We start from the raw sequence: 57,671 nt of genomic DNA, 5'->3' as shown, positions 1-57,671 counted from the left end.
ACCTTCAAGTACACAGTCGACGACGGCCGCGGCCTTTCCGCCTCCGCCGACGTCACGCTCAACATTGTCCCGCCGGGGGAAAATTCCGCCCCGCGGCAGAAACCGAACCGGAACACCACCCTGGTGGTGCAGGCCGGCAAGAGCGTCAGCCAGAATATCCTGACGGACTGGATCGACCCCGACGGCGACGACCTGTTCGTCGTGGGTGCCGCAGGCAGCGATCCCCGGGACCAGGTCAAAGTCCGCCCCGACGGGCTGCTCAGCTTCCAGGACTCCGGGGCCGAACCCGGCCGCAAAACCGTCACGGTCACCGTCTCGGACGGCCGCTCCACCGCCGAAGGCAAGGTCACCGTCGAGGTACGTCTGCCGGGTGCCCTGCCGCCGATCGCCAACGCGGACCACCTCGTGGCCGTTGCCGGGGTGGACACGGTGATCACCCCGCTGACAAACGATTCGGACCCGCAGGGCGGCGCCCTGCGGCTCGCCCAGGTCACCCCCGACGGCAACTCGACCGCCACCATGGGCGCCGACCAGCAATCGTTCACGTTCAACTCCACCGCGGTGGGCGCCCACTACGTCACCTACCTCGTCACCAACGGACCCGCCAGTGCCCAGCAACTGGTGCGCGTCGACGTCGTCCCCGGCGGCGGCGACGGCGCCCCGGTGGCGGTCCGCGACACCGCGCTCCTCCCCAGCGGCGGCAGCGTGCTGGTGGACGTCCTCGGCAACGACTCGGACCCCACCGGCGGCGTCCTGGTAGTGCAGTCAGTGACCGCCGCGGACGGGCTGCCGCTGAGCGTCGCCGTCCTGGACCACTCCGTCGTTCGGATCACCGATGTCCGTGCACAGGGCCAGCTGACGGTCACCTACACCGTCTCCAACGGCAAGTCCTCTGCCACCGGCGAAATCGCCGTCCTGGTGGTCCCCGCCCCCGCCAAGCTGCAGGCGCCGCAGGCAAAACCCGACGAAGCCACCGTGCGCGCCGGCGACGTCGTCACCATCCCCGTCCTGGACAACGACACCGATCCCAACGGCGGAAAGCTCGTCCTGGAAGCGGAACTGGCGCAGCAACCGGATGCCGTCGACGGCCGCATCTTCACCTCAGGCCAGTCCATCCGGTTCATCGCCGGGGAAGCACCCAAGACCGTCTACGCCATCTATAAAGTCACCAACGAATCCGGACAATCGGACTCCCAGCAGGTGGCCATCCGGATCCGTGCCCGCGACGACGAACTCAACACCCGGCCAGAACCGAAGAACCTGACCGCCCGGGTGGTGGCAGGCATGACCGTGCGCATCCCCGTTCCCCTGGACGGCATCGACACCGACGGCGACTCGGTCCAGCTGACCGGGGTGGACAAGGCTCCTGCGATGGGCACCGCCGTGGTCAAGGACGGCCACCTCGAATTCACCGCGGCCGGCAACGCCGCCGGGACGGACACCTTCACCTACCGGGTCCAGGACCGCATCGGCGCCGAAAACACCGGCACCGTGATCGTCGGCATCGCCCCGCAGGAAGCCAACAACCAAAGGCCCATCGCCGTCGACGATGCCGTCGAGGTCCGCCCCGGCCGGAAGATCGCCGTCGACGCCCTCACCAACGACTCCGACCCGGACGGCGACCCGATCAGCCTGGTATCCAACGGCTTCGAGGCGCGCCCGGACCTCGCCGTGGAAGCAGCCGACGGCGGCAAAGTGCTGCTCACGGCGCCGGCCGAAGCCGGCAACGAAAGCGTCAGCTACAAGATCCAGGACGACAAGAAATCGCAGGCCGGCGCCGTGATCCGGGTGAAGGTCAGCCCCGACGCTGCGCTGAAGATTCCGCTGGCGAAGGATGACGTGGTCACCCCGGCCGAGACCCTCGGCAAGTCCGCCGTTGACGTCCCGGTGCTCAAGAACGATGCCGACCCTGACGGCGTCGCCTCCGAGCTGAGGATCACCCTGCCCGACGGCAACCCCAACGCGCGTGCCACCGGCGACGGCACCGTCCGGGTCACGCTGGCGCCCAGGGACCAACTGGTGCCCTACACCGTTACCGACATCGACGGCCAAAGCACGACGGCGGTCATCTGGGTCCCGGGGCAGGGTGAACAGCACCCCACCCTGGCCAGGGCCGACGTCGTTGAAGTGATGTCCGGCAAGGAAACCACCCTGGACCTGGCGGACTACGTCCGGGTCCGGGATGGCCGCACGCCCCGCATCACCCAGGTGGACAGGGTCCGGGTCCAGGGCGCCGAGGCAGAGAACGTGGTGGCCGGAAACGGCGGCGCACTGCGCTATGCCGCCCTCAAGGACTACGTAGGCCCCGGGTCGGTCACCTTCGAGGTGACCGACGGGACCGGACCGGACGATCCCGCCGGCCTGAAGTCCACGCTCAGCATCATCACCAAGGTCATCCCGGACCCGAACGCCAACCACCCGCCCACCTTCAGCGGCGCCACCCTCGATGTGCCCAAGGGCGAATCCGCCACCCTGGACCTGGGAAACCTCGCCAAGGACGTGGACTCCGGCGACCAGGACAAACTCACCTTTGAACTCGACGGCGCACTGCCCGACGGCTTCACCGCGAGCGTGGACAAGGCCGTGCTGAAGGTTGCCCCGGACTCCGGCAAAGCCGCCGGCTGGAAGGGAAGCATCCCGCTCAAAGTCACCGACGGCCGCTCCGAACCCGTCCGGGCCACCGTCACCGCCACAATGGTGGCCTCCAACCGGCCGCTGCCCGTGGCCAACGAGGACGTGGTGGACAAAGCCAATGCCGGCACGTCCGAAACCGTCAACGTCCTGGCCAACGACTTCAACCCGTTCCCCGAGGCAGCCTTGCGGATCACCGCCGCAACGGTGGAAACCGGCTCGGCCGCAGGCCAGCCGGCCGTAGCGGGCGACTCCATCACCGTCACCCCCGCCAGCGGCTTCAAAGGCGTGATGGTGGTGCGCTACACGGTCATGGACAAGACCGACGACGTGTCCCGGCAAACGGACGGCCGGATCCGCATCACCGTCCGCGACCGGCCCGACGCGCCGTCAGCGCCCACGGCAACCGACGTCCGAAGCAGGACGGCGGTCCTCAAGTGGACACCGCCGTCGGACAACGGCGCTCCCATCACCAAGTACACCGTCCGCTCCGCCAACGGCTTCAGCCAGGACTGCGCCACCACCACCTGCACGCTGAGCGGGCTGACCAACGACGTCAAATACGTCTTCACCGTTACCGCCACCAACGAGGTCCGCGAATCCGACCCCTCGCCGGCATCCAACGAGATCCGCCCGGACGAGAAGCCCTCGCCGCCGGACGCCCCAACCGTCAAGGCGGGGGACAAGACCATGGAAACCGCCTGGCCCGCAGCCCGGACCGAAGGCTCGGCCGTGAAGAACTACAACCTGGAGATCTCCCCGCCGCCAGCCAACGGCGTGGCGGTCAAGAACGGCGTGGCCGGCCTCAACTACACCTGGACCGGGCTGACCAACGGGGTGCGCTACAAGGTGCGCGCCCAGGCAGTCAATGAACTCGGCCCGTCCGACTGGGGCCAGTACTCGGCCGAGGACAACCCGGCCGGCGTTCCGGCAGCACCGGGAGCGCCGACGACGTCCGTGGCGTCCGCCGTGGGAACCTCCAACCAGATCAAGGTGGATTGGAAAGAACCCAACACCAACGGTGACGCGATCCGGAACTACTACGTCACCATGAGCGGCGGCGGCGCCGCCGACCAGACCCAGATGGTGGCCGGTACGGTCCGCACCGCCAACTTCACAGCCAACAACTCGGAAGCGTCCTACACCTTTACCGTGCAGGCAGAGAACAAGGCCGGCAAAGGCGCCACGAGTGCCCCGTCGGCTCCGCGCCGGGCAACGGGCAAGCTTGGCCAGGTCTCCGGCGTCACCGCCTCCGAAGCCAACACCGGCGGGGCCGGCCGGTCCGTCACCATCGACTTCCGCGAGCTCACCGCCGCCGAACGCAACGGCTCAACGTACGCCGAAGTCAGCTACACCTACCGTGCCAGCACCGGCCAGTCCGGCCCCATCAGGCCGGGACAGACCGTCGGCGGCTTCACCAACGGCGACGCCACGGCGATCACCGTGATCGCCAATTCGTCCGTTGCACCAAGCTCGGACGCCAGCACCGCGGACACCGCAAACCCGTACGGTTCACCCGGCACGCCCTCGGCGTCCGGTGCTGACGGTGCCGAGAACCAGAAGAGCCTGACCCTGAGCTGGGCATCGCCGCCAGCCGGCAGCTACGACATCGCCTACACCCAGATCAGGATCGACGGCGGCGGGTGGGAACGCGTGGCAGCCTCCGGCAGCCGGACGATCAACACCGCCGGGTTCAACGAACGGCACTCCATCGACGTCCAGACCGTCAATTCGCGCGGCACCGGTGGCCCTGTCGCCTCAGCGTCGGCACAATCGGGAGCGGCCAAGACGCGCTGGACCACACGGCTCAGCAGCGGCATGGACCGCAGCTGCACCGACCTGCCCGGCGCCACGTCCTATGACCCCGTAGCACACACGTGCGACGGCCAGAGCGGCTACGACCGGCCCTGGATGTCCCAGTACGACACCTTCGACGTGATGTGCTGGAAGCCGCATGGCACCACCTACAGCGGCGACGGCCAGTGGTACTACATCATGCGCGGCTCACCGAACGCGACGCGGTGGATCCAGTCACTGCACACCACCATCGGTTCGCCGGCGCAGAGCGGCGTGCCGCTGTGCACCTTCCCGACGGGAGCGACGCCATAGGCGCCCGGGGGCCGGTGGGCGGACCGGCACGGGATAGAGCTCCCCATCGCGGGGCTTGCGGGGCTTCGATAGGCTTGCCCGGGGGAAAGAAAGCCTACTGCCTGTCCTGCGAACAGGCCGCCATCTGGCTACACAAATCTGAGGGAAAAGTAACGCTGTGACAACTCTGCTGGGGAAGCTTGGGCTGAAGAAGCGACATAGGAAAGCCGTCGGCGGGACGGCGTTTGGTGTTGTTTTGGCTGTTGTGGTGACGGGTGCTGTGTTGTATCCGGGGTTTAAGACCACTGAGGTGGAGTTGAACGACGGTGGCGTGTGGGTGGTCAGTAAGTCGAAGAATGCGGTGGGGCGGTTGAATTATCCGTCGCGTGTTTTGGATGGTGCGGTGACGCCGGCGTCGGCGACGTTTGATGTGTTGCAGCATGCGGGTGAGGTGTTTGTTGATGATGAGACTGGTTCGACGTTGAACCAGGTGTCGCCGGCGAATATGCGCCTTGGTGGGGATAAGCAGTTGCCGGGGGCGGCTGATGTGAGTTTTGGGGCGCGGACGATGTCGGTGACGGATGCTGCGTCGGGGAAGGTGTGGGCTGTTTCGCCGTCGACGGTGAATGGTTTTGATCAGGAAGCGTCCGAGCCGGTGTTGGTGGGTTCGGAGGGCACGGTGTCTGCTGTGGGTTCGGATGACCGGATTTATTCGGCGGATCCGAAGACCGGGACGGTGACGGTGACGGGGGTCGATGCCGACGGCGGGGTGACGTCGTCGGAGTCGGATACGTGGGCTGACCTGAGGGGGGCTGGGGATCTGCAGATGACGGTGGTGGGGGACCGGCCGGTGGTGTTGGATGCTGCCGCGGGCAGCCTGTTTCTTCCCGGTGGCAAGCGGTTGCAGCTGGAGGATGCGCGGGATGCGAAGTTGCAGCAGGCGGGGCCGGGCAGTGATGTCGTGGCGGTGGCGACGCGGAAGGCGTTGTTGAAGCAGCCGTTGGATGGCGGGACTGCGAAGGTGGTGGCGTTCGATGGCGAGGGTGTTCCGGCGGCGCCGGTGCAGTTGGGCGGGTGTGTGCATGCGGCGTGGTCGGGTGCGAACAAGTATGTGCGTGATTGCGTCAATGATGGTGATGACAGGAACGTTGATGTGCCTAAGGCGAGTGCGTCGCCGTCGTATGTTTTCCGGGTGAACCGGGATTTGGTGGTCCTGAATGATGTGAACTCGGGCAATGTGTGGCTGGTGAACCAGAACATGCAGCTGGTCAACAACTGGGACGACGTCATCCCACCCAAGAACGAATCCGACGACCAGGACCAGGAATCGGCGGACAACAACACCATCAACGTCCTGCCGGACCGCACCAAACCCAACCGGCCGCCGGAAACCAAGCCCGACGCCGTCGGCGTGCGCCCCGGCCGCACCACCATCCTCAGCGTCCTGGACAACGACTCGGACCCCGACGGCGACGTCCTGACGGCTGCCGTGGCGCCGGAGGCCGCGCCCAAGTCCGGCACCCTGGAAAACATCTATGGCGGGACAGCCTTCCAGATCACCGTCCCCGCGGACGCCAAACCGGGCACGGAAACGTTCAACTACAGCGCCTCGGACGGCCGCGGCCTGTCCGCCACCGGCCAGGTCACGCTCAGCGTGGTGGGCCCGGACGACAACAAGCCGCCGAAGTTCAAGCGCGGCGAGGACACCACCATGCTGGTGGAACAGGGCAAAACCGTCAGCCAGAACATCCTGACGGACTGGATCGACCCCGACGGCGACGACCTGGTCCTGCTGGACGCCAAGGCGGACAACGACCAGGACCAGGTCAAGGTCCGGCGCGACGGCCTGCTCACCTTCCAGGACTCCGGCGCCACCGCCGGCAAGAAGAACGTCCAGGTCACCATCTGGGACGGCCGCGCCACGGTCACCGGCAAGGTGGTGGTCAACGTCCAGCCGCCGGGCGCCCTGGCCCCGGTGGTCAACGCGGACCATGTCACGGCCGTGGTGGGCCAGGACCTGGTCATCTCGCCGCTGAAGAACGACGTCGACCCGAACGGCGGCGCGCTCCGGCTGGCGCAGGTGGAAGCCAACGGCCCGGCCGATCTCGGCCCGGTGACCGACGGCGGCACCTTCACGTTCCGCAGCACCACCCCGGGCCCGGTCTACCTGACGTACATCGCCAGCAACGGGCCCCAAAGCAGCCAGGGCCTTATCCGCGTGGATGTGGAATCCGGCAACGACACCGGCGACCCCGTGGCAGTCCACGACGTTGCGCTGATGCCTGCCGGCGGAAGCGTGCTGCTGGACCCGCTGGCCAACGACTCCGACCCCTCCGGCGGCGTCCTGGTGCTGCAATCAGTCAAACTGCCCGAAGACGCGCTGGTATCCGTCAGCGTGATCAACCACAGCGTCCTGAGGATCACGGACATCCTGGGAACCAAGGACCCCATCCTCTTCGAATACACGATGTCCAACGGCAGGAAGTCCGCCACGGGCAGCGTCTCCGTGGTGCCCGTCCCGGCCCCGGCCGTCGTCGAGGCACCGCAGCCCAAGCCGGATGAAGTCAACGTCCGAGTGAACGACGTCGTCACCATCCCCGTCCTGGACAACGACACGCACCCGCAGGGCCAGGAACTGACCGTCGACCCCGTCCTGCCGCAGGCCGTGGACCCGGCCGACGGCAAGAGCTTCGTCTCCGAAAACACGCTCCGGTTCATCGCGGGCAGCCAGCCGAAGACGGTGCGCGCCATCTATAACGCGGTGGATCCGCAGGGCCAGAAGAGCGCAGCCGCCGTGACCATCCACATCCTCCCGCTGGAGGGCGCCGAGAACTCCCGGCCGCAACCACGGAACCTGACGGCCCGCGTGGTGGCCGCCGGGACCGTTCGGATCCCTGTCCCGCTCGACGGCATCGACCCCGACGGCGACTCCGTCCAGCTCACGGGCATCGACAGCACCCCGGCCATGGGCACCGCCACCGTGGGCAGTAACTTCATCGACTTCACTGCCGCCGGGGACGGCGCCGGTACCGACACCTTCCGCTACAAGGTGGTGGACCGCCAGGGCGCCGTGAACACCGGCACCGTGACGGTTGGCATCGCCCCCCGCGGTGAAACCAACCAGAAGCCCACCCCCGTGGACGACGAGGTCCGGGTCCGCCCTGTCCGCCAGATCGCCGTCGACGCCACCGCAAACGACACCGATCCCGACGGCGATCGCATCCGCATCCTCACCGACGGCATCGAGGCCGATCCCGCACTTCAGGCCACCGTGAGCAAGAACAGCGGCCGCATCATCCTGCTGGCCCCCAACGAGGCCGGGACCGTCAACGTCCGGTACACCATCGTCGACGACCGGGACGCCACCGCGCAGGCCACCATCCGCATGGTGGTGGACAACGACGTACCGCTCAAGGCACCGATCGCCCGGGACGACAGGGTGACCTCCGCCCAGACCATGGGCAAGACCGCCGTGGATGTTCCCGTCCTCAAGAACGACGAAGACCCCGACGGGGTGGGGGAGAACCTGAAGATCAGCACCGAGGCCGCCACGGCCAGGCCCGGGGGCAACGGGAACATTCTGGTCGACCTCACCGATCAGCCCCAGCTCATCCCCTACACCGTGGAGGACGTGGACGGGCTCAAGTCCACGGCCGTCATCTGGGTTCCCGGCCTCGGCCAGCAGGTCCCCACACTGGCAAAGGACGAGGTCCTCGAGGTGGTGTCCGGGCAATCCGTCGACGTCGACCTCAACGAGTGGGTCAAGGTCCGCGAAGGCAAGTCGCCACGGCTGACCCAGGCCGACCGGATCAAGCTCATCGGTGCCGACGGCAGCAACCCGGTCACCCGCGACGGCACCGGCCTGAAGTACACCGCCGGCGCGGACTACGTCGGTCCCGGTTCGCTGACCTTCGAGGTGACCGACGGGACCGGACCGGACGATCCGGCCGGGCTGAAGGCCACCCTCAGCATCCGTACAAAGGTCCTGCCCGACCCGAACAAGAACAATCCGCCCGAACTCCTGGGCGCCGCCATCGACGTCCCCAAGGGTGACTCGGCCACCACCGACCTCGCGAAACTGACCTCCGACCCCGACCGGGACGACGTCGGGAAAATGAAGTACGAACTGGTGGGCGGAGCTCCCGCCGGGTTCAACGCCAGCGTGGATGGCAAGTCCTTGAAGGTTTCGGCGGCGGACTCCACCGGCACCGGCTCCAAGGCCGCGGTCCAGGTGAAGGCGACGGACCCGCGCGGGCTCGAGGCGACGGCGACCTACCAGCTTGCCGTGACGGCCTCCAACCGGCCCAAGCCGGTGGCGAACGACGACGTCGAAGCCAACGCCGCCGCCGGCAAACCGGTCACCATCAACGTCCTGGCGAACGATGCCAACCCGTTCCCGGAAACACCGCTGAAGATCATCGCGGCCAATACCGAAACGGGCAGCGGCAACGTGGGGGTTAACGGTGACTCGGTGACGGTCACGCCGGCCCCCGGCTTCACCGGAACCATGGTGGTGGCCTACACCGTGGAGGACAAGACCGGGGACGCATCCCGGCACGCCACCGCGCGGGTGCGGCTGACCGTCAAGGACAAGCCGGCCGCCCCCACCACGCCGCAGGCGCAAGGCGTGGGCGACCAAACGGCGCTGCTGAACTGGTCCGCCGCGGCGGACCGGGGTTCGCCCATCACCAAATACACCGTGTATGGCGAAGGCGGGTTCCGGCAGGACTGCCCGGCCAACACGTGCACGCTCAACGGGCTGACCAACAACACCACGTACCACTTCCAGGTGACGGCCACCAATGAGTTTGGCGAGTCGGACCGGTCCCCGGCCTCGGCCGACGTCCGGCCCGACGTCAAGCCCGATACCCCGCTGGCACCGTCGCTGAAGTTTGGCGACAGGGAACTGGCCATCAACTGGACGGCTCCGGCCAGCAAGGGCTCGCCGGTCAAGTCCTACGACCTGGAAATCTCACCCGCGCCTGCAGGGCAGAACGCCCAGGTCCAGGGCCTGACCTCGGTCAGCTATGTCTGGAAGGGCCTGCAGAACGGCGTGTCCTACAAGGTGCGGGTCCTGGCCCGGAACGACGCCAAGGAACCGTCCGAATGGAGCCCATACTCGGCAGCCGAAGTACCGGCCGGTGTCCCCGCGACGCCGACTGCGCCTTCGGCGTCACAGGCCGCGTCCGTGGGATCGCAAAGCCAGCTGAAGGTCAGTTGGGCTGCGCCCAACAACAACGGTGACGCCATCTCCGCCTACACCCTGACTACCCTCCGCGGCGGTGCCGTCGTGGCAAGCCAGCAGGTCGCCGGAACCTCGCAGAACGTCACCGTGGACAACTCTGAGACGAACTACACGTTCACGGTTTCGGCCACGAACAAGGCCGGCACCAGCGCCACCAGCGCACAGTCGGCGGCGATCCGTGCCGTGGGCAAGCCGGGCATGGTGAGCAGCGGAAGCGTGGCGCCCACCGGCACCAGCGGGCAGCTTAAGGTGACGTTCACGCCCCTGACGGAGGCCCAGCGCAACGGATCCACCGCCAGTGAAATCGTGTACTCCTACAACGCCGACGGCAGGAGCGGGCCTATCGCGGCCGGCGGCGGAACCATCGGCGGCATGACCAACGGCCGGGACATCACCGTGACGATCATCGCCACGTCCACCAAGAACAACGTTTCCGGCGATGCCAGCGCCATCGGCAGCGGCAACCCGTACGGGCCGGCCAACGCACCGAATGTCAACGGCACCACCTCGGCAAAGGGCGACGGCCAGGTGCACTGGACGTGGAACGACCCCAACACCAACGGCCGGCCGCTCAAGTACTACGAGGTCAGCATGGACGGCGGGGGCTGGCAGAACGTCGGGACTGCAAACAGGTTCGACGCCGGTGCCGGTGGCTGGGACCAGAGCCACAGGCTGCGCGTACGTGCCGTGACCGTGGTGGATGGTGCCATTGGTGGACCCGCCACGTCCACTTCCGGCGCCGACCGGACCCCACCCCCGCCCACGTCCTGGAACGTCACCGCCAGCCCGGTCCGCAGCTGCACCGAACCCCGCAAGGGCACCGACAGCTACATCGCCGGGAACCCGTCCCAGTGCACCGGAGAAGGAAAATGGCTCGACGCCGGCGCCTACTCCCGGGCCGACCGCTACCAGGTCTGGTACAAGACCTCGAACAACCCGAGCGGCATCTGGTACCACCTGAGCGAAGGCATGGCAGCGGGCAACTGGCTCCGCTGCGATACCTCCAACGTCGGGTGCAACCCGCCCAACGGGATGCCCAACCGCTGACCGACCAACCGCAACGCAGCCGCGGGGCCCGCCGGGCCCTGCGGAGAACCTGACCACAGCAGAAGGAACCACCTCATGACCATGACCACCGAGCAGGCCGCGTGGTTTGCCGACACGTTCGAAAAGCTCGTTGCCAACGTCGGCCAGGCAGTGTTGGGCAAGGAACACGTCATCCGGCTGACCTTCACGGCGATGCTGGCCGAAGGCCACGTCCTCTTCGAAGACGCGCCTGGTACCGGAAAGACCTCCCTGGCCCGGGCCCTGGCGGCGACCGTCCAGGGCTCCAACAACCGCATCCAGTTCACCCCGGACCTGCTTCCCTCCGACGTGACCGGTGTGACCATCTACGACCAGAAGACGCAGAAATTCGAGTTCCACAAGGGCCCGATCTTCAACAACATCGTCCTGGCCGACGAGATCAACCGTGCCTCGCCCAAGACCCAGTCCGCCCTGCTGGAGGTCATGGAGGAATCCCGCGTGACGGTCGATGGCGTCACGTACTCCGCCGGCCCTTCATGGTGATGGCGACCCAGAACCCGATCGAGCAGGCCGGTACCTACCGCCTCCCCGAGGCCCAGCTGGACCGCTTCCTGATCAAGACCTCCATCGGATACCCGGACCACGCCTCCACGGTCCGGCTCCTTGGCGGATCCAACCTGAAGGACCGTTCCAAGGAATTGAACGCCGTCATCACCACGCAGGCGGTGGCGGACATGGCTGACCTCGCTGCCACCGCCCACGTGGACACCGCGGTGCTGGAATACATCTCCCGGCTGTGCGAGGAGACCCGGAACGCGCCGGAGACCCGGCTCGGTGTCTCCGTCCGCGGCGCCCTGGCCATGGTCCGGGCCGCCAAGGTCTGGGCAGCATCGCAGGGACGGAACTTCGTCCTGCCGGACGACATCAAGGAACTGGCGGCAGTGGTGTGGACCCACCGGTTCGTCATGGACCCGGAGGCCGAATTTTCGGGTGCGACCGCTGAAGCGGTCCTGACCAGGATCCTGGCCGACGTCGCCGCCCCGCAGCAGCGCACCAGCGCCTGACCCGCCGGGCACGCGCCCCGCACCAGCACACTCCCTTTCAGCGCAACAACGAAGGCACACCCTATGTCCGACGGCACGTCCAGCGGCACCCCGCTGACCCGGCTCGCGGAGCGACTCCAGCAACCCTTCCACCGGAACGGCCGCCCCACGCGCCTGCACCCAGCGGCCGTGTGGGCCGAGGCCACCAACACCGCCGCCCTTGCCCTTACGCCTGCGTGGCGTGCCGTCCGGGACACCTGGCTCACGTACGCCTGGCCGGTGCTGTCAGTGGTCAGCATCCTGGGCTGGTCGGTCCTTGCCGCCGCCATCCTGCTCTGGGCAACGGGGCAGGCCTTTGGGTGGCAGGAAGCCAAGGCCGCGGCCATCGCGGCGTTCGCCATGTTCATCATCGCGGTCGCCTTCATCCTGGGCCGCTCGTCCTACGGGGTGGCGCTGGACCTCGCCCGGACGCGGGTGGCAGTGGGGGACAGCGCCGTAGGCAGCATTGCCGTGTCCAACACGTCCGCCCGGCCGCTGCTGCCCGCCGCCCTGGAACTGCCGGTGGGCAGCACTACTGCCGTCTTCCACCTTCCCCGGATGAAACCCGGCCAGGTCCACGAGGACCTGTTCACCATCCCCACCGCCCGGCGCGCCGTCATCGTGGTGGGGCCGGTACGCTCGGTCCGGGCGGACCCGCTGCACCTCCTGAGCCGCCAGGTCCTCTGGACGGACCCGGAGGACCTCTTCGTCCACCCCCGCACCGTCGCCGTGGCAGGATCGGCAGCGGGCTTCATCCGGGACCTGGAAGGCATGCCCACCACCGACCTCTCCAGCGCGGACGTCTCGTTCCACGCCCTGCGCGACTACGTTCCCGGCGATGACCGCAGGCACATCCACTGGAAGACGACGGCGCGCACCAACAAGCTGATGGTGCGCCAGTTCGAAGAAACCCGCCGCGCCCACCTGGCCATCTCGCTGTCCATCAACACGGACGAATACGCCTCGGAAAATGAGTTCGAGATGGCGATCTCCGTTGCCGCTTCCATCGGCCGGCAGGCCATCCGCGAACAGCGCGAACTGGACGTCCTCACCCAAAAGGGACCGCTGCGCTGCGAAACCGGGCGGAACATGCTCGACGACATGACCCGGATTGCCGGGCGCACCCATGCGGCGCACCGCCGTCGACCTTGCCCGGACCCTGGCGGACACCGTTCCCAACGCCTCCGTAGTGTTCTTCGTGGTGGGAAGCAACGTCACCGCCACCCAGCTCCGCTCCGCGGCAGCCTCGGTCCTGCCCGGCGTGCGCAGCCTGGCCGTCCGGGTGGAAGCCGGGGCAGCACCCAGCCGCGCCAACATCGCGGACCTGACCGTCCTCACGCTCGGTGACTTGAGCGACCTCGCCATCGTGCTGAGAAAGGCGGCCGCATGAGCACCGCGCCCGGCACCTCCCCACGCCTGCAGCCCCCGCGGACCCGTACCAGCCGCAAAGCCACCGGCAAGGACTCCGCCTTCGCGGACGGCCAGCCGCCCTGGCACTTTCTGCTCGACGCCGGAGCCCTGGTGGTCCTGCTGGGGCTCGGCCTGCTCGGCTTCGGCCTGAGCTTCGGCGGCGACCCCTACTACCTGCTGTCCGGATTCGGCGGCATCCTCCTTGGCCTGGCGATCGGCGCAGCCAACGCCCACCTGCGGCTGGGGCTGCTGATCACCACCGCCCTGGCCCTCGGCGCCTACCTGGTCCTGGGAACCTGGCTGGCCGTCCCCGACGCGGCGATCGCCGGCTTCGTGCCCAGCCTGGAGTCCCTTCGGACCCTGCTCCTGGGCATCGTGTTCGCCTGGAAGGACATGCTCACCGTAGGGGTCCCGGTGGGAACGGCGGGCGGTGTGCTCATCGTCCCGTTCCTCAGCTGCCTCGTGACGGCGCTGGTGGCAGCGGTCCTGACCTGGCGGGCCAGGAGCCCCTACCTGCCCCTCCTCCCGGTCCTGGTCCTCTTCGTCACCGGGATCGCCTTCAGCACCAACGCCGCGTTCCTGACGCTGGAGCGGGGGATCGGCCTGACGGTCCTGGGCATCGCCTGGGCCACCTTCCGGCGCGACGTGCTGCGCCGGAACAACACCCGGCGGGTGTCCGTCAACTCCCCGCAGACCGACTCCGCAGCCGCCCGGCGCGCCAGGATCAGGAGGCTGGGCATGGCCGCGGGCGTGATCGCGCTGAGTGTCGGCGTCACAGCAGTGTCTGCCCCGCTGGTGAGCGCCGGCGACGAACGGAAGGTCCTCCGGAACGTGGTGGTCCCGCCGTTCGATCCCAAGGACTACATCACGCCCCTGGCCAGCTTCCGGACCTACGTGAAGGACAAGAAGGACGACACCCTGTTCGTGGTCAAGGGCCTGCCACGGGACGGCCGGGTGCGGCTCGGCGCCCTGGATGCCTTCAACGGCACCAACTACAACATGGACCCGAACGGTTCCGGCAACTTCAGCAAGGTGGGGGACGCGAAATCCATCAACACCCTCGCCGAAGCCTCCGGAGTGGTCCCGACGAATGACTACTCGATCAGCATCAGAGTGGAGGACTACCAGGGCTACTTCGTGCCCGGCGGGCGCAAGACCACCGGCATCAGCTTCGACCAGGGTGGCTCCGCCGCGGCCTCCGGCCTCTACTTCAACCCGGGCACGGACACCGCCGTGACCACGAACGGGCTGGCGCGCGGGGATTCCTACAGCGTCCAGGTGTCCGACCCCGTCAAGCTCGAACACGGCCAGCTGACACAGTACGACTTCGCGAAGGTCTCCCTGCCGGACCCGCTGGAGGTACCGCCGGTCGTCGGCTCGCAGGCCAACGACCTTTCGGCGGATGCACCCACGGCGATCGACAGGGTCCGCCAGATCGAGGCGCACTTCCAGAAGACCGGCGCCTTCAGCAACGGGCTGGTGAGCGAGGGGCAGCTGCCCAGCGTCTCGGGCCACGGGTCCGCGCGGATCCGCAACCTGCTGACCGCCAAGCAGATGCTCGGTGACGACGAGCAGTACGCCGTCGCCATGTCCCTGATGCTCCGGCACCTGGGCATCCCGTCCCGCGTGGTGATGGGGTTCTACCCGGAGCCGACCAGCCCCGAAAACGGCGCCGGCGAGGTGAAGATCACCGGAAAGGATGTCCACGCCTGGGTGGAGGTCGCGTTCGAGCGGGTGGGCTGGGTCAGCTTCGACCCGACGCCGCCCAAGGACAACATCCCCATCCCGCCGGACCCCGAAAACAAGTCCAAGCCCAAGCCGCAGGTGCTGCAGCCGCCGCCCCCGCCGCAGGAGCCCGCGGACCTGCCGCCGGACTCCTCGCCCGACGCGCTGGACGCCGACCAGAAGAAAAACAACCCCTGGCTGTTCTGGGGTGCCCTGCTGGGTGCGCTGGGCGTCGTCGCGATTCCGCTCGCTATCCTTGCCCTGCCGCTGCTGCTGATTGCCCTGCTGAAGACACGACGCCGGAAGTCGCGTTTCAGCGACGGCAATCCGGCCCAGCGCGTGGGCGGAGGATGGAGCGAGGTGGTGAGCCTGGCGACCGACATGGGTGCCGCCGTCGACACCCGTTCGACGCGCCGCGAAAGCGCTGCCGTCCTGGCCGAGGCATTCCCGGCCAGCCAGGCGACCACCACCCTGCTGGCACGCCGGGCCGACGCGTCGATCTTTGGCGCCGGGCAGCCCAGCGAGGAGGAGGTCCGCGACTACTGGACGGTGGTCGACGGGTCCCTGAAGGAAATGACCGCCACCGTTGGCTTCTGGCGGCGCCAGCAGGCACGGTTCTCGCCGCGGTCCCTGCTGGCCGATGCCCGCACTGCCATGGGCTCGGGAGGCGGCTTGACCCTGCGCGGCGCCCGGCTGCGGCTGCCCGCGCCGGCCGGGCTCCTGGGTGCGCGCCGCCGTCGTGCCCCTGGCGGTCCGGAAGCTGCGCCAGCGCAAGAGACCGTGCCGCAGGAAGGCGGCACGCCGCACGGACAAACCCAGCCAGAAGGCCAGCCAGGCCACCACCAGCAAGGACATGGCCAGCAGTGAGCTCCGACGCCGAACGCTGCCCGCGCTGCCACCAGCACATCCGCGCGGGTGCCACCTTCTGCACTGCCTGCGGCGCGCCGCTGCCCAACCGGGCGGCGCGCCGCCCCCGCACTCCCGGTACCGCCGGAAGCGGCAGCTTTGACGCGGCACAGGGAGCGTGGCCCGCGCACGCACCGGGGATTCCCGGTACTATCCCGGTAGTGGAAAGGCCCCCGGCAGCTCAGCCGGTGGCCATCGCAGGTAAGGGCACCGAGCCGGGCAAGGCCGGCGGATCCACCACGGTGCAAGCCGCTCCAGGGGGAGGAACGGGAATGGCAGTGAACCTTCAGCTTGTTCCGGCTACGGCGGGCAAGCGCCTTGGTGCTGCCGTCATTGACTGGCTGCCCGCCCTGGCCGTACTGGTGGTGACCTTTGCCATCGGCTTCGCCGGAATCACCCGGACCCGAAGCGGCGGCTTCATTGTCTACGACACCTCCTCCCTGGTGCTGTTCGGCGGCATCGGGCTCGGTGTTACCCTCGTGTACCTTTTCGTGCTCCTGGGCCTGGAAGCCCGCACCGGCAAGACACCGGGCAACCTGCTCATGGGGATCCGCAGCGCCGACAAGGACGGCTACGCGCCGGGCGCCGGCGGTGTCTTCCTGCGCGGACTGATCACCGGCGCCGGTGTCCTGCTGGCCGTGGTGGCCGCGGTACTCGTGGTGGTTTTCAGGTGGTTCGACGCCGCGCTGTTCATCCTTGGCCCGCTGCTCCTGCTCGGTGCCGTGTGGGCTGTGCTGGCGGTGGTCTCCAACCGGTGGGACAGGGACGGCGGCCTGCGCGGCTGGCACGATGCCGCCGCCAGGACGCTGGTCTTCGATGTCAAGGCCGGCCGGGACCCGATCACCACGGGCGGTATCCAGGGCCCCTACAGCTTCGCGCCGCTGGACCTCCCGCCCGTCCAGCCGGTGGTGTCTCCGGTGGCAGGCGCCTCCCAGGCTCCGGCTCCCCAGGCTCCGACGCCCCAAGCTCCAGCACCCCAGCCGGTTTCCCGCCACGTCCCTGCACCGTCGGCGACCATGCCGTCCCAGACGATGCCCTACACCAGCCCGGCATCCTTTGCACCGGCAGGCCCGGCCGCACAGGGAGCGCCGGCAGGATTCCCTGCGCCGCAGCTTCCCGCCCCGCAGCTTCCTGCCCCGCAGTTTCCTGCCCCGGGCCACCGGCCGCAGCAGCACGTTGACGACGACGTCGAGCGCACCCAGGTGCGCCCCGGTTCCGGCGGCCCCGCCCCGGTGGCAGTACTCCGGATCCGCCTGGATGATGGCCGCGACTTCCAGCTGGACCGCAGCGTCCTGGTGGGCCGCAACCCGGTGGGTCAGGCCGGCGAGCAGCACGCGCAGCTGCTGGCCGTGGACGACCCCGGGCGCTCGATCTCAAAGACCCACCTGCACCTGCTCACCGACGGTGCAGGAATCTGGGTGACCGACCGCCAGTCAACCAACGGCAGCGCCGTGACCACCCCCGACGGGCTGCGCACCACCCTGGTGCCGGGCGTCCCCACATTTGTTACCCCGGGATCCAGCGTGCATTTTGGAGACCGCACCTTTTACCTAGGACAGGCATGAACCATCACCCCGCCAGTGTTCCCTCCATCGCCGGGCAGGGGCCTGGCCTCAGCCTCACCTACGGCTACGGGACGGACCGGGGACTCCGCCGGGAGTTGAACGAGGATTCCTATATCGCATCCGACCCCGTCTTCGCGGTGGCGGACGGCATGGGCGGCCATGAGGCCGGCGAGATCGCCAGCGGCCTGTGCGTGCGCGCCCTGGCGGCCATGCCGCAGCTTGCCACGGGGGAGCGGAGCATCACCGCCTCCGTGCTCCAGCAGTACCTGGTGCGCGCGGACAACTCGATCCGGGAGGCCACCGGTGCCCGCGCCGGCACCACCCTTACCGGGGCAGTTGTCGTGGAGCAGATGGGCATGCCCTACTGGCTGGTCATGAACATCGGCGACTCCCGCACGTACCGGCTCAGCCAGGGACGGTTCGAACAGATCAGCGTGGACCACTCCGAAGTCCAGGAGCTCGTGGACGCCGGCGAGATCACGGCCCAGGAAGCCACGGTCCACCCCCGCCTGCACGTGGTCACCAGGGCCCTGGGGACCGGGGATGAGACGGAAGCGGACTACTGGCTCCTGCCCGTCGAGGAAGGCGACCGGCTCCTGGTCTGCTCGGACGGCCTCACGGAGGAGCTGGGGGACGAGGAGATCCTTGGCATCCTGAGTACTGTTGCGCAGCCCCAGGACGCGGTGGATGCGCTCATCCAGGCCGCCCTCCGCAGCGGCGGCCGCGACAACATCACCGCCATCGTGGTGGACGCCCGGAACGTGGCGAACGACGACGGATCGGGCACGACCGCGCCCCGCTACGCGTCCGATGACGGAGACGAGGTCACGCTGCCGCGTGCACAGGCCGCCGTGACGCAGCCCCTGCCCGGGCAGGACGCCGCCGGCGCCAGCGGGCATGCGGCGACGGCTGGTGGCGCCGGCACCGACGGGACCGACAGCACCAGTGAGGACGGGGAGTTGGGCGATGACCGCCGCTAGCTACGTTCCCGGCGCCTGGCTGGGCGTCGTCCGTTCGCAAACCGCTGTGCTCCTGGGTCCGGGCACGCCACCGGAACTGGCCGGGGCGCTATGGGACCTGCTGGCCGGGCGGCCGGCGGTCCACGAGGTCCTGGCCGCAGTGACCAGCAGCTCGGGCGGTTCGCTCGCGAAGATCCCGCCCTTCGGGATCCTGGACTTTGACGGGCCGCTGCGCGTCTTCCTGCGTGGCGACCTCGAGCTCACGGTCGATTCGCCCGACGGTCCGGTCGAGCTCGACGGGCGGGATGTGACTACCTGGAACGAGCGCCGGTTTGCCGTTCCGGGCGCCTGCCGCCTGGCAATCGCCGGCGCCGGGGTCCCGGGCCAGCCCGTCTTGCCGCTGGGCGAAGGCGTGGTGTTGCTGCAGGCGCTGGCGCTGAACGCGCAGTCCGGTCCCGCTGCCGTGGGCGCCGCCCGCGCTGGAGTTTCTGTCCCGGCCGCGTCGCCGGCTCCGGAGGCAGTAGCGGTCCAGGGCGTGCCGGAGACTGCGGAATTTTCCGACGGCGGCAGCGCGCCGGCGCCCACCACGAGGGAGCCGGAGGAAGACCTGCCGGAGATCACCCTCCTGCCCGAGCACGGAGTGTCCGCCGAAACCGTGGTGGGCGTGCTCGACGACGACATGGACTTCGGCGGGGAAGGACACGCCGGCCCCGGCGAAGGAGACGCCGCCTCAGACCGGGAAGAGGAGGAAGAGGAGGAGGACGCTTCCCCGGACCATGCACCCGCTGCCGCACCATCCGTAGAGACCACCGCACATCAAACCGGCGGAGTGCCGACGGTTGCAGAGCCGGCGTCCGGCCCCCACACCGTCGGCACCTCCGCTCCCGTGAACGAACAGACCACCTCCTACGACCACCTTTGGGACCGCACTGTCATGCGGAACATCGAGGATGCCGCTGTCCGGGAGGACCCCGAAGCTGATGCCGCCACAGGTTCAGGACAGGCCGTTGCGCTGCCCGCCGCCGGCCCGCTGCCTGCCCTGGAGCCGGGAGACGTGGGACAGGTGGACGGCACGGCCTCCGGAAACCAGGCGGGCGACGGAACCCCGCAGGCGGACGAACCCGGTGCCGGAACTGACGGCCCCGCCGCCGGAACACACGCGTCCGGGGTGGATGGGGATGACCCGGGGAGTCCGGAGGCGCAGGAAGCAGCCCGCCATGCTGCTCCCCGTCCTGCCGCAGGCGTGCTGATCGACTCTGTTCCGTGGCGCACCGGCGGGAGCTCCGGCCCGGCGCCGTCTCCCTCCCCGGCCCCGCCAACACGGGGCACGCCGCCAATACCGGGCGCCGCCGGAGACGTGCCAACGGGCAGTTCCGCCGCGGTCCCGGATCCCGGCCCAGGCGTTGAGTCCGGCGTCGAGCTGGATTTCGACCCCGACCACGACGGCCAGACCGTCATGAAGGGAAGCCTTCCGGGCCTGTCCCGACAGCAACGGCCGGCCGCCGCCCGGGTGCCCGAAGACGCCGCCGGGGGCCCGCTCGTGCTGGCACGGGTATGCGCGCAGGGCCACCCCAACCCGCCCACGGCCGGCCAGTGCGCCTGCGGCGCCGCCCTCCTGCCTGACGCCGTGCAGGTGCCCCGGCCCCGGCTGGGGCGCATGCGGCTGTCCACGGGCGAGCTGCTGGACCTTGACCAGTCGATGGTGATCGGCCGCCAACCGTCCGTGTCCCGGGTGCAGGGCGGGGTCATGCCGCGCCTGGTGCAGGTGGCAAGCCCCGGCGGCGATATTTCCAGGTCCCATGTCGAAGTGCGGCTCGAAGGCTGGCACGTGATGCTCTGCGACCTGAAGGCCACCAACGGCACCGTCCTGGTCCGCGAAGGGCAGCCCCCGCGCCTGCTGGCCCAGAACGAGATGGCCATCCTGCTCGACGGCGACATCGCCGAGCTGGGCGACAACATCTCACTGCGTTTTGAGGAGATTCCTTGAGTTCCAAACGGCCGGTAGCTCCGCCGCCCCGCATTCCGGGGTTCACCTACATCAGCCTGCTGGGCTCCGGCGGGTTTTCCGACGTGTACCTCTACGAGCAGGACAGGCCGCGCCGAAAAGTGGCCGTCAAGGTGCTGCTCTCGGACCTGAAGACCGAGGGCGCCCGGCGGCGTTTCGAGTCCGAGGCCAACCTGATGGCCCAGCTGTCCTCGCACCCGTACATCGTGACCATCTTCGAAGCGGAAGTCACCGACGACGGGCACTCCTACCTGGCCATGGAGTACTGTTCCCGGCCCAGCCTGGACGTGCGGTACCGCCGGCAGCGTTTCAGCGTGGACGAGGTCCTGGCCGTCGGCATCCAGGTGGCCTCCGCCGTCGAAACCGCCCACCGGGCCGGCATCGCCCACCGTGACATCAAGCCCGCCAACATCCTCGTCACGGACTACAACCGTCCGGCGCTCACCGACTTCGGGATCTCCGGCACCCTGGCCGGCGACGGTGACGACGACAGCGGCATGTCCATTCCATGGTCCCCGCCGGAACAGTTCCGGGACGGCAGCGTGGACGGCGTCATGGTGGACGTCTGGGCGCTCGGCGCAACCCTCTACACCCTGCTGGCCGGCCGTTCGCCGTTCGTGATGCCGGGCGCGGACAACTCCCAGCGTGAACTGATCAACAGGATCAGCAACATGGCACTGCCCCGCCTGGGCCGCGCCGATGTGCCCGAATCCCTGGAACTGGCGCTGGCCACCGCCATGGCCAAGTCGCCGCAGTCGCGGTACTCCTCGGCGCACGCCTTCGCCCTGGCCCTGCAGCGGATCCAGGCCGAGCTCAACCTTTCCGTCACCCCGTTCGAAGTCTTGGAGGAGCCCCAGCAGGAGGACGGCCACCCGGACGACGGCACCGAGGAAACCCGCGTCCGCAGCATCGCCGCGATCGACCCCGAACGCACCGGCAGCGCCCCGACCTTCCCGGCACGCACCCGCCCCAACGGACCCGCCCGGGAAGTCCCGGCGTCGCGCGCCGTCCCGCCCGCCGCCGGGCCCGCGGCACCCGCTCCCCGGCCAGGCGACTGGGGACAGTCCACGGTGCTGCGCAGCAACGCACCGGGAACCCTGGGCATGCAGCACCAGGGCGCGGGGCAGGAGGACAAGCAGCAGGACGCCGCGGCCTTCACCGAGCCGCCGAACGACGGCTATGCCGCGGACACCACCATCCACCGTCCCGCCCGGGTGGAGGAGCCTGCCGCGGAAGCTCCTCCCGGCGCCGACCATGGCAAGCGCAACCTCTGGCTCGCCATCGCCGGCGGCACGCTGCTGGCGCTCGCCGCCGTCGTTGGCCTGGTGGTGGCCAACGCCGTGCCCGGCACCCCCAAGACAGTGGCCACGCAGCAGGTGAGCAAGCCGCCGGCGGACGCCCTGGACAACGGCACGGTGCCCGATGTCGAAGGCCTCGCCGGCACCATCGGCGCCGACGGCAACGCAACCTTCACCTGGACCAACCCGCAGCCCAAGGACGGCGACAGCTACAAGTGGCGGGTCTACACCATCGGCGGCGGGGGAGAATTCCAGTCCATCGCGCAGGCGCCCGTGCGGGTGAAACCCAACCCCTCCGGGCAGACCTGCGTCCAGGTGATGATCGTCCGCTCGGACGGCGCGTTCTCACCGATGGAAGCGGCATCCATCGCCTGCACCGGCCCATGAGCCGTCCACAGGCACCACGACATCACCAGCACTCCGGTTACCGGAACAGTTCTGCCCTGAGGAGGCACAGATCATGGGGGATCTAGCAATAGATTTCTGTGGCGAATGGTACGAGCCATCAGACGAGGACGTTTTCAACATCGGCCGCGAAGGCGACCTCGAAGTGGACGACAACCCGTACCTGCACCGGCAGTTCCTGCAGGTAGCCCGCTACGACGGCATCTGGTGGCTCAGCAACGTCGGCAGCATGCTCTCCGCCACGGTGGCGGACGCCTCCGGCGGAATGCAGGCCTGGCTTTCGCCGGGGGCGCGGATTCCCCTGGTGTTCAGCCACACCAACATCATTTTCACGGCGGGCCCCACCACGTACGAGTTCGCGGTGCACCTGAAGACCCCCTCCTTCCGCCAGGAGGCGCGCGAGGGCGCCAGCAGCGGCGACACCACCATCGGCCCGGTGGTCTTCACCGACGCCCAGAAAGCGCTCATCGTGGCGCTCGCCGAACCGGTGCTCCGCCGCGAAGGCACCGGCTTCAGCACCATCCCGTCCTCCGCCGCGGCCGCCAAGACCCTGGGCTGGGCGCTGACGCGCTTCAACCGGAAACTGGACAACGTCTGCGACAAGCTGGACCGGGTGGGCGTCGTGGGACTGCGCGGGGGAGGCGGCAAGCTCGCCACCAACCGGCGGGCCCGGTTGGTGGAGCACGCCGTCACCACCCACCTGGTGACCGCCGATGACCTGTACCTGCTGGAGAAGATGAGGGGCGTGGACGAAGGATGAGGATCCGGCTGACACTCCGCCGGGAACCCGCCGACGCCAAGGACCTGGCCGTCACGGTTGACGGCCTGGCCACCGTGGCGGATATCGCCACCATCCTGTGGGCCGCGGACCCGGACCGCAAGGGAACCCCGGCCCCGGACAACCTCTCCCTGCGCATCGACGAGGCATTCGTCGGCGCGGGCATCAGCGGCAACGTCCTGGACCGGGAAGACAACCTGCTCGAGTCCGGCCTGCGCCCCGGTTCCGTGGTGTCGCTGGCACAGGTCAGCGGGCAGTTCCACGAGCCGGGCGCCAGCCGGGGGCCCGCCGCCGCCACGCTGCGGGTCCTGTCCGGGCCCGACGTCGGCCGCGAATTTTCGTTGCCCACCGGCACCAGCTACATCGGCCGGGACAGGGACGTGGACATCCGCCTGACGGACCCGCTGACCTCCAAGCGGCACGCCCGCATCACGGTGGCCGAGGGCATCGAAATCGTGGACACCAACTCGGCCAACGGGCTCCTGATGGACGGGCTTCCCGTCACCCGGGCAACGCTGAACTCCTCCGACACGGTGACTCTGGGCGACACGACCGTGACCGTGGTTCCCCTGGGGCACAACCAGGCGGCAGCGCCGACGTCGCCCCTGGTCAACTTCAACCGGTCCCCGCGCGTGGTGCCCCGGTTTGAACCGGCCAAGCGGGTCCTGCCCGCCGGGCCCAAACGCCCCGAGGACCACCCCTTCCCCTACATCATGCTGATTGCGCCCCTGATGATGGGTGCCGTCATTTTCGCCGTCACGCAGAACGTGCTCTCGGTGGTGTTCATGATGATGATGCCGCTGTTCATCGTGGGCCACTACGTGGACCAGAAGATGAGGACCCGCAGCCAGCAAAAGGAACAACTCAAGCAGTTCCGCGCCTCCATGGCGGCGTTCCGGCAGGACCTGACCGAGCTGCAGCAGGTGGAACGGGCCGTCCGGCTGCAGGAAGCGCCGTCCGTCAGCGACACCGTTGACGCCATCTACAAGCTCGGACCGCTGCTGTGGACCCACCGGCCGGAGCACAGCACGTTCCTGGGGCTGCGGTTCGGGCTGGGGACCGCGCCGTCCCGGATCCCGCTCGAAGAACCCTCCAGCAACGACACCGAAGTCCAGTACAGCCGCGAAATCCAGGACTGCCTCAGGCAGTTCAGTGAGATCGAAGGTGTCCCCGTGGTCTCCCAGCTGCGCACTTCCGGTGCTTTGGGCATCGCAGGGGCCCGCGGCCTGGTGGACGACGTTGCCCGCGGCGTGGTGCTGCAGCTGGTGGGCCTGCATTCGCCGGCCGAGGTGGTCCTGACTGCCATCACCTCCGCCCAGTCGCGCGGACGCTGGAACTGGCTGCAGTGGCTGCCGCACGTCGGCTCTGGCCACAGCCCCCTGGGCGGCGACCACCTCGCCGCCGGATCCGCCGGAGGATCCTCCCTGCTGGCCCGGCTCGAGGACTTGGTGGAGGCCCGCGAGGCAGCTGCCAAACGGTCGGGCCCCGGGCTGCGGCCTGGCCTGGACCCGGCCAAGCACGAGGTGGAGGAACCGGTCCTGCCGGCCGTCCTGGTCATCGTGGAGGATGACGCCCCCGTGGACCGCGGCCGGCTCACCCGGCTGGCCGAACGCGGACCCGATTCCGGCGTGCATGTCCTGTGGGTAGCCACCGACATCCAGGCCCTCCCGGCGGCCTGCCGCGACTTCATGGTGGTGGACGGTGACCACGGCACCACCACCGGCCAGGTCCGCCTGGGCCGCCACACCTACCCCGTCAGCTGCGAAAGCGTGGACGCGGACCTCGCCGGGCAGCTTGCCCGGATGCTGGCGCCAGTGGTTGACGTGGGCAAGCCGGTCAATGATGACTCCGACCTGCCGCGCGCGGTGTCCTACGCCACCCTGATCGGCAAGGACTTCCTGGACAACCCGCAGGCGGTGGCCGAACGGTGGACGGAAAACAACTCCGTGCACGCCAGCGCCGTGGCAAACCGCAAGGACAACGGCACGCTGCGCGCCCTGGTGGGCTCCAAGGGCATTGAACCGCTGTACCTGGACCTGAAGAACGAAGGGCCGCACGCCCTCGTGGGCGGTACCACCGGTGCGGGCAAGTCCGAGTTCCTGCAGTCCTGGGTAATGGGCATGGCCGCCGCCTACAGTCCCGACCGGGTCAGTTTCCTGTTCGTCGATTACAAGGGCGGCGCGGCCTTCGCGGACTGCATCAACCTGCCGCACACCGTGGGCCTGGTCACGGACCTCTCCCCGCACCTGGTGCGCCGGGCCCTGACCTCGCTGCGCGCAGAGCTGCACTACCGTGAACAGCTGCTGAACCGGAAGAAGGCGAAGGACCTGCTGGCGCTGCAGCGCGAGGCGGACCCTGACGCGCCGCCGTACCTGGTCATCATCGTTGACGAGTTCGCAGCCCTGGCCAACGAGGTGCCGGAATTCGTGGACGGCGTGGTGGACGTCGCCGCCCGCGGCCGCTCCCTGGGACTGCACCTCATCCTGGCAACCCAGCGCCCCGCCGGCGTCATCAAGGACAGCCTGCGCGCCAACACCAACCTGCGCGTGGCGCTGCGGATGGCCGACGAGGACGACGCCACGGACATCCTCGGCGTCCCGGACGCCGCCTACTTCGACCCCGCCATCCCGGGCCGCGGCGCGGCCAAGACCGGACCGGGCCGGATCCAGGGCTTCCAGACCGGCTACGCTGGCGGCTGGACCACGGACAAGCCGCAGCGGCCGCAGGTCGACATCGTGGAAATGGCGTTCGGCTCCGGACCCAGCTGGGAAGCGCCCGCGCCGGAAAAGCCGGTGGCCGCCGAACCCGCCGGCCCCAACGACATCGCCAGGATGACCACCAACATCGTCCGGGCCGCCGACGCCCTGGCCATCGCCCCGCCCCGGAAGCCGTGGCTGGACGAACTGGCCAAGACCTACGATTTCTCCAAGCTGCCCAACCCGCGGTCGGACGAACAGCTGCTGCTGGGAGTCGCCGACGACCCCGTGCACCAGGACCAGCCCACCGTGTTCTACGAGCCGGACCGTGACGGCAACATGGCCATCTACGGCACAGGCGGTTCCGGCAAGTCCGCTGCCTTGCGGGGCATTGCGATTGCCGCCGCGGTGACGCCACGCGGCGGCCCGGTCCACGTGTACGGCATCGACTGCGGCTCGGCGGGCCTGCGGATGCTGGACGAACTGCCCCACGTGGGCGAAATCATCGACGGCGACGACGTCGAGCGGGTCGGGCGGCTGCTGCGGCTCCTGCGCGACGTCGCTGAACAGCGCGCCGCCCGGTTCGCCGAGGTACGGGCCTCCACCATCGTGGAGTACCGCAGGCTGGCCAACCGGCCGGACGAGAAGCGGATCTTCGTGCTGGTGGACGGCATGTCCGCGTTCCGGGAAGCCTACGAGCACAGCAAGCTCTCCGGGCTCTGGGACATCTTCCTCCAGCTCGCCACCGACGGCCGCACCCTCGGAATCCACCTGGTGGTGACCGGGGACCGGCCCAACGCCGTCCCCGCGTCGCTGCTCGCCTCGATCCAGCGCCGGCTGGTCCTGCGCCTGTCCTCGGAGGACGACTACATCTCCCTGGACGTGCCCCGCGACGTCCTGTCCGCCACGTCGCCTCCGGGCCGCGGGCTGCTCGACGGGCTTGAGGTCCAGCTGGCCGTCCTGGGCGGCAACTCGAACCTGGCCCTGCAGGCCCGCGAAGTGCACAAGCTCAGCGAAGCGATGCGGCGCCAGGGGCTGGACACGGCACCGGGAATCGAACGCCTTCCGGAGCAGGTGGACCTGGATGTCCTGCCTGCCGGCACACCGGACCTGCCGGTCATCGGCGTGGACGACGAGTCCCTGCAGCCGGCCGAAATCATGGCCAGGGGCCCGCTGCTCCTTGCCGGCCCGCCCGGCGCGGGACGCACCGTGGCCCTGGTGACCCTTGCGTACGCCTTGCGCCGATCGAATCCCGGCACGGAGCTGATCTACCTCGGGTCCCGCCGGTCCGCCGTCGCATCCCTTCCCCTCTGGAGCCGCTCCGTGGTGGGGCCGGACGACTTTGCCGAGGTGGTGGAGGACCTGGTGGAACACTCCACCGGGAACCCCGGTGCGCTGGCGTTCTTCATCGAAGGGCTCACCGAGTTCACTGACACCATTGCCGAGTCCGGGATGGCGCAGTTGGTGACGGCATCGCTGAAGGCAGACCAGTGGGTCATCGGCGAGTCGGAATCCTCCACCTGGTCCTCCGCATGGCAGCTTGCGCAGCCGTTCAAGTCCGGCCGGCGCGGCCTGCTGCTCAACCCCGGCGACATCGAGGGGGACAGCCTGCTGAACACGTCCCTGGGCCGGGTCAGCCCCGACTTCATCCCCGGCCGCGGGTACGTGGTGGGGCGCGGCAAAGCCCGGAAAATCCAGGTGGCGCTGCCGCCCGAAAACAGGGACTGACCAGAGCCCGGGCCTGCGGGGCCGCAACCTACCGGGATTTGCGGCCCCGCAGGGCGTTGTAGAAGACTACCGGGGACACCAGAAAGCCGCGGTGGGGGGCTGCGCGCATCGAAAGGTAGCAATGACCCCGTCCGCACCGGTTCTCCGCGCTGTTTCGACGACGGCATCAGCAGCAGCCCTGGCCCTGGCCTTCAGTTTCTTCCCGGCCGGCCCGGCGCCCGCTGCCACCCCGGCACCCTCGCCCGCCCCGGCAACAGCAACGCAGGACTGCGGGCTATTTTGCCTGCCGGTCCTTGCCAGCAGTCCGGACACCGGTCAATCCGGACGGTCGCGCAAAGCCAAGGACCCGGCGGACCCACCGGCGCCGACCGCGCCACCTGCTGAGGCTCCGGCCCAGCCTGTCCAGTCCCAGCAGCCGCAGGCAGACAATCCGCAGCCCGCTCCTGCTGCCGTCCGCGCCACGGCACCGGCAGGCCCCGACGGTTCCGCCGCCGAAACCGCCTCAGCCGCTGCCGGCTACCGCCCGCCCACCGGCCCCTCCAACGGGCAGGACTGGAACAGTCCAGTGACCCGGTCCGCCGGGGCCGCCCGGATGGCCGCCGGTGCCCCTGCCCGTGGCCAGGAAGATGGCGGCCCGGCGCTCCTGCCCATCGCCTTTGGAACGCTGCTGGTGGCCGTCTCCGCAGTCGCCTTCGCCTGGTGGAACCGCAACCGGAACCGGCTGCGATCGCATTGAGCTGTGCGCGCATGGCGGCCTGCCCGGCCAGGTCGCTGTGCCTGCCAGGCCACTGTCACAGGCGTAAGGCAAGATAGGTTTGTGAGCACAGGACCAGGCCCCGCAAAGACCGACACCCGTACTGCAACGCCGGACGGGCCGGAAACCGTCCCGGCGGAGTCCGTCCGCGAGGAATACGAGAACCTTGCGGACCTCGTGCGGAAGTACCGCTTCGCGTACTACCAGGAGGATGAGCCCCTGGTGTCCGATGCCGAATTCGACACCCTCTTCCGCCGCCTGGAAGAGATCGAGGCGCTGCACCCCGAGCTGGTGGCGAACGATTCCCCAACCCAGGAAGTGGGCGGCGAGGCCTCCGCCGCGTTCGCGCCCGTGGAACACCTGCAGCGGATGTACAGCCTGGAGGACGTCTTCTCGCTCGAGGAGCTCGAAGCCTGGCTCAACAGGGCCGAGGCAAGCGTCGAAAAGCTGGGCGACGGGGCCGCCAGGGCCGCATGGTTGACCGAGCTCAAGATCGACGGCCTGGCCGTCAACCTGCTCTACCGGGACGGGAAACTGGTGCGCGCCGCCACCCGCGGCGACGGAACCACGGGGGAGGACATCACCCACAACCTGCTCACCATCCAGGAGATTCCAAGGGATCTGCGCGGCAGCGGGTTTCCGGCGGAGATGGAAGTGCGCGGCGAAGTCTTCATCCCGTCCAAGGCGTTCGCGGAATTCAACGAAGCACTGATCGAGGCCGGCAAGGCGCCCTTGGCCAATCCCCGGAACGCGGCGGCCGGGTCGCTGCGGCAAAAGGACCCGGCCGAGACGGCCAAACGGCCATTGAAGATGTTCGTGCACGGAATCGGCGCCCGCGAAGGACTCGAGTCCCGCAGCCAGTCCGAAACGTATGAACTCCTCAAGGAGTGGGGCCTGCCCGTCAGCCCGTACTTCGAGGTGCTGCAGGGCCGGGAGGAAATCCTCGGCTTCATCAAGCGGTTCGGCGACCAGCGACACAAGCTGCTCCACGAGATCGACGGCATCGTCATCAAGGTGGACGATTTCGCCACCCAGCGTGCCCTGGGCTACACAACCCGCGTCCCGCGCTGGGCCGTGGCCTACAAGTATCCGCCGGAGGAGGTCCACACCAAGCTGCTGGACATCCAGGTCAACGTGGGCCGCACCGGACGGGTCACTCCCTTCGGCGTCATGGAACCGGTCAAGGTGGCCGGTTCCACCGTGGAGATGGCCACCCTGCACAACCAGGACGTAGTGAAGGCCAAGGGCGTCAAGATCGGCGACATCGTCATCCTGCGGAAGGCGGGGGACGTCATCCCCGAAATCGTGGGCCCGGTCCTTCCCCTCCGCGACCAGCAGGACCCGCCGGTGCGGGACTTCGTGATGCCCACCGAATGTCCGTCCTGCGGCACGCCGCTTGCCCCGGCCAAGGAAGGGGATGTGGACGTCCGCTGCCCCAATTCCAGGTCCTGCCCGTCCCAGCTCCGGGAGCGCGTGTTCCATGTGGCCGGGCGCGGCGCGTTCGACATCGAGGCGCTGGGGTGGGAAGCGGCCATTGCCCTGACCCAGCCGGCCGAACCCGAGGTGCCGCCGCTTACCTCCGAAGCCGGGCTCTTCGACCTCACCCCGGAGGACCTGGCCGGCGTCCGCATCCGGCGCGAGAAAAAGTCCAAGGGCGTTCCCACCGGTGAGTACGAGCTGGTGCCCTACTTCTACAGCAAGGGCACCGCCAAGTCGCCGTCCAAGCCCACCGCCACCACGCAGAAACTGTTCAAGGAACTGGAAAAGGCCAAGGCCCAGCCGCTCTGGCGTGTGCTGGTGGCCCTGTCCATCCGGCACGTCGGGCCCCGGGCGTCGCGCGCCCTGGCCCAGGCGTTCGGCAGCATGGACCGCATCCGGGCAGCATCGGAGGAGGAACTGGCCCACGTTGACGGGGTGGGACCCACCATCGCCGCAGCGCTCAAGGAATGGTTCGCGGAAGACTGGCACGTGGAGATCATCGAACGCTGGGCCGCCGCCGGAGTCCGCATGGAGGACGAACGCGACGAGTCGATGCCGCGCACCCTCGAAGGGCTTACCGTGGTGGTCACCGGCTCGCTGCCCAACTTCAGCCGGGACGAGGCCAAGGAAGCCATCCTGCTCCGGGGAGGCAAGGCTGCCGGCTCGGTGTCGAAGAACACCAGCTACGTCGTGGCGGGGGAAAGCGCCGGCAGCAAGCTGGACAAGGCGGAGCAGCTGGGCATCCCCGTGCTGGATGAGGACGGCTTCCGGCAGTTGCTCGACGGCGGACCGGCGGCCCTGGGGGACGCGGCAGCCCAGGGGGTGGATGTGGACACGGATGAAGACGGCAGCGAGGAGGCAGCCATCCCGGCCGCAGCTGAGGAAACGGCATGAGCACCCCGGCCGAACTTCTGGAAGTGGCGAAGCAGGCAGCCGCCGCGGGCGCCAGCGTGCTCGCGGGCCGGACGGCGGATGGCCTGGACGCCAGCAACAAGGGCGCTGCGGGGGACTGGGTCACGGCCTTTGACCTGGCCGCGGAAAATGCCGTGCGCGAGGTCATCATGGCGTCCCGTCCGGGGGACAGCATCACCGGTGAGGAGCACGGAACCACCCGCCCGGCGGACCCCACCGGCTACCGCTGGTCCATCGACCCTTTGGACGGCACTACCAACTTCATCCGGAACATCGTCTACTACGCCACGTCGGTGGCCGTCGCGGATGCCGACGGCGTCTGGCTGGCCGGCGTGGTCAACGCCCCGGCACTGCGGCGCGTGTACTACGCTGCCCGCGGCCAAGGCGCGTGGCTGGAAGACGGCGGCACCGTGACCCGGCTGGAAGGGCCGGTTTCCGGCCGGAAGGGCCAGATCCTGGCCACCGGGTTCAGCTACGATCCGGCCGTGCGGGTGGAGCAGGCCTCGGTGCTGGCAGGGCTGATGGACGGTTTCGCCGATGTCCGGCGGCTGGGTTCGGCGGCCCTTGACCTGTGCATGGTGGCTGACGGGACCCACGATGCCTACGGTGAGCGGGGGTTGAACGAGCACGACTTCTCGGCCGGCGCGCTGATCGCCGAGGAAGCCGGCTGCTGGGTGCGGCGGCCACGCCTGACGAGTCCGCTCGACGGAGGGCCCACCGACGACGAGCGCCTGGACGCCTGGACGTGTGCCGCCAGCCTGGAACTCTCGGGCAAGTTTCCGCTCTGAATCTGGTCACGCACCTGCACGGGTACCCCGGCCTGAACGGGCCCAACGGAAGCTCCGGGCCAGGCCGGTTCTGATAGTTCGGTCACGGAAAGTGCGGTTTGCCGCGGTGGAGGCAGAAACCGCCACTACCATTGATGGGTGCAGCCGCAGATCACGATCCGTCCCGCCGCCGAGGCCGACTTCGCAGCCATTGCCCGCATCACCCGGGACTCCTACCTCTCCGCCGGCTACTTCGACGACGCCGCACACCCCTACATGGTGAAAATCATGGACGTGGCCGAGCGCGCGGCGCAGGCCACCATCTGGGTAGCCGAACGCCAAGGCACCGTCATCGGCTCAGTAACGCTGGCACTTGCGGGCGAGCCCTATTCGGACATCGCGCAGCAGGACGAGCTCGAGTTCCGCATGCTGGTGGTGGACCCTGCCGTCCAGCGCAGCGGTGCCGGCAAGGCCATGGTTGACGCCATCCTCAGCTACGCGAAAACACTTCCCGGCATCCGCGGAGTGTCCCTCACCACCGGCAAGGCCTGGGAGAGCGCACACGGGCTGTACCGCAAGACGGGCTTCCAGCGGGTGCCCCACCGTGACTGGTTCGTACCGGGAACCGACACAAAACTGTTGGTTTACCGCCGCGACCTGTAGCAGCCCTACAGTGGTGGCGACCCATTCCAGTTTTGAAAGGCCCACCCATGCGCAAAACCTTCGGTACCGGCTCCGTCTGGGAACAGACCCTTGGCTACTCCCGCGCCGTCCAGGTGGACAACACCCTCTACATCTCAGCCACCGCCGCCAGCGGTGATGAGGGCATCGTCGGTGATGACTTCTACACCCAGACGCAGTACATCCTGCAGAAGCTCGGCAAGGTCCTGGCCGACGCCGGCTTCGGCTACGAGGACGTGGTGCAGTCCAAGCTGTACCTGACGGACATCAGCAAGTGGGAGGAAGCCGGCAAGGCCCACGGCGAAGTGTTCGGCGACATCCGCCCCACGCTCTCCCTCGTGCACGTGTTGCCGTTCCTGGACCCGAAGATGCTCGTCGAGATCGAGCTCGTCGCCCAGAAGAGCGCCTGATTTTCCCCGTTGTGACCTGTTCGTCCTACTTGCCCGCCAGGCCGTAGCGGTGCTCCGGCCTGCCCGTGGTTCCGTAGCGCAGCTGGATGTCCACCGCGCCGTCGTCCGCCAGTGAAGACAGGTAGCGCTGCGCGGTTGCCCGGGAGACGCCCACGCGGGCGGCCACCTCGGCCGCTGAATACTGCTCGCCGGGGGCCAGGGACTCCAGCACCGCCGCTTCCGTTGCGGAACGGGGTTTTGACGACGGCGTGACATCGCCCGGGATCAGCGAACGTTTCGCCCGTTCCACCGCCTCCTGGTCCAGCGCACCCGGCTGGCCCAGGAGGCGCCGGTACCGGGTGTAGGAGCGCAGCTGCTGCGACAGCGACTCCGCGGTGAAGGGCTTCAGCAGGTAGCCCAGGGCGCCGCGGCGAAAAGCCGCCCGGACCGACGCGGCGTCGGAGGCCGCGCTGAGGATGATCGTGTCCACATCCAGTTGCTGCAGCAGGTCCAGGCCGGACGCGTCCGGCAGGTACACGTCGAGCAGCACCAGGTCCGGGCGCAGGCTATGGATGGCCTGCAGTGCCAGGGACGCCGAGCCGACCGGGGCCAGGGCCAGGAAGCCCGCCACCGAGTCAACATACGCCGCGTGAAGTTTCGCCACGTGGAAGTCGTCGTCCACGATCAGGACCCGAAAATCCTCAGCCATTCCCATCCTTTCCGGCTTCCCCCAAGATCTTGGCGGCGGGGTTTCCCGCCGTCGTGTGCGGGAGGGTGGCCATGAACACCGCTCCCGGACCGCCCCTGCTCCCGCGCTCCAGAACCTTGACATCCCCGCCGCGGCGGCGGGCCAGCTGGCGCGCCAGGGCCAGTCCGAAGCCCTGCCCGCCGCCGGCACGGGTGTTCCTGGAAAGCGCGCCGGACGAAGTGGTGAACCCTTCGGCAAACACGCCCTCGGGATCAGTTCCCTCGGCCAGGCCATCACCCGAGTCCGCAACCACCACGTGCAGCGTCCCGCCGTCGTCGCCGGGCTCATCCAGCACCTCAAGCTCAACCCAGCGGTCGGTCGAGGACCCCGCGACGGCGGCGTTGACGGCGTTGTCGATCAGGTTGCCCAGCACCGTGGTCACGTCCTGGGCTTCCGTGACGTGCCCGCGGACCAGGGTTTCGGGCCCGATGCGCAGGGCCACGCCGCGCTCGTCCGCCTCCACGCCCTTGGCGCCGACGAAGGCCTGCAGGTACGGGTCCTGGAGCAGCTCGGCCTGGTCCACCGGGAACTTCAGCGGTCCGGTGGCGGCGAGCCGGGCAAGGTAGTCGCGTGCCTCCTGGTGCTGCCCTATGCCCAGGAACCCGGCGAGGGTGTGCAGCTGGTTGGCGAACTCGTGCCGCTGGGCGCGCAGCGCGGTGGACATGGTTCCCACCGCATCGAGCTGCCGGGTGAGCTGCTGCAGTTCCGTGCGGTCCCGGAGCATGACCACCCAGCCCAGGTCCTCGCGGCGGTGCAGTGCCTTGCGGGCATTCGCCACCAGTACCCGGCCGCCCGCCACAAGCTCCAGGGCTTCGGCACCTGGAGAAGTGCCGGCCCCTTGACCCCCGGAGCCTGGACGTGCGGAGCCGGGCCGGGTCAGGGCCTTCAGCTGCTCCGGTACGGGAGCCTCTTCCCACGGCGTGCCCGACAGGTCGGGCAGGCCCAGCAGCCGCTGCGCCGCTGCGTTGAAGACGCTCACCCGGCCGTCGGCACTGACGCCGATCACGCCGTCGTCCACGCCCTGCAGCACGGCCACCTGGTCGTGCACCAGCGTGCTGATCTCCTCCGGCTCCAACCCAAGCGTGAGCCGCTGGAGGCGGCGGCGCAGCAGGAAGGACCCCAACACCCCGGCCAGCAGCGCGCCGGCGGCCGTCAGGGCCACCGGACCAATGTCGCGGGCCACGGTCTGGCCCACCGTCTCCATCGAATAGCCCACGCTCACCTCGCCCACCACCGTGGTGGTGCCGGGCGCGTACACCGGAACCTTCGCCCCGGCGGAGGGGCCCAGCGTGCCGGTGTTCCGGGTGGTGACTTCCTGCCCGGAGAGCGCCTCCGACGGGTCCGTGCTGACCTTCTCGCCGAGCCGCTGGGGGTCCGGGTGTGCCAGCCGGATCCCGGTTTCGTCGGTGATCACCACGAACAACGCTCCGGTCCTGGTCCGCGCTGCCTCGGCGGAGGCCTGGAGCGGGCCGGCCAGCAGCGCGGACGCCGGGGGAGTGCCGGGCTGTGCGCTGATGCCCTGCACGTTGGCCCGGACCTCCGGGTCGGAGGCCACGGTCCGGGCCAGGGTCAGGGCCTGGTTCTCCGCGTCGCTGCCCACCCGGTCATAGGTGAGCCAGGCGTGCACGGCGGCGCTGAGCAACACCACCAGCAGCACCACCGACAGCTGCAACAGGAGCGTCTGGGTGGAGAACCGCAGCGGCTGCCGGGACACGGATCGCTGCATTCATCCTCCTTGATGGGTGTGGGACGGGCTGGTGTGCACTTGTGGTGCGCTCCAAGGGTGCCGTTACGGTACGAAAAGCGCGAAAAACCCGGTGAGCACAATGAGCAAAATGCTCCCAATAAGCAGTATGCCAATCAATTGAGCCAAAGGCGCTGCCGTGACGGACGCCACCCTACAGTCTGTAGCACGCATCACAACGCTGTGGTGCCGTTCACAAGAAGGAGCCGGCTGTGCTGGTAATACTTGGATTCGCCATGATCGCGGTATTCATGGTGCTGATCATGACGAAGAAGTTGACGCCAGTGCTGGCGTTGATCATCGTCCCTACTGTTTTTGGCCTTTTCGCCGGGGCCGGCCTGGGCATCGGCGACATGGTGATGGACTCCATGAAGTCCATGACCTCCACCGCGGCCCTGCTGATGTTCGCCATCATCTACTTCGGCCTGATGATCGACGTCGGACTGTTCGACCCGCTGGTGAAGTTCATCCTCCGCAAGCTGGGCAACGACCCCGCCAAGGTTGTCCTGGGTACCGCCATCCTGGCGGCCGCCGTGTCGCTGGACGGTGACGGATCCACCACGTTCATCCTCACCACCGCCGCCATGCTTCCGGTCTACCTCCGCCTGAAGATGAGCCCCGTGGTCCTCACCTGCGTGGCCGGCCTGGCCAACGGCACCATGAACATCCTGCCCTGGGGCGGTCCCACGGCCCGCGCCGCCACCGCCCTGAAGATCGACGTCAACGACGTCTTCGTGCCCATGATCCCGTCCCTGGTGGCCGGCCTGGTCGTCGTCTTCGCCTTCGCCTGGCTGCTGGGCCTGCAGGAGCGCAACCGCCTCCGCAGCACCGCCCCGGAAATCTGGGGTGTCCCCGACACTGCCGAAGAGTTCGACGGCGGCACCTCCGCAGGTGCCTCCGCAACCCGGGATTCTGGAACAGGACGCAATGGCGGCACGCCCGGTGGTGCCTCCGGACGCGGTGCCTCCCCGGCCGGCGGCGCCGGCGTGGCAGTACTGGAGCGCACCGAAATCCTGGTGGACGAGAGCGACTCGGCCATGGCGGACACTGCCCTGGACCCCAACCGCAGCACCCTGCGGCCCAAGCTGTTCTGGTTCAACCTGGCCCTGACCGTCGCCGTGATGGTGGTGCTCGTGGCCAACGTCATCCCGCTGCCGTTCGTGTTCATGGTGGGCGCCGCCGTCGCCCTGCTGGTCAACTTCCCCAAGGTCAAGGACCAGGGCACCCAGCTGCTGGCCCACGCACCGTCCATCGTGGCCGTGGTCAGCATGGTCATGGCCGCCGCGGTCCTCACCGGCGTGCTCAAGGGCACCGGCATGGTCGAAGCAATGTCCGCATGGCTGGTCCAGATCATCCCGTCGTCCATGGGCCCGTTCATGGCCGTCATCACCGGCGTCCTGAGCATCCCCATGACGTTCTTCATGAGCAACGACGCCTTCTACTTCGGCGTCCTGCCGGTCCTTAGCGAGACCGCCGCCCACTACGGCGTCAGTGCCGCGGACATGGCCCGCGCCTCCATCACCGGACAGCCGTTCCACCTGCAGAGCCCCCTTGTTCCGGCCATCCTGCTGCTGGTCTCGCTGGCCAAGGTGGACCTCGGCGACCACCACAAGAAGGTACTGTGGCGCACCGCCGTCATTTCCCTCGTAATGCTGGGCGTCGGCATGCTGACCGGAGCCATCGGTATCGGTTAGTCTGTAGCTGCCTGCGCTCCCTGTCCCCGCGGCAGGACCAGGCATCGAAGGTGCCCGTCTGACGCCCGCTGGGGGCCGTCAGACGGGCATCTGCGTTTCCCCACTAGACTGGATCGGAAAACAATTCGAACTTTGCAGGGGAGATCCATGGCTGCGATCAACCGGGACGACGTGGCGCATCTCGCGCGGCTCGCCCACATCGAGATGAGTGCCAAAGAGCTGGACAGGATGGCCGGCGAACTCGCCGTCATCGTCGATTCGGTCAAGTCCGTCAGCGAGGCCGCCGGGGACGACGTCCCGGCCACCTCCCACCCCATCCCGCTCAGCAACGTCTTCCGCGAGGACGTGGTGGGACACACCTTCACGGCGGAACAGGCACTCTCCGGCGCGCCGGATTCCGATGACAACCGATTCAAGGTCCCGGCAATCCTGGATGAGGCATAACCATGACTGAACAGAACCCCACGGGCCTTAGGGCCGACGAACTGATCCGCCTGTCCGCCGCGCAGCTGGCCGAGAAGCTTGCCGCCGGCGAGGTCACCTCCGTCCAGGCCACCCAGGCCTACCTTGACCGGATCGCCGCCGTTGACGGGAAGGTCAACGCCTTCCTGCACGTTAACGCCGAGGAAGCGCTCGCCGTTGCTGCCGAAGTGGACGCCATCCGCGCTGCCGGGGGTGCCGAGGCCGAAGCCCTCCATGTCCTGGCCGGTGTCCCCATCGCCGTCAAGGACCTCATTGTCACCATCGGACAGCCCACCACGGCCGGCTCCAAGATCCTCGAGGGCTGGCACAGCCCCTACGACGCGACGGTCGTGGAGCGCCTGCGCGCGGCGAAGATGCCCATCCTCGGCAAGACCAACCTGGACGAGTTCGCCATGGGCTCCTCCACCGAGCACTCCGCCTACGGCCCCACCCGCAACCCGTGGGACCTGGACCGGATCCCCGGCGGCTCCGGCGGCGGCTCGGCCGCTGCTGTCGCCGCCTTCGAGGCGCCCCTGGCCCTGGGCACGGACACCGGCGGATCCATCCGCCAGCCGGGCGCGGTCACCGGGACCGTGGGCGTCAAGCCCACCTACGGCAGCATCTCCCGCTACGGCGCGATCGCCATGGCGTCCTCGCTGGACCAGATCGGCCCGGTCACCCGGACCGTGCTGGACTCCGCACTGCTGCACCAGGTCATCGGCGGGCATGATCCCCGCGACTCCACTTCCCTGCCCGAACCGCTGGCCGACCTCGTGGCCGCCGCCAGGACCGGCAACGTCGAGGGCCTGCGGATCGGCATCATCAAGGAACTGCACGGCGAGGGCTACCAGGCCGGCGTCGAAAACCGGTTCAACGACGCCCTGGAGCTGCTCAAGGAGGCCGGCGCGGAAATCGTCGAGGTTTCCTGCCCCAATTTCCAGTACGCCCTGGGCGCCTACTACCTGATCATGCCGTCCGAGGCGTCCTCCAACCTCGCCAAGTTCGACGGCGTCCGGTACGGCCTGCGCGTCCTCCCCGAGGATGGGCCCATGACGATTGAACGCGTCATGGGTGCCACCCGCGCCGCCGGCTTCGGTGACGAGGTCAAGCGCCGCATCATCCTGGGCACGTACGCCCTGTCCGCCGGCTACTACGACGCCTACTACGGCTCCGCCCAGAAGGTGCGCACCCTGGTCCAGCGCGACTTCGACGCCGCGTTCACGGTGGCCGACGTGCTGATCTCGCCGACCGCCCCCACCACGGCTTTCCGGCTCGGCGAGAAGCTGGACGACCCCCTGGCGATGTACCTCAACGACGTTGCGACCATTCCCGCGAACCTGGCCGGCGTACCCGGCCTGTCCCTGCCCGGCGGGCTGGCGGACGAGGACGGGTTGCCCGTCGGCATCCAGCTGCTCGCCCCGGCCCGGGAAGACGCCCGCCTGTACCGCGTGGGCGCCGTCCTTGAATCGCTGCTTGAGGCCAAGTGGGGCGGCCCGCTGCTGGCCCAGGCCCCCGACCTTGCCGCTTCGGCGCCCCTCGAAACCCAGGAGGCAAAATAATGAGCACTGACCACATCCTGAGCTTCGAAGAGGCCATGGAGAAATACGATCCCGTCCTGGGGTTCGAGGTCCACGTGGAGCTCAACACCAAGACCAAGATGTTCTCCTCCGCGCCCAACGTGTTCGGCGACGAGCCCAACACCAACGTCAACGAGGTGGACCTCGGCATGCCGGGCGTCCTGCCGGTGGTGAACAAGGCCGCGATCGAGTCCTCGATCAAGATCGGCCTGGCGCTGAACTGCAAGATCGCCGAGTCCTGCCGCTTTGCCCGGAAGAACTACTTCTACCCGGACACCCCCAAGAACTTCCAGACGTCCCAGTACGACGAACCCATCGCGTACGACGGGTACCTGGATATCGAACTGTCCGACGGTACAGTCTTCCGGGTGGAGATCGAGCGCGCCCACATGGAGGAGGACGCCGGCAAGCTGACCCACATGGGTGGCGCCACCGGCCGGATCCAGGGCGCCGACTTCTCGCTGGTGGACTACAACCGTGCCGGTGTGCCCCTGGTGGAGATCGTCACCAAGCCCATCGAGGGCGCCGGTTCCCGGGCTCCGGAACTGGCCAAGGCGTACGTGGCTGCCGTCCGCGAGATCGTGAAGAACCTCGGTGTGTCCGACGCAAAGATGGAACGCGGCAACGTCCGCTGCGACGCCAACGTCTCGCTCCGCCCGCACGGCCGTGAACGCTTTGGCATCCGCTCGGAGACGAAGAACGTGAACTCCCTGCGCGCCGTTGAACACGCCGTCCGCTACGAGATCCAGCGCCACGCCGCCGTCCTGGAAGCAGGGGAGCCCGTGGTCCAGGAAACCCGCCACTGGCACGAGGACACCCGCACCACCACGTCCGGCCGTGCCAAGTCCGACGCCGACGACTACCGCTACTTCCCGGAACCTGACCTGGTTCCCGTGGTGCCGTCGCGCGAATGGGTGGAGGAACTCCGCGCCACCCTGCCCGAGCCGCCGGCGGAGCGCCGCAAGCGGCTTAAGGCCGACTGGGGCTACTCCGACCTGGAATTCCGCGACGTGGTCAACGCCGGCGTCCTGGACGAGATCGAGGAAACCATCGCTGCCGGCGCCTCAGCTTCCGTGGCGCGCAAGTGGTGGATGGGCGAGATCGTGGGCCGTGCCAAGGCCGCCGACGTGGACCCCGGCCAGCTCGGCGTGCAGCCGGCCACCATCGTGGAACTGGCCGGCATGGTGGAAGCCGGCAAGATCAACAACAAGATGGCGTCCCAGGTGCTGGACGGCGTGCTCGCCGGTGAAGGCACTCCGGAGGAGATCGTCGAAAGGCGCGGCCTCGCCGTCGTGTCCGATGACGGGCCCCTCCTGGAAGCCATCGACGCGGCACTCGCCGCCCAGCCCGACGTGGCGGACAAGATCCGCGGCGGCAAGGTCCAGGCCATCGGCGCGATCGTGGGCGGGGTCATGAAGGCCACCCGCGGCCAGGCCGACGCCGGCCGGGTGCGCGAACTGATCCTGGAGAAGCTCGGCGTCACCGTCTAGCAACCGCACCCAACTGGGTCGCAGCAGATGTCGTTTTGAACCCTCATAACGACGTCAACTGCGACCCAATTGGGCTTTAGGGTACTCGGCTTCGCCTGCCCGAAAGTACCCGTGGCTGGGCGTGCCCCGGCGGACCTACACTGGAGCTCACCCGGGCTTTGGTGCCCCGGTATTGGTGCGGGAGGAACAGTGATGGCGGCCAGGGAACCTTTGGGGATGCGCAAGGCGGTGCTGGCCGGGGCGGTGGCCCTGGCCCTGACCGGGACGGGGGCTGCACTCGCCTGGTCCGCCACCGGAACACCGCCTCCATCGCCGTCGCCGTCGCAGTCCGCACCGGGAAGGGACACTGCGCCGGGCCAGCAGGACAAGCAGGACCGTAAGGCGCAGCGGCCGCAGCCCCTGCATGGCGAAGGCGTGGTGAAGAACCCCGACGGCACCTTCCAGACCGTCCTGGAACAGCGCGGCACCGTGGAATCCGTCAGCGACACGGCCATCACCGTCAAGAGCGAGGACGGATATTCCCAGACGTACACCGTCACCGGCGACACCAGGATCAGCACCATTCCCGCCCCGGCTGCGGATGGGGCAGGCAAGACCGGCGGTTCAGGAGGAATGGGCGACGACGGCCGGCGGCTTAGGCCCACGGAAGGAACCATCGCCGACATCGCCGCAGGCGACACCGTGCGCGTTGCCGGCGCCAGGGACGGCGATAAGGCTACGGCCAAGAGGATCGTCAAGGGCTCCGGCGGCGGCCCGGGCCTTGGGCTGGGCCGTGGCCACGGACACGGCCTCGGCAAGGGCCACAACAAGTAGGCAGCGGCAGGTGTCGTTGTGAACGGTCCACAACGACACCTGGCGCTACTCAGTTGGGTCAGCCTTGGTCAACGAGCCCGGCCATGATGTCCTCCAACGCCTCACAGACCATGACGACCGACCTCCGCTTCAGGTTCTCAGGCCTGGCCAGCAGATCGATCCGGCGGCGGGTGCTGATGCCTTCCAATGGCCGCAAAACGATGTCCGGGTTGAGGACAGGCCCCGCGGTGTACCGGGGCAGCAGGCCCACCACGCCGCCCGTGGCCACGAGGGCCGCGACGGTGGAGTAGTCGTTGATCCGGTGGACTATGTTCGGCTCCCTGCTGGAGACGGCTGCGATAGCGGCCAGGACATCGGCGGGGGAGTAGCCGGGGTGGCTGGTCACCCAGGCCTCGCCGCCGACGTCGTCCGCCGTTACGGTGTCCTTGCCGGCCAGCTGGTGGGCCGCGGGCAAAGCCACGTCCAGCGGTTCGTGCGCCAGGGGGATCACGGCTACGCGTTCGGCGGGCCAGCGCGGGCTGTGGTCCATGCGGTGGGCCAGCACCAGGTCATACCGGGCCGTCAGGGCGGGGAAGTCCTGCTGGGCAACGTCCTCGTCGGAGAGTTCGATCCGCGGGTGCCCGGGCCGGTCCAGCATCCGTGCCAGCGGCGCGAACAGGGCCTGCCCCGCGCTGTGGAAGCCGCTGACCGTCACCCTCCCCGCCTGCGACCCGTGATAGGTGCCCAACGCGCTGCGGGCCTCGGCCATGGCGCTGACGACGGCGGCGCCGGCGTCCGCAAGCACCTGGCCGGCCTCCGTGAGGACCAGGTTCCGGCCCTCCTTGCGGGTCAGCGGCACCTCAACGGTGCGCTGCAGGTGGGCCAGTTGCTGCGAGACCGCCGATGGCGTGACCATGAGGGTATCGGCCACGGCCTTCACGCTGCCCAGCGCACCCAGTTCCCGCAGGATTTCGAGCTGGTGAATCTCCATTACCCCAGTCTATGCGTAAGTAATTTCTACATCGTTGATTGAGAAGATTCCTGTTGTGCTAATGGATCCCGGGGGCTCTAATGAGGAGGACAACATCCCTGCCGAAGCAGAAAAAGCGCAGCACAAGAAGTAAGGAAGCCAATGAAGGCCCTGTACAAGCCCGGCCCACAGGCCGGCTTCGAGATGGTGGACCGGCCCGAGCCCGAGGCCGGCCCGGCGGACGTCAAGATCCGCGTGATGACCACCGGCATCTGCGGCACGGACCTGCACATCCAGTCCTGGGACTCCTGGGCGCAGGGAATGATCGAAGCTCCCCTCATCGCAGGGCATGAGTTCTACGGCGAAGTGGTGGAAGTCGGCTGGGAGGTCCGCGACGTCAAGGTGGGCGACAGGGTCTCCGGCGAAGGCCACATCGTCTGCGGCATCTGCCGGAACTGCCGCGCGGGCCGCCGGCAGATGTGCATCCACACTGTCAGCGTCGGAGTCCAGCGCGACGGCGCCTTCGCCGAGTACGTGGTAATCCCCGAAACCAACGTCTGGGTCCACCACGACCCTTCCGTCACACCCGAGCTTGGCGCGATCTTCGATCCTTTCGGCAATGCTACCCACACAGCCCTGAGCTTTCCGCTTGTCGGCGAGGACGTGCTGATCACCGGCGCGGGTCCCATCGGCCTGATGGCCATCGCGGTGGCCCGGCACGCAGGCGCGCGCAAGATCGCCATCACGGATGTCTCCCGGCCCCGCCTGGAACTGGCGCGGCAGCTTGGCGCCGACCTGGCCATCGATGTCTCCACTACCCGGGTGCGCGACGCCCAGCGTGAGCTTGGCATGCGGGAGGGCTTCGACGTCGGAATGGAAATGTCCGGCCACCCCACGGCCCTGCCTGAAATGATCGACAACATGAACCACGGCGGGCGGATCGCCATGCTCGGGCTGCCCAGCCAGGAGATCACCATCGACTGGGGCAAGGTGGTCACGCACATGCTCACGCTCAAGGGCATCTACGGCCGGGAAATGTACGAAACCTGGTACGCCATGAGCGCCATGCTCTCCTCCAACCCCGTGCTGCACGCCGGAATCTCCGCCGTGGTCACCGACACCCTTCCGGCCACGGAGTGGGAGAAGGGCTTCGATATCGCCCGCAGCGGCGGAGGCGGCAAAGTTGTCCTCGACTGGACCCGACTGTAAGGAACCACCATGTATACCTCCCTCAAGGACCAGCTGCGCGACGAGCTGGACGACATCCGCACCGCGGGGCTCTACAAGACCGAACGCACTATCACCTCGCCGCAGTCCAGCCACATCACAGCTGGCCGGATCGGATCCCCGGGCGCTGACGTGCTGAACTTCTGCGCCAACAACTACCTGGGCCTGGCGGACCATCCGGACATGATCAGCGCCGCCAAGGCCGCCCTGGATGAGCGCGGCTTCGGCATGGCCAGTGTCCGGTTCATCTGTGGCACGCAGGACCTGCACCTGGAACTGGAAGCGAGGGTGTCGAATTTCCTGGGCACCGAGGACACCATCCTGTTCTCCAGCTGCTTCGACGCCAACGGCGGCGTCTTCGAGTCCCTGTTCGGCGCGGAGGACGCCGTCATTTCCGACGCCCTCAACCATGCGTCCATCATCGACGGCATCCGCCTGTGCAAGGCCCGCCGGTACCGGTACGCCAACCAGGACATGGCAGAGCTGGAGGCGCGGCTGCTGGAAGCGCAGGACGCGCGCCGGAAGATCATCGTCACCGACGGTGTGTTTTCCATGGACGGCTTCCTGGCCCCGCTGGAAGCCATCTGCGACCTCGCCGAGAAGTACGGGGCACTGGTGATGGTGGACGACTCCCACGCCGTGGGCTTCATGGGTGCCACCGGTGCGGGTACTCCGGAACACGCCGGCGTGTCGGACCGGGTGGACATCTACACCGGAACCTTCGGCAAAGCCCTGGGCGGTGCGTCCGGCGGGTATGTGTCCGGCCGCAGCGAGATTGTCGCCATGCTCCGGCAGAAGGCGCGGCCGTACCTCTTCTCGAACTCGGTGGCCCCTGCCATCGTCGCCGCAACCCTCAAGGCGCTGGACCTGGTGGAGAACTCGGCCGACCTGCGGAGCCGGCTCTTCGAGAACGCGGCGCTGTTCCGCCGCCGGATGACGGAGGAGGGCTTCGACCTCCTGCCCGGCGAGCACGCCATTGTTCCCGTCATGTTCGGCGACGCCGTCGTGGCCGCCAGGATCGCCGACCGGATGCTGCAGCACGGCGTCTTCGTCACGGCCTTCAGCTTCCCGGTGGTTCCGCGGGGTGCCGCGCGGATCCGGGTGCAGCTTTCGGCCGCGCATTCAGCGGACGACGTCGAAGCGTGCGTGGGTGCCTTCGTCGCCAGCCGTGCCGATATGGAAGGCTGAGAGGGCTTTTCAGGAGACAGGTTCCAGCAGGCCGAAACTCTGTCAGGATGGACCGATGGCAGCTCATTACGATGTCCTGATTGTGGGCGGCGGCATTGCCGGCCTGTCCCTGGCGTCCGCCCTTGCCGGCCGCTGCAGCGTTGCGTTGGTGGAGGCTGAACAGGAGCTGGCGTACCACACGTCTTCCCGTTCGGCCCGCCAGCTGATTCCCAGCTACGGGCCGCCGGTGGTGCAGGAACTCACCATGCGGACGCTTGAACTGATCGCCGCCCGGGACAAGGAACTGCCCGGGCCTGTCCTGGTGCCGCGCAGCTTCATGCTCGTCGGCTCGGCGGCAGATGTAGCAGCGGAGGCCAGCGGCCACATGCAGCCGATCACCGTGGAGCGGGCGGTCGAGTTGTGCCCAGCGCTGCTGCCGGGCACCTTCGAGGCGGCGGGGCTGGACACCGGTTCGTTCGGCTGCAACGCGCCCCTGCTGCTGGAGGACCACCGGGAGCGGGCGGCCTCCGCCGGCGCGGACATCATCACCGGGGCCCGGGTCCACTCAGCGCAGCGGCTGGGTTCCGGGTGGCAGGTGGGGGCGGGCGCTGAGGGTTTCGAGGCGGGTGTCCTGGTTAACGCCGCAGGTGCCTGGGCGGACGAACTCGCGGTGCTCAGCGGCGTGGAGAAGCTGGGGCTGCAGCCGTACCGGCGCACTGCGGCGATTGCCGCCGTCGGGCATTCCCTCCCGCTGTCCAGTCCGATGGTGGCCGCGGCGGACAACTCCTTCTACTTCCGCCCCGAGGGACCGGACGTGCTGATTTCACCGTCGGAAACCGAACCCAGCGGCCCGGAGGATGCCCGGCCCCGGCCGGGGGATGTTGAGCGTTTGGTGGAACGGCTGAATTCGGTGACGCGCCTGGGGATCACCGGGATCCGCCGCGCCTGGACCGGCTTGCGCACGGAGGCTGCGGACGGCGTGCCGGTGGCAGGGTTCGACGCCGAGGCCCCCGGCTTCTACTGGCTCGCCGGGCAGGGCGGTTACGGGTTCCAGACGTCCTCGGCCATCGCCGAGCTTGCCGCGGAGCAGATCCTGGCCGCCCAGGGAGCCTCAGGCGGCCCGGGTTCCGCCGGGCCGGTCATGGCTGGTCCGGACTCCGCGGGTCCGGAATCCCGGACAGCGCAGGCCCTGGCCGCCACCCGCTGGTCGATCCGGCGCTGAAGAATGGTTCCATGAGCACCCTGATCACGAATATCGCTGAGTTGATGACGCAGGACCTGGAGCATCGGGTCCTGAAGGATGCAGCGGTGGTGATCGAAGGGGAACGCATCTCGTGGATCGGTGCCGCAGCCGACGCACCCGCCGCGGATGACGCCGTCGACGCCGGGGGGCGGGCCATGCTCCCAGGCTGGGTGGACTCCCATACCCACCTGCTTTTCGCCGGTGACCGGACGGCGGAGTTCGAGGCACGGATGGCAGGGGAGTCCTATTCGGCCGGCGGTATCGCGGTGACCATGAACGCCACCCGGGCGACGGCGGATTTCGACCTCACGCGGTTGGCGTTGGGCAGGGTGGCCGAGGCTGTCTCGCAGGGCACGACCTATCTGGAAACCAAGACCGGCTACGGCCTGGACGTGGACCATGAGGCCCGGAGCGCCCGCATCGGCTCCACGGTTGCAGACCAGGTGACCTTCCTCGGCGCCCACCTGGTTCCCGCCGGGCAGGACGCCGATGACTACACCGACCTGGTGTGCGGACCCATGCTTGCCGCCGTCCGCCCATACGTCCAGTGGGCCGACGTCTTCTGCGAGGAAGGCGCCTTCACCGCCGAGCAGTCCCGTCGGGTGCTCCTCGCGTGCCGGGACGCCGGGCTGGGCCTGCGGGTGCACGGCAACCAGCTCGGGGAGGGCCCCGGCGTGCAGTTGGCCGTGGAGCTGGGCGCCGCGAGCGTGGACCATGTCAACTACCTTGCCGCGCAGGATGTCAAAGCCTTGGCCGGATCCTGGTCGGGGTGGGATCCGGCAACCGGAGCCGGGGAGCGGGGGACCGTGGCCACAGTCCTTCCCGCCTGCGACCTCTCCACCCGCCAACCGCTGGCACCCGCCCGTGCCCTCCTGGACGCGGGCGTGCAGGTGGCGCTGGCCTCCAACTGCAATCCGGGAACGTCCTACACCAGCTCCATGGCCTTCTGCGTCACCACCGCGGTACTGCAAATGAACCTGAGCGTGCACGAGGCCGTCCGGGCGGCGACCTACGGTGGCGCACTCGCGCTCCACAAAGAGGCCGGCCGGGACGCCGACGGTGAACGCGCAGTGGGGTCCATCGCCATGGGACACCGGGCCGACCTCCACCTGCTGAACGCGCCCTCTGCCACCCATCTCGCTTACCGCCCGGGGATGCCGTTGACGTACGCTGTGTGGCGGGCAGGAGCCAGGGCGCGATGACAGCCGCGGCGTGTTTTGACGTTTCTTGATTATTTCCATTGAGTTATAATCATCAAGCGTCATCGGAAGTGGTGGCTGGACTATCGAAAGGCCTCCTTGCATGACCCGCACCGACCGGCTCACAGCGATTCTCGACCTGCTGGCCAGGACCGGCCAGGTGGAAGTGGACGAGATTGTCAGCACCCTCAACGTCTCGCCCGCCACTGCCCGCCGCGACCTCGACAGCCTCGCCAAACGCCGCCTGCTCACCCGCACCCGCGGCGGGGCAACCACCGGAGCCTTGGCCTACGACCTGCCTGGCCGCTACAACAGGGATGACCACGCCGAAGCGAAGGAACAGATTGCCCAGTGCGCCTCGGCACTGATCAAGCCGGGCGCTGTCATCGGCCTCTGCGGGGGCACCACCAGCACCGCGCTCGCGCAGATCCTCGCCACCCGTGAAGACCTCAACGCGCCCTCCAACCAGCCCACCCTTACGGTAGTCACCAATGCCATCAACATCGCCGGGCAGTTGGCGGTGCGGCCCAACATCAAGGTCATGGTGACTGGCGGGATCCTCAATCCGAGGTCCTATGAACTGGTAGGCCCGTATACCGACATCATCATGCAGAAGGTGGTGCTGGATATCGCATTCATCGGGGTGAACGGGATCGATCCCGAGGTGGGGCCCACCAACACAGGGGAAGGGGAGGCCTCCGTTAACGCCCTGCTGGCAAGCCGTGCCCGGATCTCCTATGTCATCGCCGATTCCTCCAAAGTGGGCGTCCGGGCCTTCGCCACCATGGACGGCTACAACTTCACGCGGCTGATCACCGACTCCGGCATTTCACCGCGCGACAAGGCGGCCTTCGAGGCCAACGGCACGGAGGTGATTGTCGCCCCGGCCTGATTCCGGCGGCGTCCGCTGCTGCCCGCAGTTGCACCAGGCGCTCAGTTCCTGCAGGCGCTCAGTTGCACCAGGCGGGCAGTTTGACCGGTGGGCAATTCCATCAGGCCGGATCCAGAAACTGCAGGCAAGATGGGAACATGCTGGTTCCCGCCCGCCGTCGCATTCGGCTCGAAGTCTGGATTGTCCTGGGCCTGTCCCTGGGGCAGTCCGCCGTTTATTCCGTGGTGCAGTTACTGGACAAGATGACCCGGGCGCCGCTGGCCCAGGGCACGTCCACGCTGAACCGGTCGCAAAGCACACGGGAGTACTTCGACCTGACCTACCAGCTGCTGGACATCGTTTTCGCCCTGGTGCCCGTCATGCTGGTGCTCTACTTCCTCACGGACCATCGCCAGGTTGCTCCGGGCGATGCCGGTAACCCGGGCTCTGCTTTCCGGAAACTTGGTTTCAACTTTGCACGGCCCGGGAAGGATGTTCTGCAGGGGCTGGGGCTGGCAGCGCTGATCGGCATCCCATCCTTGGGGCTGTACGCCGCCGGCCGCGCGCTGGGAATCACCACCGCCATCATCCCCAGCGGCCTGGATGCCTACTGGTGGACCGTCCCAGTCCTGATCCTGTCCGCCATCCGGCACGGCATCGTGGAGGAGGTAATTGTGGTGGGCTACCTCCTGGACCGTTTCGGGAAGTTCGGCTGGAGCACGCCGCTGGCCATCGCCGTGAGCTCGCTGCTCCGCGGAAGCTACCACCTGTACCAGGGCTTCGGGCCCTTCATCGGCAACGCAGTCATGGGGGTCGTGTTCGCCTGGATCTACACCCGCACCAAACGTGTCATGCCACTGGTCATCGCCCACGCCCTGCTGGACATCGTGGCCTTCGTCGGGTTCAGCCTCTTTGGCAAGGCCGTGGGGCTCGGGTAATGCGAGTCGACGGCTGCGAATTTCCTGCCGCCGGCCTCGTGTACGTCCTCACCCAAGCAAGGCTTTGGGCGTCGCGCGTCATTCGAGCCCCGGAATCGCCACCTGCCGGAGCCCTTTACCCTTCCGCCCAGAGCGACCACCAGGCCGCCTGCGGGTCCGGTGGCAACACGTAGGGCAGAGTGTAAAACTCCTCCCACAGCGGGTCTGCCGGGCAGAGGTCATCCGGGTCGAGCAAGTTGCCGCCGGGTGGTTCTTCGGGTGGCGGATTGATGTCAAGGGACAATGCACCATAAGGCCAGTTGGTTGGTTCTCTGTCGAGTTGTTCGGCTGTGTAGGTGCGGCCGGTGGGTGAGGTCCAGCCGGGTGGTTCGTTGGTGGTGGCGGGGGTGGGGGTCCAGCCGCTGTGGTGTTTGAGCCGGTGGTGTTTCGGGCAGAGTTGTCCCAGGTTGGAGGCGCCGGTTTTACCGCCGTTGTGCCAGGCGGTGAGGTGGTCGGTGTCGTTGTCCAGTGATCGGTTGGTGCAGCCGGGGAAGGTGCACTTGGCATCGCGCATCCTGATCCAGCGTTTGATTGTCTCGGGGAGCCGGTAGCTTCTGCGCCCGATTTCCAGGGGTGCGCCGTCGCGGGGGTCGACCAGGACGCGGTAGAAGGAGTCGGCGCCGTCCGCGACCAGCCGCCGTGCCATGGAGGCGGGGATCGGCCCGTGGCCGTCGAGGATGGCGGGTTCCTCGGTGAGGCCGAGGAGGGATAACACCGGAACCATCACCAGCACATCCGCCCGCGGTGTGGGGACCTTGCCGGGGTCTGTGTTGTCCGAGTGGGGAGAGCTTCCGGCGCCGAGGAGCAGGCTGGCGGCGATGTCGGGGCGGAGCTGGGAGATAGTCCTTGGTTCGTCGGGTCCTTGGAGGCCGCGGGCGGTGGCGGTGGTGCGGTTCCAGATCGCGGAGGCGGTGTCGCCGGGGAGGTAGAGCGTCACACGGGCCATGCCGTCCCGGTCGGGCCGGTATTCCATCCGCCGGTCGGCGGCTCCTTTGGCGTGGCGGGTCTCGATCGATTCGGGGTGGTGGCGTTCGCGCCAGGCGCGGGCCTTGGCCCGGAACCGGGACGGGACAAGTTCGCCGGGTGCGGCGCCGCGGGCAGGGTTCGGGGCGTCCGGGGAGGGTGTTTCATTGAGTGTGTAAGGGTCCGGTCTCTAACTAGGGTTTGACCTGCGGTTTTACCCTTGAAAGGACGGGCCCTCTTGGCCGAAATTAGTACGACAACCAACCCCTTGGAAGGCGTTTTGAGCGCCGACCAGATCGACGCTCTTGTCACCGCGGCGGAGGACCTTGGAGAGGGCCGCAATGGTGTTGAGGAGCTCCTCTCCCGGATGACCCGCGCGGTCCTGGAACGGGCCCTGGAAACCGAGATGAGCGACCACCTCGGCTACGAGTCCGGGGACCCTGCCGGGCAGGGCACGGGTAACTCCCGCAACGGCAAAACCACCAAGAGCGTGCAGACCCTTCAGGGGCCGGTGCAGGTCACCGTGCCCCGGGACCGGAACAGTTCCTTCGAGCCGGTGATCGTGCCCAAGCGGGCCCGCCGGCTGGGCAAGGTCGAGGATATGATCCTCTCCCTCTACGCCCGCGGCATGAGCACCAGAGATATCGGCTCCCACCTTGATGAGATCTACGGGACCAAGGTCTCCGCGGCGACGATTTCCAGGGTCACGGACGTGATCGCCGACGAAGTCGCCCAATGGCAGAACAGGCCGCTGGAGTCGGTGTATCCGATTGTCTATATTGACGCTATTTGGCTGAAAATCAGGGACGGCGGGGTTGTGGTGAATAAGGCCTGCCACGTGGCCGTCGGGGTGGATGTGGAGGGCCGCAAGCAGGTCCTGGGTCTGTGGCTGGGCACCAGCGAAGGGGCGAAGTTCTGGGCCAACGTGCTCACCGAAATCCGTAACCGCGGAGCGTCCGACATTCTGATCTTGTGCTGCGACGGGCTCACCGGGCTGCCGGCAGCCGTGAACAGCATCTACCCCCAGACCGTCGTGCAGACCTGCGTCGTGCACCTGCTGCGCTCGGCCATGAAATACGCCTCCTACAACGCACGCAAGGCCATGGCCCGGGACATGCGCCCGATCTACACGGCACCGACCGTACAGGCGGCCGAGCTGGCGATGGAAGCCTTCGCAGAGACCTGGCAGAGCACGGCTCCCGGGGCGGTGCTGGCGTGGCGGAACGCGTGGGAGGACTTCACCCCGTTCCTGGCCTTCACCCCGGAGATCCGCAAGGTCATCTACACCACGAACCAGATCGAATCGATCAACTACCAGCTGCGGAAGATCACCAAAACCAGAGGATCATTTCCCTCCGACGAGGCCGCGATCAAGCTCGTCTATCTGGGAATCCGGAACATCGAAACCACCCGCGGCGGTGAGCTCGGAACCGGCACACTGGGCTGGCACCAGGCACTGAACGCCTTCGCCGTGCAATTCCCCAACCGACTCCCCATCTGACCACCCGGCAGAACGGATAACCGACCGGTCCCTTACACAGAAAACTTGACACCCCCCGTCCGGGTCGAAGAAGTGCGCCACCAACGAGGCTGCCCCGGCAGGGCTGAGGCCTTCGGTTTCATCCACGACGACGCGCGCGTGCTGCCACGACACCGCCCCGGCGGCCAGCGCGTCCATGACCGGCGGCAGCGAGCAGACCTGCTGCGACTCGCGGACGAAAGCACCCGCGGCCCCGGAACTCATGGTCAGGACCCCGGCGATCTCCTCCACCGCCGACATCTCCGCGTAGGTGCGCTCCTGCACGGACGCCTCCGGCGGCGTCATCGCCTGCTGGATCCCGATGCAGTCAGCCGCGTCCTGCGCCTGCCCGGCCTTGAGTTGGGCTTCCAGCCTGGACCTCAGTTCCAACCGCTCCAACAGGATCCCGTACTGCCGCTGCAACACATCCACCCCAGCGCCGGCACCGTCGGCGCCCGCAGAGGAAAGCGCAGCCTCCTCCAGGAACAGCGCATCAAGGGCAGCAACAGAGGCATGAACACCTTCCATCCCCGCCCCTGAACCGCTCACTGCGCCGCCGCTGATTCCCATACGAACATCATCCAGGAGGGGTGTGACATTGAAGGCTGTCCAGGTTGTTCAGCCCACCCGGACACGAACCGCGCTGAATTAAATGAATTCGGCCGCCATTTGGTGGTGACGCCGTTGTCACCTCCAAATGGCGGCCGAAGCTGGTCCAGGCACACGCCCGGGTGACCCATCACCCAGACAAGTGGGGATGGGTTGGCGGGCAGGGTCAGATGGTGACTGCCCCGTTGGCGGTTTCGAATGTCACGGACAGGATTCCGGGAGTACCGTGCGGAGCAACCCAGTCCACCGCGACGTCTTCCAGCGGCCGCTCCACGGGCTCGCCCAGCCATTCGGTGACGCGTTCTGCGGAACCGGCAATGGTCAGGGAGCTCATCTTGACATTGCTCTCGTAGGCGTTGGACGGGTGCAGCGACGGGTCACCCTCCCACTTGAGCATGTAGGGGACCTGGGGATCGGCAATAAGGCCCAGAATGCCGATCTGCTTCCAGACCAGTTCGCGGCCGTCAGGGAACTTGCGGTTTCCGTTGACGGCGGCGCGGCCCAGGCGCTCCTCGAAGGGGGCGAGGTCGTCCACTTCGACGCACCAGCCCATCCAGCCGCCCCCGGCTGCCGAACGGGCACGCACTGCCTGTCCGAACGGGGCTTTGTCCGATGCCGGGTGGTCCAGGACCTCCACAACTTCAAGGTACTTGTGCCCGGCGAGCGGGATAATCATATTCCGGGTTCCGAACCGGGGGTGGACCCCGCCCTTCACTGCCTCAACGCCGAGGGCAGATGAAATTCGTTCGGTAGTGGCCGCGAGGCCATCGTGTTCACAGGCGTAAGAGACGTGATCCATGCGCATGCCAACATCTTGGCACTTTGTGATCCGGCTCTCAGCTAAGGGTAACCTTACTGGATTCGGCCCCGGTTGCAGGCGCCGGATCGTCCGGCGCCGGCGGCTTTCCTTTGGGCCTACAGGTCCCGTCAGGCGTACTCGATGCCAACGCTTCCCGAACGCCATGTGATCCGGCCGCCTTGGAAGTCCTGGGCATAGGCGCCTCCACCGGCGGGGTACTCTCCGGTGGTCGGGTAGCCGAGGCGGCCACCCTCGGAGCCCTGTCCGACCCAGGCGGACCTGATGCCACCGGTGATAACGTGTGCGCCCGCGGAGGGAGACCACACGACCTCTCCGCCCTGGTAGTACTGCTTCGCGCCGCCACCCACGAGGCCGCCAATTTCGTCTGTCGTGGGGTAGCCCAGGCCGCTGGCCGGGCCGCCGGCGTTGTCCCAGGTGGCGCCGATGCCGCCCTTGGTGATGTGTGAGCCGGTCGCGGCGTTCCAGGAGATCTTGCCGTACTGGAAGCCCTGCATGACGCCGCCGGGAATCGGTGCATACTCGTCGGTGGTGGGGTAGCCGAGGCCGCTGAGCGGCCCACCCGCGTTGTCCCATGTGGCGCCGATGCCGCCCTTCGTGATCCTGGACCCGGTGGCTGCGTTCCAGGAGATCTTTCCGAACTGGAAGTTTTGCATTACGCCACCGGCCATCGGCGCATATTCGTCCGACGTCGGGTAGCCGAGATCGCCGTTCTGCGCCCCGCTGCCCCTCCACGTCGCGTTGATCCCGTTGACCACCGCAAAGGCGCCCGAGCCGGGCAGGTAGGCGATGATTCCGTGCTCGAACTCCTGGTACGAGCCGCCGAACCGCTGGTTCGTAACCTCATTGGCGATGGGAAGCCCAACGAGACCAGACACTTCGGCGTACTTGTCCCCAATGGGGCCTTGAACCGGGTAGGTCCCGCTGTTTACCGCCGGCGGCACCACATGCAGCAAACGGTTCGGTGTTCCTGCACTGGCATTGGCGATCGTCCCAGTGACGGAGGAGGAGTTCAGGGTCGAGGCAACCTGGGACGGGGTCAGCGACGGGTTCTTCGCCAGCAGGAGCGCTGCTGCGCCAGCCACGTGGGGGGTTGCCATGGATGTCCCGCTCAGTGAAGCGGTAGCGGTTGAGGAGGTGTACCAGGTGGACGTTATGCCCACGCCCGGGGCGTACAAGTCCACGCAACTGCCGAAGTTGGAGAAGCTTGCCTGCCGGTCCGAGGAATCGCTCGCTGCGACTGTGACGGCCGCCGGCAGGCGCGATGGGGAAGTGGTGCATGCATCGACGGCGCTGTTCCCCGCAGCAACAACCGCAGGAATGCCATCACCGATGACCGCCTGCACCGCGGCGTCGAGGGTATTGCTCGCCGGTCCGCCGATGCTCAGGTTCACCACGGCCGGTGTTCCGTCGCGGTGGTTGGCAGCCACCCAGTCGAGGCCCGCAATCACATCAGAGTAAAGGCCGGAGCCGTCGCATGCGAGTGCCCGCACCGGAATGAGGGTGGCGGATTTGGCCATACCGTAAACAGAGCCCGCGATGGTCCCTGCCACGTGCGTTCCGTGGCCGTTGCAGTCGTTTGTTCCCAGCCCGTCATTCTTCGCGGTCCACCCTTGTGCAACCCGGCCGCCGAAGTCGACGTGCGACGCGAGGATTCCGGTGTCCACCACGTAGACGCTGACGCCCTGCCCGGAAGCCGGGGGCGTGTAGGTTCCGGACAGCGGAAGGGCCAGTTGGTCGGTGCGGTCCAGTCCCCAGGGCGCATTCCGCTGCGTGTCTGAAACTGTGACGGCGTAGTCCGGTTCAACGGCGGTCGCCCGCCCGGAACGGACCAGGGCGGCGGCCTGCGCGGCGGTCGCCTGGACGGCCGCGCCCTTCAGTGCCGTTTCAAACGTACGGGCGACGCCGATCCCCTGGGCGCGGAGGGACCGCGCCTCGCCGGCGACATCCGCCCCGGCCGCGAAACGTACGAGGTAGCGCCCGTTGTCGCTTGCTTCGGGCGGGGCGGGCGCGGCGGGTGCCGCCGACGCGGTGGGCGGGGACGCGAGCCCGCCTGCCAGGGTGGCGAGGCCAACAGCCAAAGATGGCAGGACGGTGCGGAGAGCCTGGCGGAACAATTGGGGCAACGGAATCCCGATCCTTTTGTGCGTTGGAGAACTGTGCTGTGGAACTTTCCCACAGCGAATTTATCCGACAGGCGGGGTACAAAAGCCGAACCTCGGTCAATCCTGCGGGTTCCCTGTGGAACTTTGGCGAAACTTCCGGGGAGGCAGGGAAAGACCGCATCGGCGGCCCGGAGCGGGACCATGTTCGTCACAATCCTGTTCCCAACCGCGGCTCTGTTCCTACACTGGGCCCAGGTCATGAGTGCCAGCACCAAGCCCCGGCTCGCTGGCCGGCAACCCTCCATCCGCGGTGGGGTGCCCCGGGTGAGGACCTGGTTGTCCGGCAACGGCCGGAGAGCAAGCGCGGCCCGAGGTGCTCCCAGCATGCCGGGCCCATGTCAAAGGAGCCTTGAATGTCCAACGGATGGTCCTTCGAAACCCGCCAGATCCACGCAGGGCAGGAAGCGGACAGCGCCACGGGCGCCCGTGCGCTTCCCATCTACCAGACCACGTCCTTCGTCTTCCCCACGGCAGAAAGCGCTGCCAACCGTTTCGCGCTGGCCGAGTTGGCGCCTATCTACACAAGGATCGGCAACCCTACCCAGGACGCCGTGGAGCAGCGGATCGCCAGCCTCGAAGGCGGCCTCGCCGCCCTGCTGCTGAGCTCCGGGCAGGCGGCCGAAACGTTCGCCGTCCTGAACATCGCCGAGGCCGGTGACCACATCGTGGCCAGCCCCAGCCTCTACGGCGGCACGTATAACCTGTTTGCGCACACGCTCAAGAAGTTCGGCATTTCCGTGACGTTCGTGGCCGACCCGGACAACCTTGACCAGTGGCGCGAGGCCGTCCAGCCGAACACCAAGCTCTTCTTCGGCGAGGTGGTCTCCAACCCCCGCCAGGATGTCCTGGACATCGAAGGCATCTCGCAGGTGGCGCACCATGCGGGCGTCCCCTTGATCGTGGACAACACCTTGTCCACCCCGTACCTCATCCGTCCCCTGGAGTGGGGAGCGGACATTGTGATCCACTCGGCCACGAAATACCTGGGCGGCCACGGAGCGGCCATCGCCGGCGTCATCGTCGATTCGGGCAAGTTCGATTTCAGCAAGGATCCGGAACGGTTCCCCGGCTTCAACACCCCGGACCCCACCTACAACGGCCTCGTCTACGCCCGTGACCTGGGGGAGGGTGGTGCGCTGGGGGCCAACCTTTCCTACATCCTCAAGGCCCGTGTCCAGCTGCTGCGCGACCTTGGATCGGCAGTTTCGCCCTTCAACGCCTTCCTGATTTCCCAAGGACTGGAGACCTTGAGCCTGCGCGTGGAACGCCATGTTGCCAACGCCACCGAAGTGGCGCGCTGGCTGGAAGGAAGGGACGACGTCGAATCCGTCGCCTACGCGGGCCTGCCCTCCAGCCCGTGGTACGAGCGCGGCCGGAAGTACGGTCCCAAGGGGACCGGCGCCGTCGTCGCCTTCAACCTCGCAGGCGGCGCCGAGGCCGGCAAGCGCTTCGTGGACGCCCTGGAACTGCACTCCCACGTGGCCAACATCGGTGACGTCCGCTCGCTCGTCATCCACCCGGCGTCGACAACCCACAGCCAGCTCTCGCCGGAACAGCAGGAAGTTGCCGGCGTGAGCCCCGGCCTGGTCCGCCTCTCCGTGGGCCTGGAGCACATCGATGACATCCTCGCCGACCTTGAAGCGGGCTTCCGCGCAGCCAAGGGCGCAGCAGGGGTGTAGCGCGCACCGCGGAAAGCGTGCAGCCGGCAGGCCGGGGAAAGTCACAACCAGTCACACTCTTGGTCCGGAGCGGGGTGTATTTCGTACACTCGAACCAGGTCATGAGTGCCAGTGACAGCCCCGGCTTGCTGGCCGGCAACCCTCCTTCCGCGGTGGGGTGCCCCGGGTGAAGACCTGGCCTGCCGGTCAGACGACGGCGGGCAAGCGCGTAGAAGAGGTCCTGCCATGACGGTTACCGTCGCCCGTACCACCATCCCCGAACACGGAATTGTCCGCTACGCCTCCATCGGAGGGCTCGAGCTGGAAGCAGGCGGCTACCTTCCCGACGTCACGCTGGCCTACGAAACCTGGGGCACGCTGAACGCCGACGGCAGCAACGCGGTCCTGATCGAACACGCCCTCACCGGCAGCACCCACGTGACCCGCGGCGATACCGATGAGGAAGGCTGGTGGGAGCAGCTGGCCGGACCCGGCGCGCCGGTCGATACGGACAAGTTCTTCGTGGTGTCCATCAACATCGTGGGCGGCTGCTACGGCTCGACCGGACCGTCCTCACCTGCCCCGGACGGGCGCCCCTGGGGTTCGCGCTTCCCGCTGGTGACACTCCGGGACAGCACTGTGGCTGAGGCCCGGCTGGCGGACCAGCTGGGAATCAGCACTTGGTACGCCGTCCTTGGCGGTTCCATGGGCGGTGCCCGCGCCCTGGAGTGGGCCGTGACCTACCCCGAGCGTGTGCAGCGCTGCGCAGTGATCTCCGTTGGCGCAGCCAGCACGGCCGAACAGATCGCGTTCGCCCAGGCGCAGACCCTCGCCATCCGGCAGGACCCCAACTTCAACGGCGGCGACTACTACGGCGGTCCCTGCCCGGAAGACGGGCTGGCGCTGGCGAGGCGCATCGCCCACATCACCTATCGGTCAGCGGCGGAACTGGAAGGCCGGTTCGGCCGTGCCGCCCAGGTGCCCGAGTCGCCGCTGCAGGGTGAAGTGCTCGCTGCGCGTGGCCGCTACCAGGTGGAAAGCTACCTGGACCACCAGGGCAACAAGCTCGTCCGGCGCTTTGACGCCAACAGCTACATTGCGCTCACCGAGGCGCTGATGAGCCACGATGTCTGCCGGGGCCGCGGGACCCTGACCGAGACGCTGGCCGTCGCCAGCGCCCGCTTCTTCGTGGCCGCCGTGGACTCGGACCGGCTCTACTTCCCGTCCCAGTCAAAGGAACTGGCGCAGGC

The 57,671-nt window shown here is 68.1% G+C and carries 33 protein-coding genes, 3 pseudogenes and 2 riboswitches (2 of these 38 only partly in view); of the genes and pseudogenes, 30 read left to right on the top strand and 6 right to left on the bottom strand.

What is annotated here, in order from left to right:
• The 16 genes and pseudogenes from AC2JAJ_RS01005 to AC2JAJ_RS00930 all read left to right on the top strand — a co-directional run.
• On the top strand, positions 1–4,740 hold the 3' portion of the coding sequence (locus AC2JAJ_RS01005) for an Ig-like domain-containing protein (RefSeq protein WP_501053300.1). Its footprint begins 1,014 nt before the window's first position; only the last 4,740 of its 5,754 coding nucleotides appear in the window; the start codon falls outside the window, past its left edge; its stop codon occupies positions 4,738–4,740.
• A 157-nt stretch (positions 4,741–4,897) separates the two neighbouring features.
• Positions 4,898–11,011, top strand: coding sequence for an Ig-like domain-containing protein (locus AC2JAJ_RS01000; protein WP_486414600.1), 6,114 nt, complete (start codon positions 4,898–4,900; stop codon positions 11,009–11,011).
• A 75-nt stretch (positions 11,012–11,086) separates the two neighbouring features.
• A pseudogene (locus AC2JAJ_RS00995) lies at positions 11,087–12,054 on the top strand (AAA family ATPase).
• Between the two features lie 63 nt (positions 12,055–12,117).
• A pseudogene (locus AC2JAJ_RS00990) lies at positions 12,118–13,462 on the top strand (DUF58 domain-containing protein).
• On the top strand, positions 13,459–16,074 hold the full coding sequence (locus tag AC2JAJ_RS00985) for a transglutaminase-like domain-containing protein (protein ID WP_486414602.1): 2,616 nt from the start codon (positions 13,459–13,461) through the stop codon (positions 16,072–16,074). The pseudogene AC2JAJ_RS00990 and the gene AC2JAJ_RS00985 overlap by 4 nt, the downstream one beginning before the upstream one ends.
• Positions 16,071–17,678, top strand: a complete 1,608-nt coding sequence (locus AC2JAJ_RS00980) for an RDD family protein (protein WP_486414603.1) — start codon at positions 16,071–16,073, stop codon at positions 17,676–17,678. The genes AC2JAJ_RS00985 and AC2JAJ_RS00980 overlap by 4 nt, the downstream gene beginning before the upstream one ends.
• A complete protein-coding gene (locus tag AC2JAJ_RS00975; RefSeq protein WP_501053299.1) occupies positions 17,675–18,658 on the top strand; it encodes a protein phosphatase 2C domain-containing protein in 984 nt (327 codons plus the stop codon). Before AC2JAJ_RS00980 ends, AC2JAJ_RS00975 begins: the two co-directional genes overlap by 4 nt.
• A complete protein-coding gene (locus tag AC2JAJ_RS00970; protein WP_501053298.1) occupies positions 18,645–20,624 on the top strand; it encodes an FHA domain-containing protein in 1,980 nt (659 codons plus the stop codon). The genes AC2JAJ_RS00975 and AC2JAJ_RS00970 overlap by 14 nt, the downstream gene beginning before the upstream one ends.
• Complete coding sequence (locus AC2JAJ_RS00965) at positions 20,621–22,327, top strand: serine/threonine-protein kinase (RefSeq protein WP_486414607.1); 1,707 nt, start codon at positions 20,621–20,623, stop codon at positions 22,325–22,327. Before AC2JAJ_RS00970 ends, AC2JAJ_RS00965 begins: the two co-directional genes overlap by 4 nt.
• A 73-nt stretch (positions 22,328–22,400) precedes the next feature.
• The gene (locus tag AC2JAJ_RS00960) at positions 22,401–23,105 is read left to right on the top strand and encodes a hypothetical protein (RefSeq protein WP_221383897.1); all 705 of its coding nucleotides are present in this window, start codon (positions 22,401–22,403) and stop codon (positions 23,103–23,105) included.
• Entirely contained in the window at positions 23,102–27,547 is a 4,446-nt protein-coding gene (locus AC2JAJ_RS00955; protein ID WP_501053297.1) for an FtsK/SpoIIIE domain-containing protein, read from the top strand. Before AC2JAJ_RS00960 ends, AC2JAJ_RS00955 begins: the two co-directional genes overlap by 4 nt.
• Positions 27,548–27,668: 121 nt before the next feature.
• Positions 27,669–28,283, top strand: a complete 615-nt coding sequence (locus AC2JAJ_RS00950) for a hypothetical protein (RefSeq protein WP_486414608.1) — start codon at positions 27,669–27,671, stop codon at positions 28,281–28,283.
• 81 nt (positions 28,284–28,364) lie between these two features.
• Complete coding sequence (ligA, locus tag AC2JAJ_RS00945) at positions 28,365–30,674, top strand: NAD-dependent DNA ligase LigA (protein ID WP_486414609.1); 2,310 nt, start codon at positions 28,365–28,367, stop codon at positions 30,672–30,674.
• Positions 30,671–31,480, top strand: a complete 810-nt coding sequence (locus tag AC2JAJ_RS00940; RefSeq protein WP_486414610.1) for an inositol monophosphatase family protein — start codon at positions 30,671–30,673, stop codon at positions 31,478–31,480. Before ligA ends, AC2JAJ_RS00940 begins: the two co-directional genes overlap by 4 nt.
• A 138-nt stretch (positions 31,481–31,618) precedes the next feature.
• A complete protein-coding gene (locus AC2JAJ_RS00935; protein WP_486414611.1) occupies positions 31,619–32,122 on the top strand; it encodes a GNAT family N-acetyltransferase in 504 nt (167 codons plus the stop codon).
• A gap of 47 nt (positions 32,123–32,169) precedes the next feature.
• Positions 32,170–32,550, top strand: a complete 381-nt coding sequence (locus AC2JAJ_RS00930; protein WP_221383891.1) for a RidA family protein — start codon at positions 32,170–32,172, stop codon at positions 32,548–32,550.
• A gap of 25 nt (positions 32,551–32,575) precedes the next feature.
• Here the strand turns inward: AC2JAJ_RS00930 and AC2JAJ_RS00925 are convergent, their stop codons facing one another.
• Positions 32,576–33,238, bottom strand: coding sequence for a response regulator (locus AC2JAJ_RS00925; protein WP_221383890.1), 663 nt, complete (start codon positions 33,236–33,238; stop codon positions 32,576–32,578).
• On the bottom strand, positions 33,231–35,003 hold the full coding sequence (locus tag AC2JAJ_RS00920) for a sensor histidine kinase (RefSeq protein ID WP_486414612.1): 1,773 nt from the start codon (positions 35,001–35,003) through the stop codon (positions 33,231–33,233). Before AC2JAJ_RS00920 ends, AC2JAJ_RS00925 begins: the two co-directional genes overlap by 8 nt.
• 230 nt (positions 35,004–35,233) lie before the next feature.
• Here AC2JAJ_RS00920 and AC2JAJ_RS00915 point away from each other — a divergent pair, with 230 nt between their 5' ends.
• The 5 genes from AC2JAJ_RS00915 (at position 35,234) to AC2JAJ_RS00895 (ending at position 41,057) form a co-directional block, all read left to right on the top strand.
• The gene (locus AC2JAJ_RS00915; protein WP_486414613.1) at positions 35,234–36,715 is read left to right on the top strand and encodes a CitMHS family transporter; all 1,482 of its coding nucleotides are present in this window, start codon (positions 35,234–35,236) and stop codon (positions 36,713–36,715) included.
• Between the two features lie 147 nt (positions 36,716–36,862).
• A complete protein-coding gene (gene gatC / locus AC2JAJ_RS00910; protein ID WP_486414614.1) occupies positions 36,863–37,159 on the top strand; it encodes an Asp-tRNA(Asn)/Glu-tRNA(Gln) amidotransferase subunit GatC in 297 nt (98 codons plus the stop codon).
• 2 nt (positions 37,160–37,161) lie between these two features.
• The gene (gene gatA / locus AC2JAJ_RS00905) at positions 37,162–38,736 is read left to right on the top strand and encodes an Asp-tRNA(Asn)/Glu-tRNA(Gln) amidotransferase subunit GatA (RefSeq protein WP_486414615.1); all 1,575 of its coding nucleotides are present in this window, start codon (positions 37,162–37,164) and stop codon (positions 38,734–38,736) included.
• Positions 38,736–40,244 (top strand): Asp-tRNA(Asn)/Glu-tRNA(Gln) amidotransferase subunit GatB, encoded by a 1,509-nt coding sequence (gene gatB, locus AC2JAJ_RS00900; protein WP_486414616.1) that lies wholly within the window; start codon positions 38,736–38,738, stop codon positions 40,242–40,244. The genes gatA and gatB overlap by 1 nt, the downstream gene beginning before the upstream one ends.
• A 192-nt stretch (positions 40,245–40,436) precedes the next feature.
• Positions 40,437–41,057: a hypothetical protein gene (locus AC2JAJ_RS00895; RefSeq protein ID WP_486414617.1), complete on the top strand. Its 621-nt coding sequence runs from the start codon at positions 40,437–40,439 to the stop codon at positions 41,055–41,057.
• Between the two features lie 58 nt (positions 41,058–41,115).
• Here the strand turns inward: AC2JAJ_RS00895 and AC2JAJ_RS00890 are convergent, their stop codons facing one another.
• On the bottom strand, positions 41,116–42,027 hold the full coding sequence (locus AC2JAJ_RS00890; protein ID WP_221383884.1) for a LysR family transcriptional regulator: 912 nt from the start codon (positions 42,025–42,027) through the stop codon (positions 41,116–41,118).
• 141 nt (positions 42,028–42,168) lie between these two features.
• Between AC2JAJ_RS00890 and tdh the strand changes: the two genes are divergently transcribed.
• The 6 genes from tdh (at position 42,169) to AC2JAJ_RS00860 (ending at position 48,651) form a co-directional block, all read left to right on the top strand.
• The gene (gene tdh, locus AC2JAJ_RS00885) at positions 42,169–43,215 is read left to right on the top strand and encodes an L-threonine 3-dehydrogenase (RefSeq protein WP_473693029.1); all 1,047 of its coding nucleotides are present in this window, start codon (positions 42,169–42,171) and stop codon (positions 43,213–43,215) included.
• Positions 43,216–43,224: 9 nt separating this feature from the next.
• The gene (locus tag AC2JAJ_RS00880; protein ID WP_486414618.1) at positions 43,225–44,421 is read left to right on the top strand and encodes a glycine C-acetyltransferase; all 1,197 of its coding nucleotides are present in this window, start codon (positions 43,225–43,227) and stop codon (positions 44,419–44,421) included.
• 55 nt (positions 44,422–44,476) lie between these two features.
• Positions 44,477–45,622: an NAD(P)/FAD-dependent oxidoreductase gene (locus AC2JAJ_RS00875; protein ID WP_473693025.1), complete on the top strand. Its 1,146-nt coding sequence runs from the start codon at positions 44,477–44,479 to the stop codon at positions 45,620–45,622.
• Positions 45,623–45,633: 11 nt separating this feature from the next.
• Complete coding sequence (gene hutI / locus AC2JAJ_RS00870; RefSeq protein WP_486414619.1) at positions 45,634–46,845, top strand: imidazolonepropionase; 1,212 nt, start codon at positions 45,634–45,636, stop codon at positions 46,843–46,845.
• A gap of 100 nt (positions 46,846–46,945) precedes the next feature.
• Positions 46,946–47,734 carry a DeoR/GlpR family DNA-binding transcription regulator gene (locus AC2JAJ_RS00865; RefSeq protein ID WP_461855103.1) on the top strand — a complete coding sequence of 263 codons (789 nt, stop codon included), beginning with the start codon at positions 46,946–46,948 and terminating at the stop codon, positions 47,732–47,734.
• Positions 47,735–47,871: 137 nt separating this feature from the next.
• Entirely contained in the window at positions 47,872–48,651 is a 780-nt protein-coding gene (locus AC2JAJ_RS00860) for a CPBP family intramembrane glutamic endopeptidase (RefSeq protein ID WP_221383878.1), read from the top strand.
• Positions 48,652–48,766: 115 nt separating this feature from the next.
• Here the strand turns inward: AC2JAJ_RS00860 and AC2JAJ_RS00855 are convergent.
• Positions 48,767–49,807 (bottom strand): annotated as a pseudogene (locus AC2JAJ_RS00855) (HNH endonuclease signature motif containing protein); the annotation flags it as partial.
• A gap of 114 nt (positions 49,808–49,921) precedes the next feature.
• On the opposite strand from AC2JAJ_RS00855, the gene AC2JAJ_RS00850 reads away from it, so the two are divergent.
• Positions 49,922–51,154, top strand: coding sequence for an IS256 family transposase (locus AC2JAJ_RS00850; protein ID WP_486416764.1), 1,233 nt, complete (start codon positions 49,922–49,924; stop codon positions 51,152–51,154).
• 793 nt (positions 51,155–51,947) lie between these two features.
• Here the strand turns inward: AC2JAJ_RS00850 and AC2JAJ_RS00845 are convergent.
• Positions 51,948–52,586: a VOC family protein gene (locus AC2JAJ_RS00845; RefSeq protein ID WP_221383877.1), complete on the bottom strand. Its 639-nt coding sequence runs from the start codon at positions 52,584–52,586 to the stop codon at positions 51,948–51,950.
• Between the two features lie 122 nt (positions 52,587–52,708).
• Positions 52,709–54,724, bottom strand: coding sequence for a S8 family serine peptidase (locus AC2JAJ_RS00840; protein WP_486414620.1), 2,016 nt, complete (start codon positions 54,722–54,724; stop codon positions 52,709–52,711).
• Between the two features lie 233 nt (positions 54,725–54,957).
• A riboswitch (SAM riboswitch) is annotated at positions 54,958–55,073 on the top strand.
• Positions 55,074–55,116: 43 nt separating this feature from the next.
• On the opposite strand from AC2JAJ_RS00840, the gene AC2JAJ_RS00835 reads away from it, so the two are divergent.
• On the top strand, positions 55,117–56,442 hold the full coding sequence (locus tag AC2JAJ_RS00835) for a bifunctional o-acetylhomoserine/o-acetylserine sulfhydrylase (RefSeq protein ID WP_486414621.1): 1,326 nt from the start codon (positions 55,117–55,119) through the stop codon (positions 56,440–56,442).
• Between the two features lie 97 nt (positions 56,443–56,539).
• Positions 56,540–56,655: riboswitch (SAM riboswitch) on the top strand.
• A 12-nt stretch (positions 56,656–56,667) separates the two neighbouring features.
• A protein-coding gene (gene metX, locus AC2JAJ_RS00830) for a homoserine O-acetyltransferase MetX (RefSeq protein ID WP_486414622.1) crosses the window boundary here: on the top strand, positions 56,668–57,671 show its 5' portion. The gene runs 112 nt beyond the window's last position; 1,004 of the gene's 1,116 nt are visible here — the first part of the coding sequence; the start codon lies at positions 56,668–56,670; the stop codon falls past the right edge of the window.

Source organism: Arthrobacter sp. MOO21, from assembly GCF_057369995.2.
This window is presented reverse-complemented; position numbering and strand designations above follow the sequence as displayed.

Coding starts and splice junctions, on each gene's coding strand:
- AC2JAJ_RS00925 (WP_221383890.1), bottom strand. CDS start 33,238: ATGGCTGAGGATTTTCGGGTCCTGATCGTGGACGACGACTTCCACGTG.
- AC2JAJ_RS00880 (WP_486414618.1), top strand. CDS start 43,225: ATGTATACCTCCCTCAAGGACCAGCTGCGCGACGAGCTGGACGACATC.
- AC2JAJ_RS00920 (WP_486414612.1), bottom strand. CDS start 35,003: ATGCAGCGATCCGTGTCCCGGCAGCCGCTGCGGTTCTCCACCCAGACG.
- AC2JAJ_RS00975 (WP_501053299.1), top strand. CDS start 17,675: ATGAACCATCACCCCGCCAGTGTTCCCTCCATCGCCGGGCAGGGGCCT.
- AC2JAJ_RS00835 (WP_486414621.1), top strand. CDS start 55,117: ATGTCCAACGGATGGTCCTTCGAAACCCGCCAGATCCACGCAGGGCAG.
- AC2JAJ_RS00955 (WP_501053297.1), top strand. CDS start 23,102: ATGAGGATCCGGCTGACACTCCGCCGGGAACCCGCCGACGCCAAGGAC.
- tdh (WP_473693029.1), top strand. CDS start 42,169: ATGAAGGCCCTGTACAAGCCCGGCCCACAGGCCGGCTTCGAGATGGTG.
- AC2JAJ_RS00970 (WP_501053298.1), top strand. CDS start 18,645: ATGACCGCCGCTAGCTACGTTCCCGGCGCCTGGCTGGGCGTCGTCCGT.
- AC2JAJ_RS00950 (WP_486414608.1), top strand. CDS start 27,669: ATGACCCCGTCCGCACCGGTTCTCCGCGCTGTTTCGACGACGGCATCA.
- AC2JAJ_RS00940 (WP_486414610.1), top strand. CDS start 30,671: ATGAGCACCCCGGCCGAACTTCTGGAAGTGGCGAAGCAGGCAGCCGCC.
- AC2JAJ_RS00875 (WP_473693025.1), top strand. CDS start 44,477: ATGGCAGCTCATTACGATGTCCTGATTGTGGGCGGCGGCATTGCCGGC.
- AC2JAJ_RS00930 (WP_221383891.1), top strand. CDS start 32,170: ATGCGCAAAACCTTCGGTACCGGCTCCGTCTGGGAACAGACCCTTGGC.
- AC2JAJ_RS00890 (WP_221383884.1), bottom strand. CDS start 42,027: ATGGAGATTCACCAGCTCGAAATCCTGCGGGAACTGGGTGCGCTGGGC.
- gatA (WP_486414615.1), top strand. CDS start 37,162: ATGACTGAACAGAACCCCACGGGCCTTAGGGCCGACGAACTGATCCGC.
- AC2JAJ_RS00865 (WP_461855103.1), top strand. CDS start 46,946: ATGACCCGCACCGACCGGCTCACAGCGATTCTCGACCTGCTGGCCAGG.
- gatC (WP_486414614.1), top strand. CDS start 36,863: ATGGCTGCGATCAACCGGGACGACGTGGCGCATCTCGCGCGGCTCGCC.
- AC2JAJ_RS00860 (WP_221383878.1), top strand. CDS start 47,872: ATGCTGGTTCCCGCCCGCCGTCGCATTCGGCTCGAAGTCTGGATTGTC.
- AC2JAJ_RS00895 (WP_486414617.1), top strand. CDS start 40,437: ATGGCGGCCAGGGAACCTTTGGGGATGCGCAAGGCGGTGCTGGCCGGG.
- hutI (WP_486414619.1), top strand. CDS start 45,634: ATGAGCACCCTGATCACGAATATCGCTGAGTTGATGACGCAGGACCTG.
- AC2JAJ_RS00845 (WP_221383877.1), bottom strand. CDS start 52,586: ATGCGCATGGATCACGTCTCTTACGCCTGTGAACACGATGGCCTCGCG.
- AC2JAJ_RS00960 (WP_221383897.1), top strand. CDS start 22,401: ATGGGGGATCTAGCAATAGATTTCTGTGGCGAATGGTACGAGCCATCA.
- gatB (WP_486414616.1), top strand. CDS start 38,736: ATGAGCACTGACCACATCCTGAGCTTCGAAGAGGCCATGGAGAAATAC.
- AC2JAJ_RS00985 (WP_486414602.1), top strand. CDS start 13,459: ATGAGCACCGCGCCCGGCACCTCCCCACGCCTGCAGCCCCCGCGGACC.